The organism is Lysinibacillus sp. NPDC096382 (assembly GCF_044762845.1).
GTDB lineage: Bacteria > Bacillota > Bacilli > Bacillales_A > Planococcaceae > Lysinibacillus.
Genome location: NZ_JBIWFC010000003.1, coordinates 170,243 through 227,913 on the forward strand (window position 1 = coordinate 170,243; position 57,671 = coordinate 227,913).

Below are 57,671 nucleotides of genomic sequence, written 5' to 3' on the forward strand. Positions count from 1 at the left end.
TACCGCGTTCCTCTAGAATTTGAACAAGTAAATCTAACGTCATTAAATTTTTAATGTCTGCTGCTTTTGTATCCATGTTAAATGCCTCCAAATGTATAGTATTTCTACCTCTTTAGTGTACTCCTTTTATAGAAGAACGGCGTAAAATGGTCAAAACAAAGCAAATTTATTTCGTGTCCCGGAAGATATTGATTGATTCTAGCAGTAGTAAAAGACATAAAAGAGCTAGCTTTTATGAGAAATCCGCGACAAGTAAGCAAAAAAACTCCTAATATATAGGAGTTTTTATTGTTCATCATCTATTTAAACCGTATGTTATGTATATAGTCACCTAATTACTCATAGAGAATAATGCCTGATACAGAGTTGCTAGCAAAGCAACAAAGAGAGTATCGTCAGAGTTAAACAGTTTAAAAGCTATACCAGTACGCACAAGCTCAGTTTCTATATTACTAGCGCTTGCTATTTTTTCATCATTACAATATAAATAGGCGGTTGAAGTAAAATCCCTTTCAAAGCGAAAAGCGAGTCCATCCATTGTAAAAGAGTAGGAAGATTCAAGTAATTGAACCGTCTTCCATTGTATCGGTAAAATGGATCCATCTGGCATAATAAGCTGATGGCTAACACCCTTTGTTAATAGTGTAGATTGCACTTGAAAAAGTGGTGCCCCTAAAGTAGTACGTGATTCATAGTGATGTGGTAATGACTGTTGTGTAGCAACTAGCATAACAGCATTGATTACTTTTCCAACGGATGAACGTTCAACCTTTTGTAGCACACAAACCGTCTCATGTTGTTCATTCACAATAGGGATATTTGAAAAGCTTTCGAAAGCTTTTGGGTAGGTAAGGGTAAATGTAGTCATAAAAAAGCCTCCAATCTACTTACTATACGGAGAAGCTTTACTCTAGGTTTCATCTTTAGTAAAAATTTTGATAGTTAAAGTGGTCCAACCAAAGGGTTAAAAGGTCTATCGGTGTATACCCTTGCTGTGAAATAAGTGATTGTCCTAAGCTAATTCTGATTCTATAATAGTGAATGTAGAATAGTTAAATAAATGAGGTGGCTTATGAAAAAGCAATGGAACTTAATATTAGCACTAATTGTGATCTTAATTATCGCAGTTTTTTCAGTTATAAATGTTGACATGGTAACGGTTAATTATTTATTTGGAAAAACTGAATGGCCATTGATCCTCGTCATTATTGGGTCAGTCCTATTGGGAGCCCTATTAACTGGATTAATTAGTATGATGAAAATTTATCAACTTCAAAGAGCATTGAAAAAGGCAGGTGGTGAAATAGATCAACATTCTTAAATATTGATCTATTTCGCTAAGAGTCCTATTGTAGAACAAACACTGAATTAAACTACTTTATTATTTTTAATTTAATACCTCCCTCAAATCAGGAAGGGTTATACTGGCCTAAGCATAAAGCCGATTCGAAAGTGAAACGACAGCGGCAATTATGCCGAGGTATATTTGATTCAAATAGGCAATAAAGTTGTTTCGAAATGTTGGATCGATTTTTTATGCAAGCAACAAATGGTGTACATTTGATTTTTAAAAATGGAATATGGAGTTTAACACTGAAAAAGGCTGGCCGATAATGTGAATTTCACACCACCGGCCAGCCTTTCATTTTATTGTTGGGTTGTGACTTCTCCTGCAAGAGCACGTTTTTCTTGCTCTGGATCGAATTCTTTTTCCATTTTTGAAACGACAACTGTAGCTACACCATTACCAATTAAGTTTGTAACGGCGCGAGCCTCTGACATAAAGCGGTCGACCCCGATTAAAAGGGCAATCCCTTCTACTGGAATCATTGGGAATGCTGCTAATGTTGCTGCGAGTGTAATAAAGCCAGAGCCTGTTACACCGGCTGCACCTTTAGATGTTAGCATTAAAATAGCTAGTAATGTAATTTGATGCCAAACATCTAAATCAACTCCATAAGCTTGTGCGATAAAAATAGCCGCCATAGATAAGTAAATAGACGTACCATCTAAGTTAAAGGAGTACCCCGTTGGGATGACAAGCCCAACGACTTGTTTAGAGCAACCATAGTTTTCTAATTTACGCATCATCGAAGGTAGGGCAGATTCTGATGATGATGTTCCAATAACGATAAAAATTTCATCTTTAATATATTTAATAAACTTAAAGATACTGAATCCAAAGTAACGTGTAATAAGACCAATGATGACTACGATAAAGATAAACATTGTAATATAAACGGAAAGCATTAAAAATCCTAAGTTTCCTAGTGATTTAAGACCGAAGTTTCCGATTGTGTAGCTCATAGCGCCAAATGCACCAATCGGGGAAACTTTCATGACCATATTAACAATTTTAAAGAATATATCTGCTACTTGTTCGAAAAATTTAATAACTGGTTTAGCGGGTTCACCAATAGCTGCAGCAGCTATGCCGAATAAAACAGCTGAGAATAAAACAGGTAATAACTCGCCATTTGCAAGTGCTCCGACAACATTATCAGGTATAATTTGCATGATAAATGCACCAATACCATGCTCTGTAGCGGCTGCGGCATCTGTATATTGGGAAACATCTGCACCGTTCGCAGCAGCTGTATTAAAGCCTTTACCAGGTTTTACGATATTGACAACGATTAAACCGATCGCTAATGCGAAAGTAGAGACAATTTCAAAATAAATTAATGCCTTCCCGCCAATTTTACCAACCTTTTTTACATCGCCCATACTACCAATTCCAATAACAACTGTTAAGAAAATAATAGGAGCTATTAACATCTTAATTAATTTAATAAAAAGATCTGCTAATATTTTCAACTTCGCTCCGAATTCAGGGAACGTAGCACCTACAATAATACCTAGCACAATAGCAATCAGTACTTGTACAGTTAAGTTTTTAAAATTTATACGCATAAAGTTCTCCCCTAACATTGTTTATGAATATTATGTGAACGCTTTCATGAGGTTATCTTAGCTGAAATTTTCCGACAATAGTTTTTATGACCGTAAAGTTTCTATTGTTCATTTTGTTCAATTTTAGTTGGGGGATCAATAAAACTAGTGATATCAGGGGTTTTAAGCTGTTTTATAGTAGTTTTGTAATTTCAGAACCTATTATAATACACAAGAAAAAAATCCCCACGCTAGTGAGGATTTTATCATTAATGAACAAAAGTATGAATCCCACAGTAATACTTTAAGGAGAAACAATTTTTTCAATTTCTGATAAAACATCGTTTTCTTGTACATTGTTTCTATAAAAATCATAAACAGGCGCTAGTTTGTCCTTAAAGCGTTGGCGTTCCTTATTGCTCATCGTATAGATTTCAAAGTTATCCTGCTGCTTAAGTTTTTGCAAATCTTCTTCGTTCATTTCTACTGCTTGTTCAAATTGCCAGTCGGTTGTTTCTTTCATAGCCTCGATAATCTGTTTTTGGATTTCTGAAGGTAAAGATTTCCAAAAATTGTCATTCGTTAAAACGGCGTATCCTAAAATGCCATGCTTAGTTAATGTCATATGTTTCTGCACTTTATAGAAACCTTTAGAATAAATATTTGACGCTGTATTTTCCTGAGCATTAATGGTATTCGATTCTAAATCAGTAAAAACCTCGCTGAAAGAAGTCGGGATTGGTGTAGCCCCAACTACCTCGAATTGCTTTTCAAGGGTTTTACTTGGCATTGTACGGACACGTAAGCCTTTTAAATCCTCAAAGGTATGAATAGGGTGATCGACAGAGGTTAAATGTTTAAAGCCATTATGCCAAAAGCCTAGTCCTTTTATATGAAAAGGCTTAAGCTCATTTAACAATTGTTCACCGATCGAACCTGTAAGTACCTCATGCACTTCATCATCCGTATTAAAAAGGTAAGGTAAATCAAGAACCTGCCAATTTGGTATATAGGATGTCATCTTTGAGAAAGTAGGGATAATCATTTCTACTTGTCCATTTTGCAAAGCCTGAAACTCGTTTTCATCATTAAACAAGGAGGAGTTTGGGTAGACGTGTACCTTCACCTTGCCATTTGTTTTTTTCTCAACAAGCTCGGCGAATTTACTTGCCGCCTGTCCTTTTGGTGTATTCTCAGCAACAACATGACTTAAATGAATCGTAATTTGCGTATTCAAACCTTTTTGCTCATCGTCATAGGGAAGAGGCTTGGCGAATAGTAAGCCTTGTTGAACACCAAACGCTATCGTTAACAATAAAACGGTTGCTATTGTTCCAATAATAAATTTTTTCATCTATTACACCTAATTTATTCGTATTTTCTGATGTTTTTGTTATTCTAACATATGGAGTAAGTTAAAATATAGTAAGAGGGAGGCGAACATCTTGAAATTTCAAAAAATATCGATGAAGAGAAAAATTATGTCTCTGACTTTTTTTATTCTCATGCTCTCCTTTAGTATAGGTGGAACATTTTTGCTAGGGTTCGTCATGACTGTGCAAAAGGATAAGCTTGGAGATCAGGCTTTACTTGTGGCAAAAACAGTATCACAGCTTCCCGAGCTGAAAACTTACATAGCAAATAAAAATTTTAACGAGGCTACGAAACACATAAATCCTGTAGTGGAGGAAATACGTGATATAAATGGCGCACAATATATTGTTGTACTAGATATGCAAAGGCGTAAGTACTCACATCCAAATACAGAGGAGATTGGGCAAATCTCGGAGTCAGGAGATCTAAACGCTGCGTTTTCTGAGCATTATTATACATCCATTGCCCATGGTGAACATGGAGATATGGTACGAGCATTCGTCCCAATCATGAGTAAAGAAGGTAAACAAATAGGCGTAGTAGTAGTAGGCTATAGTGTTTTAACTGTGGCAGAGTTGCTACAATCTATTCAAACAGAATTAATGATTACTATTTTATTATCTCTGTTCTTTAGTGCATGGGGGGCTCATACATTAGGGCTTCATATGAAAAAGCAAATGTTTGGATTAGAGCCCCACGAAATTGCTAAAATGTATGTAGAAAGAACCGAAACATTTAACGCGATGCATGAAGGGATAATTGCCATTGATAATGATTTGACAATTACAATATTTAATGAAAAAGCATGTGACATATTGGGGGTTCACAAAAAACCTTCAACATTAATAGGGAAGAAAATTTTTGACGTTTTACCTGATACACGATTACCGGAAATATTGGAGCTAGATCAACCCATTTTTAATCGTGAGCTCTATATTAATGAAAACAATATTATGAGTAATCGTATACCAATACAAGTTAATGGAAAAACGGTTGGGGCTGTAGCCATGTTTAAGGATCGTACAGAGGTGAAAAAGCTTGCAGAGGAACTAACGGGTGTTAAGGCATTTGTACAAGCATTACGCGTGCAAACACATGAGCATAAAAATAAATTGCACACAATTGCTGGTCTTTTACAACTTGGACATCATGGACAAGCACTTTCTTACTTAACACAAGTAAAAGAAGAACACGATGAAATTACAAACTTTCTAAATGAACGGATTAAAAATGAAAATATTTCCGGGCTATTGCTTAGTAAAATTTCCTATGCAAAAGAACAGGGAATTCTACTGGAGATTGACAGGGAAAGCCGTTTGACAACATTTCCTAACAATTTAGATCATCATGATTTCGTTATTTTATTTGGTAACTTAATTGAAAATGCTTTTGATGCATTAAGGGATGTACAAATTGAAGAAAAAATGATTCATGTTTCTGTTGATGAAGATGAGGATGTGCTGGCAATATTAGTAACGGATAATGGTATAGGCATGACGAATGTAGTCAAGGCACATATTTTTGATAATGGCTATTCGACAAAAGAGAAAAAAGGTCGAGGCATTGGACTTTTTTTAATACAAGAAATTGTACAAAAAGGAAAGGGAGAAATCGAAGTCATAAGTGAACCGAATAAAGGAACAAGCTTTTTAATAACTTTTTACCATACTTAATAGGCTCATTAACAAATGCTGGACGACTCATGATGTCCCTAAGAAAGCGCTTGGTTGTAATGAAGATCAATGCTATGAGTAATGTAATATGAATCGTTAAAATAGAAGCGAGAATTTCTATGGGAATAGTGTGGCGCTCTCGTAGATAGCTTCCTTAAGTAAAATTTGCACATATAGAGATAGAACAAAGTGTATGGAGGACTAACAGTGACACAAACAAAGGTTTTATTAATAGAGGACGATCCAATGGTGCGAGAGGTTAATCGCCAATTTATTGAAAAGATAGTTGGATTTGAAGTAATTGGACAAGCCTCAAATGGAGTTGAAGGAATTGCTCAAATTCAAAAACTTAAACCAGAATTAGTATTTATGGATATTTTCATGCCAGAGCAAGATGGAGTGACAAGTTTACGAAAAATTCGTGAACTCAAGTTACCGGTAGATGTAATTACGGTAACCGCGGCTAATGATATGGAAACTGTAAAACAGGTCCTACATCTTGGCGTCTTTGATTATATTATGAAACCTTTTTCATTTGAACGAGTGCAAGGAACGCTTGAAAATTATTTGCGCTTCAAAAAGCAAATGCAATCGGAGCGTGAATTAACACAAGGAGAGCTGGATCAGTTATTCCATTATCACGGAGGACATAATGAAGTTCAGCAATCAAATGTCTTACGGTCAGAAAAAAGTTTACCTAAAGGTTTTAATCGCGCAACTCTAGAGAAAGTTGTGCACTATTTGCACTCTGTAGAAGGAGCATCAGCAGAAGAAGTAGCCAGTGGTGTAGGTATTGCGCGTGTAACAGCAAGAAGATACTTGGATTATTTAGAGAAGCAAGAGGAAATTACGATGGATGTGCATTATGGTGGCATTGGTCGTCCAGTCAATTATTATTTTAGTAAATAATGAGAAATCCTGATTGTCAAAATAGACAATCAGGATTTTTTGTTGTGGATAATCAAAGTCATAGTTATCGTCTAGACTAAAGCGCTACTTCCTCGAGGCTTCGATTCCTCGTGCAAACTGGTGAGCGTTTACTTTTGCTTCGTGCTCTCCAGCGCTTGTCGGATGTAAACGAGCGCTTTAGCGCATTTGTTCTTAGTAAGGCATAATTTTATCAACAGGCTTTGGCGATTTAATTTTAGGTAAAATTTTATTTAATGTAACTGTACGCTCAATGATATGTGTTGATTCATCATTTTCATCGAAATGCTCAAGGAATGAAATAACCTCTTTTACAATGGGTGTTGGCGTAGAAGCACCTGCTGTAACAGCGACAGAATTAATTCCTTTTAACCATTCAACTTTTAGCTCAGAAACGTCTGCAATTCGATAAGATGGCGTCCCTGCTATTTCAACAGAAACTTGCGTTAAACGATTCGAGTTATTGGATTTTGGGTCACCAACAACAATAAGTAAATCTGCCTCCCCAGCTTGCTGAGCAACTGCTTCTTGGCGGACCTGGGTTGCCAAACAAATCTCCTTATGCACTTCAATATGTGGGAATTTCTCTTTTAAACTATCCATTAAATGAGCGACATCCCATTGACTCATCGTCGTTTGATTTGTTACTAGTAATTTATCATTCGTTAAATTTAATGTATCAATATCAGTGGATGATTGCACTAAATGTACATGATCTGGTGCAACCCCAATTGCTCCCTCTGGCTCGGGATGGCCTTTTTTACCGATATATATAATATCATAGCCATTTGCTGATTTTTCACGAATTAAATCGTGTGTAACCGTTACGTCAGGACATGTAGCATCAATGGATACTAAGCCTTTTCGCTTCGCAATTTCACGAATTTCAGGTGAAACACCATGTGCTGTGAAAATAACAGTGCCAGTTTCAACTTGTTCAATAATTTCTAAACGATTCTCGCCATCTAATGTGATGATGCCATCTGCTTCAAAGGCATCCGTGACATGTTTATTATGAACAATCATACCTAAAATGTAGATAGGTCTTGGTAATGTTTTATCGAGTGCGGCGTTTCGAGCGATGACCATCGCATCAACAACACCGTAGCAATAGCCACGTGGATTAATTTTTAATACTTGCATGGTTGTGACTCCTTTCAAGCTTACCTATCTACATTATAACGGACAGGGACGGCGAATACAAAGAAACCTTCATCTACATAGGCGGCTGGAATATACGGGGCTTAGATGGAAGTGGTTCAGCAGGAGTAAATGATCCATTTTGTCGAGACGCTTTTCGACTTTTAGTAGAACCTGCTCCGCTAGCCGCTGCTTCAGCTGCTACTGCTCCGGCCCCTGCGGCAGCTCCTGCAGCAGGAAGACCTTGAAATCCTTTATACAATTTTAAAAGTGACGGAATATTTTTTACCATTGGCATTGCTTGCTGAATGTAGGGTGTATATGTTTTCGCTGAGTTAAATAAGCTATTCGCCTGCTGCAAAAATGAACCGATTTTTGAAGGTTCCTGCATTGGCATTTGTCCTCCAAATGAACCTATTCCACTGGACATAGGGAAGCCACCGGGAATTCGTGGCTGATTTGGGAAGCCTCCAGGCGGGAAAAAGGACTGCGGTGGCATTTGTGGAGGTGTTGGCATTTGCATTGGCATTTGCATCGGCATTTGCATTGGCATTTGCATGGGCATTCTCATGCCACCAGGATACATCGGGAACTGTGGTCTAAATACCATAACGATCTCCTTTCGATAGTGATTTAACATTGATGACATACTTGATTATAAATATGATATGCAGATGGGTAAGCTAGCGTTCGACACGCACAAATAAATAACTAGATCCATTGTAAATGTACTCACTGTATCCTGTAATGTTTACTTATTATTTCATCTGTAGTAAATTAGTGGTGAAAAATTCTTGAAAACTACACATTTTTCCATTTTTACGGTCGATAAGAAAGGTATAATGTTTTGTTGGTAAATCATTACGTTACAAAAATGATGATTTTGAAGTTAGTTTGGTAAATGTGTTACATTAATGTAAATAAATTGTTAAAATATTTTCTATCAGACTAAACTATTAGAGGGTAAAAATAGGAGGTATTTTGTGTCAATTAAAGTAAGAAGTATAGTGTCGTTTGGCCTTATCGTAGTATTAGTTTTATTTATGGGGGTATTTCAGCAACAAAATGCTAAATCTCAACTGGAACAAGTACATTTGATGAAAGAAAAAACACTTCAAACGACGTTATTAGCAGATGAGATGAAGTTAGCAGTTGTACAGGTTCAGCAGTATTTGACTGATATTAGTGCCACAAGAGCACTCGATAATTTAGATGATGGATTTGAGCAAGCAGAAGAATATAGCAAAATCTTTTATAAAGATTTGGAACAAGTGAAAAAAATGCATCAGGAAGACCGGGAAAGATTAGATGCGATTAAAATAGCGTTTGATGAATATTATAGTACTGGTCAGAAAATGGCTCATAGTTATATTCAAGACGGGCCTGAGCAAGGGAATAAAATGATGCTTGAATTTGATACTACTTCAGTTGAGATTAATGACAAAGTAGATTTGTTTCAACAAGAAAACATTACAGACATGCAAAATTCTTTAGCACATGTTGAAAAGCTTAGTAATAATAATAAACAGTGGTTCTTATGGATGTTCTGCATTATTTTATTGATTTGTGTAGTAGTTGGGATTATATTTGTACGTTCCATCGTTGACCCTGTAAATAAGCTAACTTCTGCAGCAAGGGTAATTGCTAAAGGTGATTTATGTCAAAAGGATATCGAAGTTAGAACGAAGGATGAAATTAAAGATTTGGCTGATTCTTTTAATTTGATGAAGTCTAATTTACATTCACTAATACATAGCATGACGGCAAATGTTGAGCATTCATCATCAGCGGCTGAAGAACTAGCAGTAAGTACAGAAGAAATTTCAAATTCTTCACATGATATTGCAAACCTTGTAGAGAGAATGGCGATTAGTGATAACCAAGCAGCTGTTACAGGTCGTGAAAGTTCGATAGCAATGGATGAAACTGCTCAAGGTGTTCAACGTATTGCTGAGGCTACTCAAATGCTTCATTCTAAAGCAGTAGACACACAAGCTATTGCAAATGATGGTGAAAAAACGTTGCATATTGCAGAAAACCAAATGTCAATTATCCAACAATCTTCAAATACAACAAATGAACGTATTAAGAAGCTAAGTACGCAATCAGCTGAAATTGTTAATATTACGAAAGTAATTACTGACATTACTGAGCAAACAAATCTTTTAGCATTAAATGCTGCGATTGAGGCGGCTCGTGCAGGAGAGCATGGTAAAGGCTTCGCAGTCGTGGCAGATGAAGTGCGTAAATTAGCAGAGGAATCCAAAGCTTCTGCCAATCAAATAGTAGATGTAATAGCACTTATTCAGCAAGAAACGAAAGAAGTAGAAAATGCCGTAAATGTAACAGTATTGAATGTAGATGAAGGTGTCACATTTATTCAGAATGCCCAAAATGCCTTCGATGGGATTTTAAAAGCGATTAGTGATATGACATCTCAAATCGAGGATGTATCTGCTTCTACGCAACAAATTTCTGCGAGTACTGAAGAAGTGGCAGCATCGGTCAATGAAATGTCCTCTTCTTCCAAGCATGCTGCACAACAGTCTGAAACAATAGCATCGACAGTTGAAGAGCAAGCTGCGACTATTCAAGAAATTAACGCTGTTGCTAAGGCATTAAGTGAAGAAGCGGTGTCCGTGAAGGAAGAAATCAATAAATTTAAAATATAACGCTCATTACCAAAATGTGAAGTTTATTTTCCGCGAAAGCGGAGCGGCAGCAGCAATAACACGATGTTGGTCGCGAAGGCGTTATCACAGGATGTGATAACACCTTCGTTCCTCTATTGCTGATCCTCAAGGAGTCGCGCCCAGCCTTCACTCAGCTTATATATAGGATATACACTATAACAAATATATCATCACTAACTCTTGGTGATGAAACATTTAAAGTACGTTTCTAATACTTAAGCTTTAGAAGAAAGCACTTTAAGTCTAAAAGCTCACAAAAAAGCGAGGTAGTTCCCAATGAAATTTTCCATTTGGAATTACCTCGCTATATTTCAATTTATTTAGTGGTGAAATCTTTCAGTTTGGTAGGAGGGACACAAACGTTAGAGGAACAACTCTTCTGTAATGAGCATGATGCGCATTTGCCCTTTTTCTGCTTCTTAATGCTTTTATATAAAGTAATACCAGCATAGCCAAATATAATACTACCGATTAAGATATTAATTAATAATGTCATCCTCTACACCTCACATCAATAAATTCCCAATACCATAAATCATAAGTGCAATGAGATAAGCTACAACAAATGGATATATGGTTGCAAATAAAGTCCATTTCACAGACTGTGTTTCCCTTTTTATTGCGCCTACTGTTGCTAAACAAGGCATATAAAGTAAAACAAAGGTCAAGAATGTATAAGCACTTAAAGCAGTAAAATGAGTTGTCATTGTAGCGGATAATACACCTTCACTTACGCCATAAATAATCGCCATTGTCGAAACAATTACTTCTTTTGCCAGGAATCCAGCAATAAGGGATGCACCGGCTTGCCATGTTCCAAAGCCAAGAGGGATAAACAGCACACCAAAAGCGCCCCCGATAATTGCTAAAAAGCTGTCATCCATATTGACATTAGCACCATGTGGTCCAAGATAAGAAAGAAGCCAAATAATAACGGAGCCAGCAAAGATAATAGTACCAGCTTTGCGGAAAAATCCTTTCCCTTTTTCCCAAGTGGAACGCCAAAGTGTTTTAAGTTGTGGTACATGGTAGGCTGGTAACTCAACGAAAAATACGGAAGTTTCATTTTTTAAAATCGTCATTGATAATATTTTTGTTACAATAAGCGCTATGACAATACCCATAACATATAGCGAGAATACTACTAATGATTGATGTGCAGAAAAGAATGCTGCACCGAACAAAGCATATACAGGAAGCCTTGCTGAGCAGCTCATAAACGGCGCAACAAGAATTGTTAATAGTCGTTCTCTCGGCTGTTCAATTGTTCTCGCAGCCATTACACCTGGAACATTGCATCCAAAGCTTACAATCATCGGAATAAAGGCTTTACCGTTTAAACCGAAAAATTCCATAAGGCGATCCATTACAACAGCAATTCTCGCCATATACCCTGAATCTTCTAATAGTGAAATAAAGAAAAATAGTACAAAGATTTGCGGAATGAAAACTAAAACACCGCCAACCCCTGCAATGATTCCATCACATATTAAATGAACAATAAAAGGAGCTGCACCAATAGCTTCTAAGCCCTGAGTAACAGCATCTGAAAGAGGGCCACTTACAAAGCCATCCAGGAAATCCGAAAGAGGGGTACCAATCCATGCAAACGTTGCTTGAAACATTAAAAACATAAGCGCTAGGAAAATCGGAACACCTAAAATTGGATGTGTTAGAATTTTATCAACTTTCTCTGACCATTGAGTTTCACTTTTCTCTTGTATAATTACTTCGCTATTGATGTTAGAAATATATAAATCACGTTTTTTAGCAATAGCTTTATTTAGTGGTTCTCCTATTTGCTTCTCTAAAGCATCTCGCATAGTAGCTAGCTTTTCAAAGTATTCCTTGTCTTGCAAATAAGCGTCAACAGCGTCATTTCCCATTAAAAATTGAATCGTACACCATCTTCTTTGTTCTTCAGGAACATGCTGTAACAATGCTTCAATTTTTGAGATGCCTTTTTCAATTATGTCATCATAGGCTAATGTAAAACGATGTTGAGTACGATCTGAGGCTTGAATAGCAGCATAAATACCTTCGACACCTTTCCCCGTACGAGCACTTATTGGAACAACAGGTACTCCTAAAGAATTTTGTAATTTCTCGACATCAATTGAGATGCCTTTCTTTTTCGCTACGTCTATCATATTTAAACAGATGAAAACAGGCTTTCTAAGTTCAAGTATATCTACTGTTAATTGCATATTTCGTTCGAAATTTGAGGCATCGATAATATTTAAAATTCCATCTACCTGATCTTCCAGTAAAAAGGAAGTAACAACACTTTCATCTTTTGAAATAGGGTTAAGCGTATAGACACCAGGTAAATCAATTATTTCTTTTTGTAATTTTTTTACTTGTCCTACTTTTTTTTCAACGGTTACGCCACTCCAATTGCCAACATATTCATATGAATTTGTCAACGTATTGAACAATGATGTTTTACCGATATTAGGGTTTCCTATTAAAGCTAATCTACTCATACTTGTTCAACCTTTATATCCATTAAATCTTTTTTTCTAAGCCCGATTTTCTGTCCTTGACATTCCAATATACAAGCTCCAGAAAACCATCCTTTTTGGATCATACAAACCTGACAGCCTTCTTTAATACCAAAAGCGTTTAAACGTTTACATAAAAGAGTGTCAATTTGCTGTAGATCTTTCACTTTAACTTTTTCACCCAATTGAACAGCGTGAAGGTTCATAAGATCTACCTACTTTCTTGTCGGTGATAATCATTATCAAATAAATATTATCATTTTTTATCCAGTCAATCAATAATAAGTTTGCCGTCTAAAGTAATATTGGAATAGCTAAAAAACCTTATGCTTCATCGTGGCAACGAAGCATTCTGTACCCAACGCGGACATGTGTCTGGATGAACTTTGGGTTAGCTGGATTATCCTCTATTTTCTTTCGAAGAGTAGCCATAAAAACTCTTAAACTTGGAACATCCGATTGAAGTGCGTTATGCCAAACTTCCTTTAAAATAAAATTATGCGTTAAAACTTTGCCGACATGCTTTGATAAAATAACCAAGAGCTTATATTCAATAGGCGTCAAATGTACTTCTTTGTCATGTACAAACACTGTATTTGCCGCGTAGTTTATTTGTAAATGGCCATTTACAAAGATAGAGGGTTCATTTTCTAGCTGATGCTCAAATGACATTCTTCTCAAAGCTACTCGAATTCGGGCTAATAGCTCTTCAACACTGAAAGGCTTTGTAACATAATCGTCTGCACCGGCATCTAAAGCATTGATTTTATCGTGCTCCTCGCCGCGTGCACTAACTACGATAATAGGTGTTTGAGTCCAGCTTCTTATTTTCGTTATAAGCTCTACACCGTCTATGTCTGGTAGTCCTAAATCCAAAATAATAACGTCTGGATTCATGGCAAGAGCCTTTTGTAAAGCACTATTACCATCTCTAGCAATATCAAATTCATATTGCTGGGTAGTTAATGTCATTTTAATTAAATTGCCAATGGCTATATCATCTTCTACTACTAGAATTCGTTTATTCATCGAAATTCATAACTCCTTTTTAGTTCATCACCATAAACGTGTCGTTGATTTCAATGCTGACTTGTGCTTTCCTGGGGGCACCAGCTTTAGGATATCCTCTGTGGCACTGATTCCCAAGACGTCATCCATCTTCTACTCCAATCAACTTATAGAAACGTTTAATAAATGTTATCTCTAACCTTTGGTAAAGGGCTTTTTTTCAGTGAAAAATGAAAAATTGTTCCTTTTGGTTTATTATCCGAAACTGTTATTTCACTTCCATGTAATTTTAATATAGTTTGACATAGCGCTAAGCCTAAACCCAAGCCTCTTCGACTATCGCTCCGCTGTACTTTTCCGGTAGTAAATGGCTCAAAAAGGTTGTTTTTTATAGAATCGTCAATGCCAGGGCCATTATCTGCAATGCTAAAGTGGACGAAACGTTCAGATTCTTTGACCTTTATAGTAATAACACTGCCTGAAGGCGTATAGGTCAATGCATTATCAATAATATTAATTAGAACTTGAATAATCAGTCGTGCATCCATTACAGCAAATAAAAATTCTGGTTCAATTTGATAGGATATTTCATGTGTATTGTTTAGACGAACGACATGCGTTAGTGCTTCTTGAATAATATCTTCTACAAGTTCCAATTGCATCTCCATTGCAAATTGTCCATTTTCTAACTTAGACACAGCAAGTAAGTTTTCAACCATTTGTACAAGCCATTTCGAATTTTTATAAATATCCTCATATATTTTGCTTTTTTCATCCTCTCGAATTTGAGATGCACTAGATAGTAATATATCTGCATTACCGGAAATAGCAGTTAACGGTGTTCTTAAATCATGAGAAACTGCGCGCAAAAGGTTTGCTCGCATTTGCTCCATTTCAGCTTCTCTAGCTACTTCTGCATTGAGTTTTTGTAAATACCATTTATCAAGTGCGAATGAAAAATCATTCATAATGGCATGCAAAATATTACGCTCAAATGCAGGTAATGGTGATTGCTTTGACAGTGCAATACCGATAACCCCTTTAACACTCCCGTTTGAAATAACCGGTAAATAGTAGGCATTCACTTCAGGAAATATGTCAGTGGATACGCCTGCTACATGCTTATTATTGATAACCCAGCTTACTACACCATGCTCATTCGGATTCTCAAAGAGGGAAGCTATCTTCTTATTTTCAATACTAGATATGCTCTCGGTACGGAAAAAAATAGAGTTCACAATTAAGTTATTTTCTATCTCAAAAAATTGTACTGGTTTTTCTACTAATTTAACGATTTGTGACATGCCTTCAATAATAATTTCTTCTATTGACTTAGCATGTTGAAGTCTACGATTTGTATCAAGGAGCACCTCCATTCGATAAGATTTACGAACAGCGACAATGGTTTGCTCCTTTATTTTTTTCGTTAAGCTACTTGTAATCACTCCTGAAAGGAACATGATCACAAAGGTCATCGGATAGTCACGATGATAGGCGTTAAATGAAAATCGTGGTTCTGTAAAAAAATAATTAAAAAGTAGTACTGCTATGATGGAGCTAATAATGCTCATCATCCATCCTGATGACCAAATGGCAAGAATTAAAACACCTAAAATGTAGATAGTGATAATGTTCGAGTCGCTGACACCAATTGTGTAAAAATATAGCCCAACAACTGATACTATGCCAAATACTACAGCCATTTTTAATAAGTCATGCCATTCAAATGACAGCTTATTTTTTACAGTAGGGAAGTAGAATTGTTCGTTTTCCTGATCAGGGACTATATGTATGGCTAAATTCGGCACAAATTCGTTGAGTCGATCGCTAATTTTGGTGTTTGGTCGCCACCATTTTTTTCTCATGCTAGTTCTACCGATGACTAATTTAGTGACACCACTAATTTGTGCATAGTTAGCAAGGGCGACAGCTACATCATCTTCCTGAACAATTACGACATGGCCGCCAAGCTGTTCAACAAGCTTTATATGCTGCTGAAGTCGTTCAGAATTTGCGTTACTCCTGTCACGCTCCTGTACGTTTTGGACGTAAAGAGCTGTAAATTTCCCATGTAATGCCTGTGCTAATCGCGCAGTAGTTCGAATAACCTTGGCATTCGTAGGAGAGCTACTAATACCCACAAGTAAATGCTCTTCGATTTGTACAGGATGCTTTATAGATTCGTCGCTGTTTACTTGCTTATAGTTAATCGTATCTGCAGCTCTCCGTAATGCAATTTCTCGAAGTGATACTAAATTTTGTTTGCGAAAAAAAGATTGCAACGCTTTTTCAGCTTGTTGTTTTACATAAATTTTGCCTTCTTGTAGGCGTTGAATTAACTCATCTGGTTCAATATCGACAATTTTTATTTGTGCAGCTTGATCAATTAAATAATCGGGAATACGCTCTTGAACCTTTATTCCGGTTATTTCTTCTACTAAATCATGTAGGCTTTCTATATGTTGAATATTTACGGTTGTATAGACATGAATACCCTTTGCCAGTAATTCCTCAACATCCCCAAAACGTTTCTTATGACGCATCGTTAGAACATTGCTATGTGCCAATTCATCAATAATGACAATTTCCGGTTTGCGCTTTAGTACTTCATCAATATCTAATTCCTGAAAAGGTTTCCCTTTATAAATTATTTTTTTCGTAGGAATTTGCTCAAGTCCTTCGAGTAAAGCTAACGTATCTGGACGAGGATGTGGTTCTACATAGCCAACTACCACATCTTTACCAAGTTTTTTTGCTTGCTGTGCTGCATCTAGCATTGCATAAGTTTTACCTACTCCAGCAGCATAACCGAGAAAGATCTTTAACTTCCCTATAAATTGTTCCTCCTGTTGAAGTCTCGCTAAAAACGTCTCTGGAGTTGGGCGTGTATTTTCCATCCTCTTTCACCTCATTTGTATTATAGCGTTATCTTCCATTAAGAAAGTATTAAGATTTTCCCCCTTTATAGTTTCTTAATAGAAAAAGCGATTTCCTAACACTACATTAATTTGAAAGTCAGTATGATGAGAGCATCCAAATAAAGGAGGGTGCTCGATTGATGGACTTTTATATGATTGGCTTACTCATCATAAGCTTTGCGAGTCTATATGCATTAACAGCTTGGTGCTTCAAGTTAGTCGGTGAAAAGTAAGGAGGAATAAAAAATGTGGATTGTTATGGGGATTGTACTTGTAGTCCTTTTCGGTTATCTAGGGCATGCATTACTTTATCCTGAAAATTATTAATAGGCTTGTAGGAGGTATTGCGGTATGTGGCAAATCGCCATCGTATTAATTATTTCTTTACCAATCGTTATTTTAACCGGTCATTATTTATTTCGGGTGACGATGCAACAAAAAACATGGCTTGATCCAATAATGGACAGATTTGATGGATTTATTTATAAATTATGTGGCATTAAGCAAGTAGATATGACTGGTAAACAGTATGTACTTTCATTAATTTTGTCGAACGCATTTATGGTGTTTATTGGATACTTTCTTTTACGAATTCAAGCTATGTTGTTTTTAAACCCAAATGATATTGACAATATGGAAGCAACACTTTCATTTAATACCATAATTTCATTTATAACGAATACAAATCTTCAGCACTATAGTGGCGAATCAGGACTAAGTTATTTATCACAAATGCTAATCATTATTTTTATGATGTTTACATCTGCAGCTACTGGTTATGCGGCTTGTATGGCGTTCTGCCGACGTCTTGTTGCTAAAACCGACACTATTGGTAGTTTCTTTGTGGATTTTGTGCGTGTTATCACACGTGTGTTAATGCCTATAGCTATTGTTGTGGCCATTATTTTAGTCTCTCAAGGTACACCACAAACCTTGAGTGCGAATAAAACTGTACAAACAATAGAAGGTAAATTACAAGATATTGCACTTGGACCTGTAGCTTCTCTTGAATCTATCAAGCATATAGGAACAAATGGTGGTGGCTTCAATGGGGCGAATTCAACAACACCTTTTGAAAATCCAACGGTCATTTCTAATATTGTGGAGATGCTATCTATGATGCTATTACCAGGTGCTTGTGTAGTTGCCTTTAGTTTAATGGTTGCATATGGAAAAAGGAAAACGATCTTTGGAAAGCAAGGGCTCGCCATTTTTGTGGCAATGAGTGCGCTGTTCCTAGTTGGATTGATGACGGTGTATGTTGCGGAGAGAGCGGGTAATCCAATCATTAATGAGCTGGGAATTGCCCAGGACCTAGGAAGTATGGAAGGAAAAGAGATGCGCTTTGGGGTGGCACAATCTGCGTTATTTACGACAGTGACCACTGCTTTTACAACGGGGTCTGTCAACAATATGCATGATACATTAACGCCGCTTGGTGGTCTTGTACCGATGTTTAATATGATGCTAAATGTTGTGTTTGGAGGCAAGGGAGTCGGCCTGATGAACATGATGATGTATGTGTTATTAACAATTTTTATCGCCTGTTTGATGATTGGTCGAACACCTCAGTTTTTAGGTAAGAAAATTGAAGAGAAGGAAATGAAGCTAATTGCACTTTGTATTCTCATCCATCCTGCTATTATTTTGCTATTTTCAGCGCTTGCAGTACTAACACCGTCAGGAGTAGCAGCCGTAACGAATCCAGGTGCACATGGGTTATCTCAAGTTCTTTATGAATTTGCATCTGCCTCAGCAAATAATGGCTCAGGTTTTGAAGGATTAGCTGACAACTCAACATTTTGGAATGTGACGACAGGGCTTGCCATGTTCTTCGGACGTTATTTGACGATCATTATTCAACTAGCTATAGCGTCCCTACTAGCTAAAAAAATGTTTCACAGTGACTCGGTAGGAACATTAAGAACAGATAATACTATTTTTACATTTTTACTTGTTGCTATCGTTTTAATGATTGGTGCTCTTACATTTTTACCGGCATTAGCACTTGGGCCAATTACGGAGCACTTACAACTTTATCTTCATTCAGCTTAAGACTCCCGCCTCTGAATGTGGTGAGATGAATGCGGATGTGGTTCCTTTTAAATAACTACTGAAATAGAGGAACTAAGTCTAAGAACGCCACGTCCTGTGGCAATTTATCTGCGCGAAAGCGAAGCGTCAGCGGCAATTACGCCAAGGCGAAATTGATTTTTAATAAGGAGAGACACCTATGGAAACAGCAAGAAAAGGTTTGCTTACGGGCAATATGCTAAAAAGCTCGATTATAGACGCTTTAAAAAAATTTAGTCCATTATATATGCTGAAAAATCCTGTTATGTTTGTAGTAGAAGTAGGGTTTATGTTTGTGCTGCTATTAACCCTCTTCCCGAATATGTTTGGTAGCGAAGTAGTAGAACATGATCGACTGTATAATGCGATCGTCGCTAGCATTCTTTTTGTAACTATTCTATTTGCAAACTTTGCCGAGTCGATTGCTGAAGGGCGAGGAAAGGCACAAGTTCAAACGTTAAAAAACACAAAAACAGTTACACAGGCTCGTGTTTTACTTAGTGATGGCTCTGAAATACTTAAACAGGCACATGAACTAAAAAAGGGCGATATTGTTTTAGTTCAGGCAGGTGAGGTTATTCCAAATGATGGAGAAGTTTTGGAAGGCATTGCTACAGTAGATGAATCGGCGATAACAGGTGAATCTGCGCCTGTTGTAAAGGAGCGGGGTGGAGATTTTTCATCAGTTACAGGTGGTACGACGGTTACGAGTGATTGGTTGATGATCGAAATTACTTCGATGCCTGGTGAATCATTTTTAGATAAAATGATCACACTCATCGAAGGAGCCAGTCGTAAAAAAACGCCAAATGAGATAGCACTCAATACACTTTTAGTAAGTTTAACGATTATTTTCTTATTAGTTGTTGTGACGCTCTATCCAATGACAACTTATTTAAATGTACCGATTTCCATCGCAACATTAATTGCCCTTACAGTTTGTTTAATTCCTACAACCATTGGTGGATTATTGTCGGCAATCGGTATTGCAGGAATGGATAGAGTTACTCAGTTTAATGTTATTGCGATGTCTGGAAGAGCCGTAGAGGCGTGTGGAGATGTAGATACATTAATTTTAGATAAAACTGGAACTATTACTTATGGAAATCGCATGGCAGCTGAATTTCTCCCAGTAATAGGGGTGGAAAGTAAAGATTTAATGCAAGCTGCATGGCTTAGTTCTTTAACAGATGATACACCTGAAGGAAAGTCTATTTTGTCACTTGCTTGTGAATTAGGAGTGAATATAGACGGTGAAGAAGACATTATTAAGTCAAGTGAACATATTCCCTTTACCGCACAAACTCGTATGAGTGGTTTGGATAGGAAGGATGGCACAAAAATTCGAAAAGGAGCCTATGATACGATAAAAAAAGAGAGCCTAAAAGCAGGTCATAGCATTCCTACAAATTTGGAACAGCTGATTCAACAAGTATCTTCTGTTGGTGGGACACCACTCGTAGTAGCGTTAAACGATAAAATTTTAGGTGTCATTTACTTAAAGGATGTCGTAAAGGCCGGACTTAAGGAACGCTTTGAAAAGCTTCGAACGATGGGGATTAAAACGATCATGTGTACAGGAGATAATCCTTTAACGGCAGCGGCTATCGCAAAGGAAGCGGGGGTGGACAGCTTTATAGCAGAAAGTAAGCCAGAAGACAAAATTCAAGTTATTAAAGATGAGCAGGCACAAGGGAAAGTAGTGGCGATGACTGGTGACGGGACGAACGATGCCCCTGCATTAGCACAAGCAAACGTAGGTCTTGCCATGAATTCGGGAACGAACGCTGCAAAGGAAGCTGCGAACATGGTCGATTTAGATTCAAATCCAACTAAAATTATTGAAGTTGTAGAAATAGGAAAACAGTTGCTCATGACGCGAGGGGCATTAACGACTTTCAGTATTGCAAATGATATCGCAAAGTATTTTGCTATTATTCCAGCTATGCTTATGGTCGCTGTACCAGAGATGGGGACATTAAATATTATGAATCTCAATTCGCCATCTAGTGCGATCATTTCTGCTTTAATTTTTAACGCAGTGATTATACCACTATTAATACCTATTGCAATGAAGGGTGTAAAGTATGAGCCGATGAGTGCTACAAAGTTATTAAATAAAAACTTACTTGTTTATGGTGTAGGTGGAATTATTGCTCCCTTTATTGGCATTAAATTGATTGATTTACTAGTTGGACCACTATTCCAGATGTTTGGTTTATAGGAGGAAGGACATGCGGAAATTTTTTGAGAATTCAAAGCAAGCATTTTTAATCTCAATGACAATGTTCGTTTTATGTGGTTTTATATACCCATTTGCAGTAACTGCATTAGCTCAAGGGTTATTTCATCATAAAGCAAATGGTAGTTTAATAGAAGCGGATGGTGAAGCTGTTGGTTCAGCATTAATCGGTCAAGCTTTTACTGCACCGGAATATTTCTGGGGGCGTGTCTCATCTGTTAACTATAATGTCTATACGAAAGAGGATACGATACCTGATGAAAATGGCCAGGTGAACTATAGTGGTGTTAGCTCTGGAACATTTAACTATGCACCATCCAACCCAGAATTAAAGAAACGGATAGAAGCAGATATCGAGAAGTTTTTATTAGCAAATCCATCCGTAAAACGACAAGACATACCTGCTGATTTAATGACCGCTTCAGGCTCAGGTTTGGATCCGCATATTAGTGTGAAGGCTGCAGAAATACAAGTCGATCGAATTGTCCAAGCAAGTGGGCTTGCGAAGGATGAGATTGAAAAAATTATAGAAGAAAATACAGAAAAACGTACGTTAGGGGCTTTTGGAGAAAATAAGGTGAACTACCTAATGGCCAATTTAGATATTATGAAAAAAATGGAGAAAAAAGAGGGTTAACAAAATTAAAAACAGGTAGAGAAAAGTTTCTTCGTTTTCTCTACCTGTCTCTCTATATATTAAGCTTGTGAATTTACAAGGATTTTAATATGGTTTTTTTCTTTCATTAGTGCCTCGAAGCCTTCTGTTACGACTTCATCAAGAGCGATTCGTTTCGTCACAAGTTTTTCAGCAGGGAAGTAGCCTTGTTTCATTAATTCCATCACCGCTGGGAAAATATCGCGATAAGCAATAATCCCTTTTACAGAACGCTCTGTCAGTACGATATTGTTAGGTAGAATAGAAGCTGCAGTTTCCCAAATAGAAACGATAATTGTTTCACCTTCAAATGTTGTTGAATCAATAGCTTGTTGTAATACTACAGGAACACCTGTTACTTCAAATGCAACATCTACGCCACCATTTGTTAATTCATGTAGACGAGCTACTGCATCCTCATCTTTAGGATTAATAACTGCTGTAGCGCCTAGTTCTAATGCTTTAGCAGCACGCTCCGCCGAAAGTTCTACCGCATAAATTTCCGCCGCTCCAGCTGCACGTAATGCCTCGATAACTAGAAGACCGATTGGCCCAGTGCCAAAAACAGCTGCTGTATCGCCAGCCTTTAGTTTACTTTGACGAACTGCATGTAATGCTACTGCCGCTGGTTCAACAAGTGCACCTTGTTCGTAGGAAAGACCTTCTGGCATTTTATGTACCATTTTTTCATCTACCATTGTATATTCAGAGAAACCTCCGCCGCCGCCAGACAGACCGTGGAATCCTAAATGCTTACAAATATTATATTTTCCTTTTTTACAAGCGGCACATTCGCCACATGCAAGAATAGGTTCTACAACTACAGGATCCCCAACTTGTACCTTTGTAACACGTTCGCCAATTTCTACTACTTCACCAGAGAACTCATGGCCCATAACAATTGGCGCAATATCTTTACTTACATAGTGAGGTTGTTCTACTGGAATGAATATTGGGCCAGCTGTGTATTCATGTAAATCACTACCGCAAATCCCTGTCCAATGTACTTTAATTTTTACTTTTCCAGGTGAGATTACTGGTTCTTCAATGTTTTCTACTCGGATGTCTTTTGCTTTATACCATCTTGCTGCTTTCATGATAAGTCAACCTCCTCTAGTATCTTACATTTTTATCGTAACATATGGTAATTCTTCAAAGCATTAGTTAACAATAAATTGACATAAAAAATACTAATTTTTAGCTCATCATTAGTATAAGTAGCAAAATCAAAATAGTATTAAAACTATGTTTAACAAACTAAAAAGATTTAGACTAAATTATAATGGGAGCTCACCATAGAGAAAATCTCCTCACAAAATGAGAATGTAGAAGTCTTCCGATTAAATTACCATACCGCTCTTTACAATCAGGAGTAGAATTTATGTACAGTTCTGAGCGCTTTTTTTATTGCATATTCACAGTATTTCGAGTAACTTTGATAAGGGCTTCGCTACAGCTATGATAAAAATATAAAATTATGTTCATGCTTGAGATAATAGGACGTTAATATACCTGGAGTTCGAATCATGATACAATGTGAAAGATGTTAGGAGGAACGAATTATGTCAAAATATACTGATTATAATTTTCAGCCATTTTTGCAGGACGCAATTGCAAGACTTGGCTTTACAGAACCAACGCCGATTCAAAAGGAAATCATTCCGCTACTATTAAAAGGAAAGAGTGCAATCGGACAAGCGCATACAGGGACGGGAAAAACACATAGTTTTTTAATTCCGATTGTGCAACGAATTAATGCTGACAAGCAGGAAGTACAAGCTGTTATTACGTCACCTACACGTGAGCTTGCACAACAAATTTTTGATGCGTTAAATCAATTAATAGAAGGAACAACTATTCAAGCGAAACTATTTATTGGAGGTACGGACAAACAACGCTCCATTGATAAATTAAAAACGCAACCACAAATTGTTGTCGGAACACCAGGACGTATTCGTGATCTCGTTGCAGCGCAAGCGTTATTTGTGCATACGGCACAAATGTTAGTTGTCGACGAGGCAGATTTAGCCTTCGATATGGGCTTTATAGAGGAAATCGATGGTTTTGCTTCCCAAATGCCAGAAAACCTTGAAATGTTTGTATTCTCAGCAACAATTCCAGAAAAGCTTCAGCCTTTCTTAAAAAAATATATGGAAGCACCTGTTCATATCCATATGAACGATAAACGCCCGGTCGCAGAAGGAATTGACTTTGTGCTTGTACCAGTGCGTTCTAAATCACGTAACAAACGTTTGTTAGAAGTCATTGAAGGAATCAATCCATTTTTAGCGGTAATTTTCACCAACACACGTAAAACAGCAGAGCACGTTGCTGGCTACTTAAATGAAAATGGGATTCGCTGTGGTCAAATACATGGTGACTTAAGTCCACGTGATCGTAAGAAAATGATGAAACAAATTCGAGAATTGGACTATCAATATATCGTTGCAACAGATCTTGCAGCGCGTGGTATCGATATTCAAGGAATTTCACATGTCATTAACTACGAAATTCCAGAGGACTTAGAATTCTTTATTCATCGTGTGGGACGTACAGCGCGTGCAGGGAATAAAGGAACGGCTATCACTTTGTTTGAGCCATCAGATGAGGATGCAGTAGTACGCGTTGAGAAGATGGGCATTCCATTTGTTCAAAAAGACGTAAAAGATGGCGAATGGTCTGAACTAAAAGATCGCCATGCACGTAAAAATCGTGTGAAGCATGAAAATGAAATCGATGCAAAGGCTAAAGCATTAGTGCGGAAGCCGAAAAAAGTAAAACCAGGCTACAAGCGTAATATGAAATGGGAAATGGAAAAAGTTAAAAAACGTGAACGTCGTTTAAAAGCTCGCGGTAAAAAATAAGGAGGCATTCAAATGCTACTTGGATCACATGTTTCAATGAGCGGAAAAGAAATGCTGCTCGGATCAAGTAAAGAGGCCCTTTCATATGGGGCAAATACCTTTATGATTTATACAGGAGCACCTCAAAACACTCGTCGTAAGGCAATTGCTGACCTCAATATAATGAATGGTTTACTACACATGAAAGAGCATGGTATGACAAATATTGTTGTCCATGCTCCATACATTATTAATATTGCGAACACAGAAAAACCTGAAACTTTCCGTCTAGGTGTAGATTTTTTACAAACTGAAATCGAACGAACAGCAGCGTTGGAAGCAACACAAATTGTATTGCATCCGGGTGCCCATGTCGGTGCGGGAGCAGACGCAGGGATTGCCAAGATTATTGAAGGTTTAAATGAAGTACTGTCACAGGATTACCCTGTACAAATCGCATTGGAGACAATGGCGGGGAAGGGAACTGAATGTGGCCGTTCCTTTGAAGAACTTGCAAAAATTATAGATGGCGTAACGCATAATGAACGTCTTTCAGTTTGCTTTGATACATGCCATACTCATGACGCGGGCTATAACATTGTAGAAGATTTTGATGGCGTCTTAAATGAGTTTGATAAACTAATAGGTGTTGATCGTATCAAAGTCCTGCATATCAATGATTCAAAAAATGTCCGTGGTGCAGGAAAAGACCGTCACGAAAATATTGGCTTCGGTCATATTGGCTTTGATGCATTAAAAAATATTGTGCATCATCCACAATTAATGGAGATTCCTAAAATCCTAGAAACTCCATTTGTTGCTTTAAATAGTGATGCTAAATCAAAATCGGCTCCTTATAAGCATGAAATTGAAATGCTTCGTAATGGAGAGTTTAAACCAGCGTTAATCGATGCTCTAAGAGGATAGAATAAAAAGTCCGAAATCAGCGTATTTGCTGATTTTCGGGCTTTTTTTATCTCCATGGTGATGAGATGAATGCTGATGTGATCCTTTATTCAATGGGTGTCTAGACACATACTGAAATAGAGGACGCTGTCTAAGATCGCCACATCCTGTGGTACTTTATCTGTGCGACAGCTACAATTACGCCAAGGCGGAATTGATTATTTCGTAAACAATGCAATTAGTTGTCTGGAACGCTTTCTACCTAAAACAGCTTCTACCTCTACAAGAATATCTTTTGGAATACCTAAAAAGAGCCACGTAAATGAGAATTGCTCCAAATAAGGACGGAGTTTTCTTACTTCAGAAGTAGTAATTTCAAATCCTTCAGCACGTGCAATCGCAACAACTTCCTTATCACTACTTTGTGTTAATTGCTGTAAAAATTGAATACTCAAAGCTAATCCTCCTTTTAAAGTTGTTTAGTTTCTTGAAGAAAATCACTCTTGTGAGTCGTGACAGTTATGAAAACCCTTCACATTAAAAGTGTTAGAATCAATGCCTGTTAAAAAATAGCGCGGTTCAAATAACAAAATACAGTTTTATTTTTCTAATCAACACGCATGATAATCTTAATTCTGGTCATCACCAAAAGCTTGGATGACATTTGTTAAAACGTATGCCTTAAGTTGATTGGAGTGGAGGCTGGGCGACTCCTTGGGGGTTAGCGATATAGATGAACGAAGGCTAAAACCATCACATCCTGTGATAACGCCTTGTCGCTACGTTACACTACGCTTTCGCACAAAAAACATCCGTTGCCCCAAGCGGCTCATCGGACGCCCCCAGGAAGCTTTTATCTGTGCGAAAGCGAAGCGTCAGCAACAAATGTTATTTTCTGTGCGAAAGCGAAGCGACAGCAACAAATGTTTTTTTCTGTGCGAAAGCGAAGCGACAGCAACAAAGCGCCCAGTCGGAACGGAAATCAACTACACGTTATGGTGATGATTTTATTTTCTTTACAAAAACTGTACTTTCATTTATACTTACAACTTGTAAATCGTAATGATTTTGAATTAGAAAGAAGAGAACATACATGAAAAAATCATTAATTGACATTGAAAACGTGTCATTTCAATATGACTATACTCAAGTATTAAAAAATATCTCTTTTCGTGTAGAAGAGGGAGATTTTTTAGCACTTCTTGGTCCGAATGGTTCAGGGAAATCTACATTATTAAAAATTATTCTAGGATTACTTAAACCAATGTCTGGAGAAATAAAGCTATTTGGTGTACCAAGTTCAACTTTTAAGCATCGTGAATGGATAGGGTATGTGTCACAAAAATCTAATGCCTTTAATTCGGGTTTTCCAGCAACTGTCCAAGAAGTAGTGAAAAGTGGATTATCGAAAAAATTAGGATTGTTTAAAAGACCTGGACGAGATGCAAAGGAAAAAGTGTTAGAAGCATTAAAAGCTGTTGGAATGGAAGCATTTATCAATCGTAATATTGGTGAGTTATCTGGTGGGCAACAGCAACGTGTCTTTATTGCAAGAGCATTAGTTAGTGAACCGAGGCTACTAATATTAGATGAACCAACTGTCGGCATTGATCATGAGAATGTGCAGTCATTTTATGATATGCTGGCGAAATTGAATCGGGAACAGGGAATTACAATGATTCTTGTTACACACGATGTTGATACAGTGTCTAATCGTATCAGTCATGTGGCATGTTTAAATCAAACTATACATTTCCACGGTTACAAAAATGAATTTGATACAATTTCTCATGATGCGCTTGATGCTTGGTATGGCCATTCTGTGAGAAAGATTCACTAGAAGGAGAAGGCATAATGATTGAAGCAATTTTTAACTATGAATTTTTACAAAATGCCTTTTTCTCTGGGCTATTAATTGGCATATTGGCACCGCTATTAGGTGTTTTTATTGTCGTTCGCAGGCTTTCACTTATTGCCGATGCCTTGTCACATGTGACACTGGCGGGAATAGCGGGAAGCTTATATATCAGTCAATCTGTTACAGCATTAGCGATGCTAAATCCGATTTACTTAGGCATACTAGCCTCTGTCAGCGGTTCAATTTTAATTGAGCGTCTTAGACGTTTATATAAGCACTATGAAGAGCTTGCTATTCCAATTATTATGTCTGGTGGCATTGGTATTAGTGCTATTTTCATCTCGCTTGCGAGTGGTTTTAGCACGGATTTAATGAGCTATTTATTTGGTTCAGTGTCAGCTGTATCACGTCAGGATTTATGGGTAGTAGTAGGAATTGCTGCCGTTGTCATTATCTTTTTATTTATATTTTTTAAGGAACTTTTTGTTTTATCTTTCGATGAGGAATATGCAAAAGCTAGCGGTCTGCCTGCACGTTGGATTCATCTCTTGTTTATGATCGTTACAGCGCTTGTTATTGCTGCAAGTATGCGCATCGTCGGTATTTTACTTGTATCATCACTTATGACGTTACCAGTGGCTGCTGCAATGCGACTTGCAAAGGGCTTTAAGCAAACAATCATTTATGCAATTGTCTTTGGCGAAACGGCTGTGTTAATCGGTTTAGTCAGTGCTTTTTATTTAGATTTAGCACCCGGTGGTACAATTGTCGTTACTTCTATCTTAATTTTGTTGCTTGTAATACTAGTGAAGAAAATGGTATTTAAAATGGCTACAAAACGGGAGGAGGTAGCGCAGTGAATGTTTCAAGAGCGTGGGAAATTTTAAAAGAAAACGGCTTTAAAAAAACAGATAAGCGTGAGTTAATATTAGATATGTTTGCAGCAACAGATAAATATTTAACTGCTCGAGATTTATTAGATGTTTTGAAAAAAGATTTTCCAGGTATGAGTTTCGATACGATTTACCGCAACCTCTCAACGTTTGTGAAGCTAGGAATACTGGAGGAAACTGAGTTATCTGGGGAACGAAATTTCCGTATGCATTGTGAATCTGAACATCATCACCATCATTTTATTTGTATGGATTGCGGCAATGTTAAGGAGTTAAATCTCTGCCCTATGGAAATGCTTGGAGAAAAGCTGCCAGACTATGAGATTGAAAATCATAAATTTGAAATATATGGTAAATGTCCAGAGTGTAAGCATGAAACATTGTGAATTCTGACTTGACAATATTTGAAGAGAGGGGTAGTTCCAAGTGAGGTTTCATTTGGAACTACCCATTTTATTGTATATATGCTGTTATACATGTAGTTTCAATTTTTTTGTACAAAGGTCTTCCCCGACTAGTATTGCGCATCACTTTAATAATCTATGATTTTTGAGTGAAAGGAGATTGGTAATATGTCCGCTAGGCATTTAAAAAGATGTATTTAAATATTGAATAAAAGGTATTTGCTGCTTCACAGGTATTTGTCTTCTTTCCATAAATAATAAAAAGACGAATGATTACGTTAAGTAAAACATTCGTCGATTTTTTATCTTTATTCAGTGAAAGGGTCCAATCTCTGAAGGTGAAGATGACTGGCGAATGTGTGGTCCCTTTTCAGTAGGTATCCAAACACTTACTGAAATAGAGGAACGAACGCCACGTCCTAGGCGAAATTGATTATTTTTGATGTTTTTGTTGGAATTCTACCATAAAGTCACGTAATGCTTCACAAGCCTCTAATGGTACAGCATTGTAAGTAGAAGCACGGCAGCCGCCTACAGAACGGTGTCCATTAAGTCCAACAAATCCTGCTGCTTTTGCTTCAGCAAGGAATTGTTTTTCAAGCTCTTCATCAGCAACACGGAAAGTGATGTTCATTAAAGAACGGCTTTCAGGTGTTGCATGACCTGTATAGAATCCATTGCTATTGTCAATAGCATCATAAATTACTTTTGCTTTTAATTCATTATGCTTGGCAATTTCAGCAACACCGCCTTTTGATTCTACCCATTTTAATACTTCACCTAACATATAGATACCAAAAGTTGGTGGTGTATTGTATAAAGAGTTGCTGTCAGCATGCGTTGAATATTTAAGCATTGTAGGAATATTTTTATTCGCTTTCTCTAGCAAATCTTTGCGAATAATAACGACTGTTACACCAGATGGACCAAGATTTTTTTGAGCCCCTGCATAAATAAGACCAAATTTACTTACATCTACTGGTTTAGAAAGAATATCACTAGACATATCCGCGATTAATGGTACATTACCTGTCTCAGGGAATTCCTTCCATTGTGTACCGTAAATCGTATTGTTTGAAGTGATATGCAAATAGGCATCCTCTTCATTGAATTGGAGGTTTGCTAAAGTTGGGATATTGCGGTATTTATTTTCTTTTGTACTAGCAGCTTCAACAGGTGTCCCAAATAATTTAGCCTCTTTGAAAGCTTTTTCAGACCATGATCCTGATAACACGTAGCTTGCTTTTTGATCTGCTTGTAGGAAGTTCATCGGTATCATAGTAAATTGAAGACTAGCTCCACCTTGTAGGAAAAGGACTTCATAGTTCTCTGGGATAGCATAAAGCTTTTTCAATAAAGCAATTGCTTCATTATGTACTTCGTCGAAAATGGCACTGCGGTGGCTCATTTCCATAATTGACATGCCTGAGTCACGGAAGTTTACTAATTGTTGTTGGGCTTTTTCTAATACTTCTAGTGGTAGGGCAGAAGGGCCTGCGTTAAAATTGTATGCTCGTTGTGTCAAAGTGGTACACTCCTTGTTTGTTTTATAAGGTCAAACCTTAATCAGTTTAGTCCTTACTAATTGGTTAATGAATCTATCGGGCTTTTACAATCAGTTCATAGTCATCTAGCTAACTTTTTTAATTTAAAGATAATAGAATAAGCGGATTACTGACCGTTAAAAGCACTTTACTGGATTATAACGCAATTTTCAAGAGAAAAAATAAAATTCTCGCTATTCGAGCAGAATAATGACAGGCTCGCAATAAAATGTACACAATTGAGTTAAAATTCATAATAGCGTTTTAGCTTTAAATACGAACAAACTGAAACGGAGTCGTACATATATGAGTTAATATTTCGTGATTTACATATTGCTAAAACGGAGTGATAATAAAATGTTCGTGTTTGTTTAAATGAAATTTCTTCTGTCAAATTAGTACTCGCTTGTACATTCCACCCCAGAAGGACGCTTTCCGTAGTATAGTCTAAGTTCTTATAGGGTAAAGATGGATACATTTACAGGTAGAAAGGAACACAAAAAAGCGGCCAACGTTGATTGCTTTTTAAGCATTAATTAAGTTTAATGGACGAAATATCTCTAACCTTGAACATAAACCAAGTAACTTTAGGTATAATGAATTGTGAATACTGCTATAAGGGGTGTTTTAAATGTTTACAATAGAAGAAGCGTGTTTAGTTGTCGTCGATGTACAAGGAAAGTTAGCGACAATTGTTGATGAAAGTGAAGCGGTGATAGAAAATGTGGCCAAGCTGGTACAAGCTATGCAAGTATTAGAGGTACCTATTTTATGGCTCGAGCAAAATCCTAGCCGTTTAGGTGGGACAGCGTTAAATATTGCTCAGCATATTCAAGGTCAACAACCTTTAGCTAAAATGGCTTTTAGTGCATGCCAGGAACAAGAGTTTGTCGATGCAATGAAGGCAAGTGGTCGTTCTCAATTTATTGTGACAGGTATCGAAACACATATTTGTGTCTATCAAACGGCCATACAGCTAAAAGAACAAGGGTTTGAGGTTGAAGTTGTTGCAGATGCAGTGTCCTCTCGTACAAAGGCCAATAAAGAGATAGGGCTTGAGAAGATGAAGGCACTTGGAATTTTACCAACAAGCATGGAAATGATTTTATACGAGTTATTACAACGTGCAGATCATCCACATTTTAAAACGGTGCTACAACTCGTTAAATAACAAAAAACTCATCATAACGATGAGTTTTTTTGTTATTAAGCAGGCATATCAGTGGGTGTTGGTTTTGCGTAGCCTTCTTTATATGTGTTATCAATTGTTTGACGAATTTCTTTTAGGCTCATACCATCTTTATGCATTTTTGCAGACTGTACAGCAATTTCTAGGCAAACGAGACAACGAGTACCATGATCATCCCAAACAATTGTGCCATCCTCACGTTTTTCCTCAATAAAGCAGTTTAAATTGCTTTTATGTCCAGCTGATTCACCACATCCACAATAGCATGGCATCCATTCTAAAATCTCAGTAGACTGACCAGCAATTTGATACACTAAGCGAATATCTTCTGATTTATTATCTAAAAACGATGGTAATAAATCAGAAGATGCAGTTTCCTCCTGAATATCTCCGGAAGCATGTCTATGGTCTTCATGTGAAACTTCTTTTTGCGCTGCATTTTTTTCAACAACCTGTTTATCTTCACCACAAGCACTTAACACTAATAACGACAAAGTAAAAATAGATAGTAGTTTTTTCAACAAAAGCGCCTCCTACATGTTTACAATACTTCCATTATAACATCGTTCGTTTTAGAATTTACAAGAAGCACTAGTGAAAATTAATGAAAAATATCTAATCCGCGTGTTTTGTTCATTAAAAGTTCCATTTTCTCACTCAGTAATTTTTTCATGAAGAAACCAAATAGAATGAAAATGAGCCAGAAGAAAGATAAAAAGGCAAGATCAATCCAGACCTTTGACCAAATAATACCACCAACTGCTTCTCGCATCATTCCAATTGCATAAGTGAACGGAAGAAATGGATTTATCATTTGGAAAAATTTTGGTAGTAATTCTACAGGATATGTGCCACCGGAACCTGCAATTTGCAATACTAACATGACAATGGCTAACGCTTTTCCAACATTTCCGAATACGGATACTAGCGTATAGACAACTGTAATGAACACTAAACTAATAAATAGCCCAAATGGAATAAAGAAGTAAGGAGCACTAATTGATCCATCTAAAATAACAATATCACCTATTGTGATAATGAGCGTTTGAATAAATGAAAAAGTTGCAAATGTTAATAAACGTCCAAAGTATATTTGGCGAATACTATATTGAGTATTGTCGTGAATATCTACAGATAATAGAGAAATTAATAATAAACAACCAACCCAAATGGAAAGCACAGTGTAAAACGGTGTCATAGCCGTTCCATAATTAGCAATTGGAAACATTCTATGTTCCTTAAGCTTAATAGGCTCCTCAAAAAAATCTCGCTCAGCGTTAACGTCGTTTTTCAATAATTGAACGATTTCAGAAATATCAGCTTCGCTTTCTAATTTTCTCAGCTTGTCTGCAAGAGCTTTAATTTTTGTACTTAATGCAGGAAAATCTGATTGTACTGTACCAATGGTCTTATTAGCTGTGGCTAACATATTTTTAGCATTTGTTAAACGATCTGTTGCTTGAGGCAGTATACTTTTTACTTTTGTTAGCATGGTTGATGCATTTGTTAAAGTATTTTTCGCAGAAGCCAAGGTCGTATGAATTTGTGGCTCTAGATGATCGTTATAATTCGTAAGGAATTGATGAAGATTGTTAGAAGCATTTTGAGCAACACTTTGAACATCAGCAAGATCTTTTTTTATCGTTTCGACATCAATATTATTTAATTGCTGTATTTTAGTTGAGGCGTCCGTTAATAAAGTATTTAGCTGATTTAATGTTGTTAAAGAACTTAAAGAATAATCAGTAAAACTAGGATTTGCCTGTAAATCTCCACGTATAGCTTCAAGTTGTTCAATAATTTTATTGTTAGTTAGCAAAGTCTTAACATCATCTGAATTGCTTTGCTGTAGCGCCGTCAGGATGTTTTGTACCTTGTTTTCAAGTTGTTTTCGAGTCGAAGCATCAGCTTGTGTTAATTTTTGAAGTGCTTCAAGTGTTTGGATGCTAGTATTTACTTTCTCACGAGATGCATCTAGTTGGTTTTTAATCGTATCCTTTATTTGTGCAAGAGCAGCTGTATCTATATTAGCATTTTGTAGCTTCCCTATAATATCTGTAAATCGTTGAGCAATATTTTGCACAGATTCTAGATCTTTCTTTACGATAGGGGACAGCTGATTGAATAATGTATCTGCTTCATTCATCAATTTTAAACCTGAGCTGATAGTTGTTAGACCATCATTTGCTAATTTTCCAACCTCAGGAACTTGCGTAATCGTATGATTCAGTAATGTCTCAGCTTCTTTTCCGCCATTAGCAGTTTTCGCTAAAAATGTTCCGATATCTGGAAGATGGTGTTCAATGGTAAAAATGTAATTTTCGAATTTTTTAAAATCTGGAATTTCCTTTTCCATTTCAACACCGACTGTATTAAAAATAGAAAAAAGTGTTCCATTAACGGTTGAGATAAACTCGCTAGATACTTGTTGCGTCAGGCCACTAGCACCTTTACTTGTAATTTTAGGTGCAATTGGATTTATTTTTTCATTTACATAATAATCGATATGCGCTTTAGTAGGCACTTTTGAAAGTATGGAGGTTAGTTTTTGAGAAAAATCACTAGGGACAACTATAACCGCAAAATAGTTACCGTTTTTTAAATTATCAAGTGCTTGTTCATGAGAGGTAAATTCCCAAGTAAAGTTTTGATTGGTACTCAAATTGTCTACTACCTCGTTACCGACATTAATATCTTCTCCTCTAACATTCGCTCCTATGTCTTCATTGACAATAGCAATCTTCATGTTGGATGTATGAGCATAAGGATCCATAGATGCATAAATATTGAGCCAAGCATAAAGAGAAGGTAAAAAAATGAGCCCACCAATAATGACAGCAACTACCCAATTTGTTAAAATATTATGGATATCACTTTTATAAATTTGAAAAATATTTCGGATAGTGTGTTTCATATTAACCACTCCATATTCGTATTGAGCATTATATATGTATGTTCCCAAATTTGGGCCAAATTATGTTTGAATTATGGAAAAACTTATTTTCAAAGACTTATTAGTTTACTAGGTTTTAAAAACACATTATAATCAATTGCGAATACACTAAAACTAGGGTTTTTTAGTGTGGAAAGGGAGGAATACATTTTCGTGAAAAAACTACTAATTATTGGCTCAGTAATTGTTTTGTTATTTGCAGTAATTATTGTGCTAACAAATGTATCGAACAAAAGTAAGGTAACAAGTGCAAATAATCCTTACGGCGACAAAGAACTGAAACAAGAAACCATTGATCAATTGGATGACAAAAATTACCAAAATATTATGTTGCCCGACGAGCTTGAAAAAAAAATAAAAGCTGGTGAAGATGTAAATGCTTATTTCTTCAGTCCAACATGTGTGCACTGTAAAGCTTTTACACCCAAGTTAATGCCTATGGCTAAGAAGCTTGGTGTTGATATTGCTCAATTAAATGTTTGGGAATATCAAGATTTATGGGATAAATATCATATTAATGCGACACCAACTTTTATTCGTTTTGAAGGTGGTAAAGAGGTTCAACGCTTTGAAGGTGCCTTATCAGATGAAGATTTACGTACATTTTTAAATAAAGAAGTATTGAAAAAATAAGTAAAGCTGAGACTGTATCAAAAGTTATTTTTGAACAGTCTTTTTTTATTGCTAGTTAAAGCCTCCGGACGCAATTATGCCATAATGGATTTTTGTAGTGTATACTAAATATACTGAAGAGTTGTACATTGGAGGAATATTGAATGACAATGGATGATTATTTTTATAATGGTGAGCTAATGAAGTGTTATGAGGCGGCTAAGCAAGTTACAGATGACAATGAGAAAGCGTTAGCTGATAAATATATTAAATTATTAGAAGAGTATGATTTTACTTGCTATCCAAAGCCTGCATTGGATGTTGAAACTCAACATGCAGAACGAGCGGATGAAAGTTATCCTGAATCGGATACCGTAGTCGAAATTCGTGCGATCAAAGATGAAACAGAGTTTTCAAAGCGTATTAAAGAACTTGAGGATGTAGTAACAACAGGTACCCCAATTGAAAAGGCACAATCATATTTTACACAAGGTGAACTATTTTTGTTTGCACATCATTATAATGAGAGTGTCCATTGTTTTAGACAAGCAGTGAAAGAAAACCCTAACAAGGCGTTATATTGGGGCATCACGGGTCAAACGATGCATCGCTTTGGGTGGATGCCATTCGATGCACTTGGTTACTTAGAGCAAGCTATTAACTTAGATTCGAAAAATGCGCGTTGGAAATGGAATAAAGCACTTGTTCTTATTCAATTAGCGAAAGATTTGCAGATGGCACCGTTTATGGCAAATGCTGCAATTATATTAGAAGAGGCAATAGCTGATTGTGGCAAACATCAGCATTCCTTAAAAGATGCTATCCAAAATACAATAGATAATATGGATAGCTATGTATTTTCGTAGTAGATAGAAGATGTCTCAAAAGCTGAGGCATCTTTTTTTCTTTATTCAGCATCTTTTTTTTTAGCGATATTTTTATCCCGAAAAAGCCCGATTAGTGAAGATTAATAATTAGTGTAGGATGAAGAACCCCTCCTACTGATTAAAGTTTCACTTTATTGTCCTGAATTTTTGTTCTTTTTTGGTTAAAAAGTCGATACTTCATAATAGTTTTATAGTATAATTATCCTAAAACCATCAATAAAGCAGTAGATGGAGGAAATTATTTAGAGCTTAAGAAGGGAGTTATGATGTGGAAATTTAATGAGGATTTTTCATTTGTGAAGCAGGGCAATCAATTCATCCTATTATCAATGATTTTATTCATCGTAATGGGTTTGGGTAGCGATAAATTTTATGGGATATTTGGAGAGAACAATTATGTAACGATTCATTTACTGATGGAAATGCTTATAACTGTAGTGACAATGTCTATTTCAATTCAGACATGGTTAATTACGCCTTATATTTTATCGAATAGAGTTCTCTATGTTGGGGCATTATTTTTAACGATTAGCTTATTAGAAATGGCTCATGCACTTTCCTATAAAGGAATGCCATTTTTTATTACAGAAAGTACGCCGTATGCATCAACATGGTTTTACATGTTTTGTCGATTACTATTATCGATTGGTTTTCTCATTATTTTTTTTATAAAGGAGAAGGAAATAAAATTAAGTTATCGTTGGTTTATTTATAGCTTGCCGTTTGTAATAATCACTGGTTGTTTTGTCGTCATCTATGCTCCATCGCCTATATTGCCACCACTTTTGATAGAAAGTGAAGGTCCTACTGTTTTAAAAAATACTTTGCAATATATAGCTGTAGCGATACATTTAGTGATTATGGTCCTGATGCTTAAAAATTTTGAAAAAGCACCTAAAATAGTACTTTTATTATTTGGTAGTTCGATTTATTTAATCATGAGCGATTTTCTTTATACAATTTATCAAGATGTTTATGATATTAAAAACTTCATTGGACATATTTTTGAGTTAGGTGCATCTTATCTTTTATTTAGAGCTATTTATTTTTCATCTATCGAAAAACCTTTTCAGCAGTTAGTTGATACACAAGAGCATTTAGAAAAATCTCGCGAAAAGATGCATCATATGGCTTACCATAATGAGATTACGAATTTACCAAATGAACGTTTTTTAATGGAATCATTAAAGAAAGATTTAGACATATCTAAATCCCAAAAGGCAATTCTTGCGATCGGTATAGAAAGAATTCCTGCTATTAAAGCGTCTTTAGGTAGTACATATGCAGACCAAATGATAAGTCTAATCGCGCAAAGATTGAAAAATGTTTTACCAGAGAAGTATTTACTTTGCTTGCTGAGAGAAGATTATTTTGTCGTTTATATTGATGAGGTGAATAATACCCATCAATTGACGCAGCTTAGTCAGCAGCTTCAATTTGTCATGGAAGAATCATTCCAAATACAACATTTTTCTCTCAATAGTCAATTAAATATTGGTATTGCTTTATTTCCAACAGATTCTTATAGGGAAGAGGAACTTATTAGATTTGCACTCTATGCTATGCATGAAGCGCAGAAATCTCCAACTCGTCTACGGTTTTATGAGTCCTCAATATCTAAAGAGACGACGGAACAACTTTTATTAGAAAATGATTTACATGATGCATTAGCGAAGCAAGAGCTTTTTTTAGAATATCAACCGCAACTAGATTTACATACGGGCCAAATTAAGTCAGTAGAGGCTTTAGTCAGATGGCAGCATCCAAAGAAGGGGTGGATTTCGCCGGGAGTCTTCATCCCTATTGCTGAGGAATCGGGATTAATTATTCCTATCGGACAATGGGTACTAGAAACGGCCTGTCAACAAGTAAAGAAATGGGAAGCAGCGGGATTGCCACCGATTAAAGTAGCGGTCAATCTGTCATTAGGTCAACTTTTTCAGCAAAATTTAGTTGAAATAATTCATCATGTTCTTGAGAAAACACAATTAGAGCCGAAATATTTGCAGCTAGAGATAACAGAGAGTATGACCATCAATATTGATCATATGACGACGATTTTACAAAAATTGAGGGCGCTTGGTGTTACGATCGCAGTAGATGATTTTGGGACAGGCTATTCGTCATTATCTTATTTGAAGGATTTTCCTATAGATTGTTTAAAAATTGATCGATCTTTCGTTCAGAAAATACATTCGAACTCTACAGATAAAGCATTAGTGGACATGATTCTCTCTATGGCAAAGCATCTACAGTTAAAAGTAGTTGCAGAAGGAATAGAAGAGATAGAACAGCTAACATATCTAATAGACAGTAAATGTGATACTGTACAGGGCTTCTTATTCAGCAAACCTGTACCTCCACATATATTACAGGAGAACTATCAAACGCTTCACAAAAATGCAAAGTCTATTTTAGATTCAATTACTACATCTGAAGTCTAAAATGTTCATACAACATCCTTGTTTCATCTTTTGACGAGGATGTTTTTTTGGTTAGCTTGTAAAAGTATGAGAGCTACATGGCAGACCTAAACGCTACCCGTTTATTTCTATTCTACAATCATGGTATGATAGTGAGGAAATGATTTGTAGATATAAAGGACGGGTTTTTTCATGGCACAAGAAGTGGCAAATAAATTTATTGAAAATGTATGTAATCATTTAGTGCGCAATATGAATATTACGAAGGTTGAGGAGCACTTTAAAGAAGTAATAGAGATGCAGCGTAAATCAGCACAGTCTCAAATTGATTTTTGGGATATGTTAATGATGAATATGCTGTATTTTACTGAAAATGAGCAAATTTGGGAAAAAGAGTTTTTGAAGATGCTCGAAAAGAAAGAGTGGTTAAAGACCACTATACTTGAAGAAGAACTATTGATGCATCAAATGCGAATTCGTCAGCAAGTTGCAGAACAAATGGATGCCGCTAAAGAATTATTTCATAAGCAGTATATGACAGACAATGTGACAGAGGAAGATATTGTTTACGATTATGCTTATAGCTCTGCTGGACATTCAATGCGCGTAGATTTATTAACGGTACTTGTCTCAACTCCAGAGCAATCAAAAGTGCTATTTAACGCAGATCCACAAGAAACGATTCGTATAATTAACGGCTATATTGCTTATCACACTGACGGGATTATAAATAAGACAAAATTACTGTAATTTGGCTCATTACAAAAGTTGAGATAATAGTTGTCATGTATATAGGTCGATCGTAGTACCTTGAGCGAACCGATAGAAGAATAAAGGCTAAAAGTATACGTTCTATTATTACGATTTCGTACATAAAAACATTGTGTTCCAAGTGTCTGCTCGTACGTCCCAAAAACTATTTATGATAACGAAGCAATCCTGTTTTGTCTAGCTATTTTTTGCAGTATAATAAGGTGACACAAGTTCACCTGAAAGGAATTTTTTTATGAATACACCATTTACATTTAAACATACACAACCAACGAATATGGATCCAAATAGAAAATATCCAGCGATTTTTTTATTGCATGGAATGGGAAGCAATGAAGATGATTTACCACAATTAGTGCAGGACTTTAAAGAGCAATGTCATATCTTTAGTTTACGAGGACCTATTACGCAAAAGCCTGGCTATGCTTTTTTCACAATCCAAGACATCGGTAAACCAGACCGTGAAATTTTCGATAAAGTATTAGTGGCTCTACAACGATTTGTGTTAGAGGCAATTGATGAATATCAAATTGATCCACATAAAGTGTACATGCTTGGATTCAGTCAAGGAGCAGTTTTGGCACAGTCACTTGCTTTTGCAATGGGTAATTTAATTACAGGAATAGTAGCATTAAGTGGCTACACGCCGAAATTCGTGACAGAGGAATATGCAATTCGCCCAATCAATCACTTACATGCATTTATTTCTCATGGGGATTATGATTATGTCATCCCATCGCAATGGGGCGCTGAAAGTAAAGAACTATTTGAGCAATTTGGAGCTACTGTGACATTTAAGCAGTATGCAGACGGTCACGGTGTTACACCAGAAAATCTACGTGACCTAATTGCATTTTTAGCACAGGAATTACAAGATAATATTCAATGAAATGAAAAGCCGAGACACGAATGATGTCTCGGTTTCGTTTTATTTTTTAGTAGATCAAGCAAGCTCTATTTTGATAAGTTTCGATCTTTGTTAGTCACTGCAGCGACTGCATCGTGAATCGTTGTTTCAAAATGATTGCTTTGTAATGAGGATACACCTTGAATAGTTGTTCCTCCCGGTGAGCATACCTGATCTACAAGTGCCCAAGGATGTTCCTGAGATTGGATTATCATTTTTGCACTGCCGAGTACTGCATTTGCTGCAATATCAAGAGCCATGCTTTTTGGCATTCCTTCACGAACAGCAGCACGTGCTAACGCGTCAATATACATATAGGTGAATGCTGGTGAAGCTCCACCGATTGTTGTAAATATAGAAAATAGGTGTTCAGGGACCTCGATTATTGTACCAACTGTTTCAAACAGTGAAACGACATACTGTAGCTGCATATCTGATACTGGTTCACTTGCTGTAAAGCAGCTTGTAGAGGCACCGATAAGCGCATTAATGTTTGGCATTACACGAATAATGGGGGTAACTTCAGATAGATAACCCTGAAAATATGAAATATTTTTACCTGCAGCAATGGAAACAATGACATGGTTGTCTTGTAAATGCTTTTTCACCTCTGGTAAAACATCTGGTAACATTTGGGGTTTGACGCCGAGGATAATGACGTCACAATTCGACATAATATCTTCAATAGAGCTTGCGGCTTGAATACCGTAAGAGGTTGTTAATTTTGTTGTTTTTGCTTCGGTACGATTATAGCCATAAATAAAAGTAGGATTAAAATTTCCGCTTGTACACATTCCTTTAATAATGGCCGTTGTCATATTTCCAAGGCCGATAAATCCGTATTTCACGTGATAGACACTCCTTCGTATAGTTAAAAGCATACACCTTAGTATAGAGTAGATTGTTTTACTTGAATAGTAATATGCAAAGAATCAAGCCAATTAGGTTCAAATTCACGTCAGTCGGTGGTATCATAGAAGATGTTGTGAATGAACGTGTATCTCTATTTTCATTAGGTAGAATATAAAGAGTAAGAAAATCATGTACTTTATGTGAACATTGAGACAGACTCTATCTAAAAGGGGTAGAATAATAATTTGATATGTCTAACTTATTTCAGCGAATGTTTTTGTAACTAAAGTGCATCGGCAGTTACAATTTTTTGTAGCGAGCTATAGAAGTCAACCATCTCTATAGATGGTGATGAATGCGGGTGTAAGTGCCAAAATCCGCTGAATGGATGTCAAGGAATCGGCAAGGAGTTCTTAGTGCAAGTGCAAAAGCAGATTCCGGAAGCAATTATGCCGACGCATAATTAACCGCATGCAAAATTTGTCGCTTTCTAATGGTAAAGCGTGTAGAAATTAAGAGAGAAAAGGAATTAAGATGAATGGAACAAAATCTAAAAACGGAGCATAAACTACAATCTTCCAAGAAGTCCTCGCGCCCTTCTATTTTAGCGCAGACAGTAAAAACAGGAATCATTAAATCCAATTTAATTCCTATGTGGGCTGGTTTAACGCTAGGTATGTACAAAAATAAAATGACTTTTGTAGAGAATATACCTGAAATTATTTTCGCAACGATTGGCTCAGCGCTTGTTATTGGTGCTGCTGGAGCATTTAATAATGTGTATGACCGAGACATTGATGCTATAATGCCTCGTACGAAAAGTCGACCAACTGTTACTGGTGAAATGTCAGGTAAAACAGCGTTAACTTTAGCTTTTGCTATGCTTATTCTCGGGGCAGCTGTGTTGGCACTTGCTTCTCCATTAGCTGCAGGATTTGGTCTCTTAGGTGTATTTTTATATGTAGTACCTTATACAATGTGGACAAAACGTCGCACGATTTATAATACGGAAATAGGGAGTATAGGAGGGGCGGTTCCAGCTTTAATTGGTTGGGCAGCTGTTTCTTCTGAGATTACACATCCTGCGATACTTGGCCTATTTTTAGTTATGGTTATTTGGCAGATGCCTCATTTCTATGCCATTGCCATTCGTAAGCATGCTGATTACGAAGCAGCCGGTGTTCCAATGCTTCCGGTTGTGAAAGGAATGCGTCGTACTTACTATCAATCGAACTTTTATTTAATCTTATTGATATTATCAAGCTTTTTATTTGGCACTTTAAGTGTTGGTATTATGCTTGTTGCTCTATTGTTAAGCATTGCATGGCTTGTGATGAGTATTTACGGATATCATAGTAATAAAGATCAAATAAAGTGGGCGACAAAAATGTTTGTTTTCTCACTTATCCACATGACAATTTTATTTACAACAGTTATTGTGTACTCTTTAGTAGGTGTTATTTTTAAATTGTATTAAAACTTTTATCTTCATTTTAGCACGAAAAGCCAACAGGTTATTCTACACTTGTTGGCTTTTCCTTTTCCACCGATATTATTTGATGACTTGGCCATTCTAATGCGTGTAACTGACCTCCAAAAACAGCTCCACCATCTATACCGATGATATTATTTTCGCCAAAATAGACACTGTAATCTGTTGGATTATGGTGAAGTCTATAGGTAGGTGTATGGCCAAAGATTACAGTTTTCTCGCCTTGATAACCTACATGAAATTCTTCACGAATCCATAAAAATTGCAAGGGATCTGTTTCTGCCAAAGCTATGCCAGGAACTACACCGCCATGTACAAAAATGGCATCCTCTAATTCGATATAAGTATCAAAGGTTGCGATAAGCTGTAAATGTTCTTCGAGCTTTGGTAAAGACTGAATAAAGCTAGGTAATGTCTCATTTTCAATGACTTCCTTAAAATCTTCTAACTGATAACCATAGCTTGCAAGAGTTGCCTCGCCACCGCAAAGTTCCACCCAATGATTCCACGGCTTAGGATCGCCAGAGCGACAGGCTTTTAGCATAATGGCTTCATGATTTCCTAATAGAACACGTGCACCTTTTGCCTGCAATTCTCCGACTAAGTTTAGAACGCCACAAGATGCAGGCCCACGATCAATATAATCACCAAGTAAAAATAACTGATCTTGCACAGTATCATAATTAGCTTTTAATAATAATTCTTCAAAAAGTTCTAATTCCCCATGTATATCACTAATTGCTAGTATTCGATCCATAAAAGAGCATCCTTTCCAGTATTAGAGAAGTTATTATTAAGTATAGAGAATAGTGTTAGAAATTTCGACTAATGAAACTTTTAACCAAAAGTTTGGTTGTAATGTTATTACGCCATACTATCGGTTTCTAGTTATACTTTATCATATGACGAAGTGATTTCATTTCTGTATTCATTCGTCTAGGTGTTGGAATAACGAAGAGAGAGAATTTGCTATTATATATAGTGATGTTCTTTTCATATCTTCATTATATAGGAGCTAGAACTAGGAGAGGAGAGAGTGAGAATGCAAGAAAGTAGTACAACAAAACAGGAGATTAATAATGAAGAAAAAGAGCGCCATCACTGGCAGTATTGTGCAGCATTTACAAAGGTTCTTTCCGATCCTAGTACTTCTGCCCATAACGTAGAGGTATTTGGATGTAATGCTTCTACGTTATGTGCGAATACAGTACAATAATTATTCTTGAAAATTTTCCCATGATTGCTTAGCTATTGACTCGTCGAATGTTGATAGTAGTCGATAGTTGTTTGTATCTAAAATTCGAAAATGCTGACTAATGACGTTTTGTTGTAGACGATAACCTTTGTACTCGCTAAGATTTTTCCACCATATGTATCCACCCATCGTCTTTTCCTTAGGATATAATGTTCCGTTATTAGCAATTAAGTCGACAACCTCAAGTGGGTCCCCGCCAAGCTCATGCTGTAAAATTGAGCTTTCTCGGCATAATGCACAAACTGCAACCGTTGTAGTCCAGCCAGTATGAATACGACCTTTTTCAATTTGAACAAGTGTTTTTTTAGAGAGTCCTAGTAAATCACTCATCTGATCCTGTGTTAAGTCTTTTTCGGTACGGATTAATTTCAGTTTTTCCGAAATAAGTGTGATTAATTGTTCACGATTCATCCAAACACCCTTTCTTTCAGATAATTAAATACTATTATACATGAAAGTGGTATGAGATGTTTTTTGTTTCGAGGGTGACTATGGTTAAATATCGGGGAAAGTGCTGAATATTTGAAACGTAAAAAACAGTAAAAAACAGACTATCCGCATTCTATTGATTGGACAGTCTGTTAAATATTTAAATCTCGTATTTTTTCGTGTCAGAAATAACGCGGAAATGGATACCTTTAATTTGAGCGCTTACTTTATGACGTAGTGTATCAATATCTACTAGCTTATCATTTTCATTGACACATTCTGAAATCTCTTGTAATAGCTTCGTAAATGCCTCTTTGAAGAGTAAACGCATATTATCAAAATCTAGGCTACGGAAGTTTCCGTCAATATCAAATGCCTCAACAGAATTTAATTGCTTTGAAGCACCAGCAAAACGATCATCGTATACTGTGTAGTTTTCATCTGTTACTACGATAATATATAATACTTCGCCTGTAATTGTTTTTAATTCAATGTTAGTTTTGTGTTTTTTGACGTCGGTAATGATATGAATACCGTCCGAATGATATAGTTTAAACAATTTCATATGTTTTGCCCCCTGAAAATAGAATCATATCCATATATTTATTATATATGGATATGCCTAATAATGGAATAAGAAAAAAGTATTTGGAAAAACTAGAATAGTCCCATTTGAATGATACTATGGAGTTAAAATTGTTATAAACTATTAAGAAAACCATATCAGTCAGAATACGCCTCTAATACAGTAGGCACAATATTGCGAAGGGGACGAACTTCGATGTAATGAATACGATGGCCTTGCTGCTCATAAATACTAAATATATAAGGGGCCAACTCAATATTTTTAGTTGCTTTAATGCCATTATTTACTGTTAAAAACCAACCGCCCAATGTTTCGACTTCATCTGCTTCAAGTGTTACATTTAATAGTTTTTCAACATCTTCAATGAGAATTTTTGCGTTTAAAATATAGTGATTGTCACTTACTTTTCGGATTTCTGCAATTTCATCATCATCAAACTCATCGCGAATCTCACCTACTATTTCTTCTAAAATATCCTCGACTGTTACAAGCCCTGATGTCCCGCCGTATTCATCCATTAAAATAGCCATATGAATTCGCTCTTTTTGCATACGCATAAGTAATGCTTGAATAGGAATCGTTTCAATTACTCGTATAACAGGATTAATGAAATCTTCAAGGATTAATGAATCGTCTGTAAGTTGCTCAAGCAAACAGTGTGTAAACAATTCCTTAACGTTGATAAAGCCTAAAATATTATCACGATCACCATCATAAACAGGATAACGAGTATAATTTTCAGCGGCGATAAAATGAATCATATTTGTAAAAGATTCATTTTTTTCAATGCCAACAATCTCTGTTCGAGGAACCATAATTTCACGAGCAATACGTTCATCAAATTCAAAGACATTATTCACAAACTTTAGCTCTGTTTTATTGATTTCACCACTTTCAAAGCTTTCAGATAGCAGTAATCGTAATTCTTCCTCAGAATGTGATAACTCATGCTCTGAAGCAGGCTTCATACCAAATAGGCCAATTAATACTCGAGCTGAGCCGTTCAAAAACCAGATAAATGGATACATCACTTTATAAAACAACATAATAGGTTTGGCAAAATGGAGTGTAATCGTTTCAGCCTTCTGAATCGCAGCAGTTTTTGGTGCCAACTCCCCGACGACAACATGTAAAAATGTTGCGATGGCAAAAGCACTACCAATTGTAAAAATCGTCATATACTTATCTGAAATGCCTATCAAGTTAAATAGAGGGTGGAGCATAAATTCAAATGTTTTTTCTCCGACCATCCCGATACCAAGCGCTGTTACAGTAATACCAAGTTGACAGGCAGATAAGTACTCGTCTAAATGATTGACAACATACTTTGCAGATACGGCCCTTTTATTGCCCTCCGCAATTAATTGGTCAAGCCTTGATGAACGTACTTTTACAATAGCAAACTCCGTTGCTACGAAAAAGCCAGTTAAAGCTAATAAAATTGTAAAAATTGATAAGTTGAGTATGGTCTCCAAATAGTCGTTCTGTATGAACAGAACGTCACCTCCTAATTATGAATAAGTAAAAGTAAAGATTGCATGAGTGCAATGCTTTCGGGAGAAACATTTTTTTTTATTTTTTCAATATTTTTGTTGTCTTGTTTGTTTATTTGTTCAAGTAAAGAAGTTACATCCTGCTCTAGGTCTTGCATTTTTACACGTAGCATTTGTACATCAATTTCTTCATGTGGAGTGATGTTTAGTTCATGTTGGATATCAATGAGTGAAAGACCTTGCTGTTTGCGTTGCTCGATATAATGAAGTCTTTCGATCATTGCAGAAGCATAGTAGCGATAATTGGATGCAGAACGTTCTGCTTCTAATAAGCCGATGTTTGTATAATAATCGATTGTTCTTTTTGTAATGCCTGTTTTTTCTGCAAGCTCGCCAATTTTTAATCTCTCTGTCCCAATGGAAACACCTCCAAACCATCACGTGATACTTTGATTATAACTTGTTGGTTTTGAAAGTTTCAATTAGGAGAGTCCGATATTTCAAAATTGTAAGATTTTTTTCGGACTTATTTGCTGAAGAACACCGAATAGACTTATAACAGAGATGCGCTTGTACATCTACTGCCGCTGCTCTTTCGCACAAAAAATTCTGAAGTTTCGTTTTCGCTATAAACTAAAAGTGGTTGGAGTGAGGCTGTGCGACTCCTTGGGGTTCGTCGGACTTCCCCCTTGCAAGCACCCAGCCGTAATTCTTTATTTGTTTAAGATTGTTTTCTCAAAGATTATTTTTTTCACTTGCAGGTTAGGTGAAGAAAAATTGGAACATCACACCATTCCGTTCGTCTTACTATAGATTGGATTATTAAGATTAAAAGGGGAGGATAATGTGTTGTATGAATTTAATCGTAGAGTATGAAAAGAATAACAATGTATGCAATAGTATCTATCGCATACATTGTTATTCTTTGCTCAAGTGTTTTTAAATGATTCGATTCTTTTGCACCCTCTTATTCTTCTTTTGTCATTGTACCTTATATAATTTTATTTCCTTCGCCATCTAAAGAACTGCCACCGGGCGAGATTATTTTAGGCGCAGATGTTATATTTATATTTTGGATATCAACAATACAATTTTTTATTATGAGCTTATTAACAGTCGTTTAATATTTATTCCACAGACTATTTAAGAAAAGATATGTAGTAATAGCAACGATCTTTTAGCAAAGAATAAAAAAACAAGCTCATATATTAAAATTTGCTACCGATAATTTAAATAATGTCAATCGTTACAGTGAATATGGAGGTTATTATGAAGAAAGTATTCAAGCTCATCACTATATTGCTCGCGGTAGTCCTTGTTTTTTTTCTTTGCCTACACTTACTTATCGTGTCTCAAGGCAAAAATACTGCGATAGAAAATGCAGATTACCTCATTATTTTAGGTACACGATTATCGGGGGATCAACCGTCTAGTCTGCTGTTCGAGCGCATTACGACTGCAGCTGCATACTTAAAAGAAAACGAACATACAATTGCAATCGCTTCTGGTGGTCAGGGGCAGGACGAAATTGTGTCTGAAGCTTCTGTAATCAAAGAATCATTAATGCAATTAGGTATTGATGAACAACGAATCATCACCGAATCCAATTCTACTCGCACTCTTGAAAATTTTCAGTATTCAATGGATTACATAGACAAAGATTCCACAGTTGTAGTTGTTACAAACCGATTCCATCTATATCGAGCCGAATCCATTGCTGAAGATTTAGGACTTAACGTTACCGGCTTACCAGCTGCAACACCATCAGAATTTCGTATTAAGTACTACTCCAGAGAATATTTAGCTATCGTGAAGTATTATTTAGAAAAAATACATATCCTCACCTAGCATCACAGAATAACAGTCTAGAAAAAGCTGCAACTAGACAATAACACTAACAATTAAACAAACGGGGAGCTTTAGTTAAATTTTCGATTCGCGATATATTAGAACAAAAAGACAGAATTTAATCTAGACGTTTTGTAGATTAAATCTGCCTTTTTTAAAAACAATCTTTGAGGAAACAGCCTTGTTTAAAAGCTACGGAGCTTAATTTTGTAAATATGTATCATATAGGTGATGAAGAGCATCTTCGCCAGTCATTTCTAGAATCGTTTCGTCATTAAAAATAAGTGTTACATTTGTGAGAGCGCTATCAATTTTATTGTTGTTAATAGTGCATATAACCTTTACTACACCTGTTTCTGCTAGTTGTTTTTTCTTCGTATCATCCCACGGTTGCTCAGAAAATAGTGGTGCTTTCCAAGTGCCTCTCACATGAAGCTCACTTTTTTCGGCGTCATAATCCCAGCGTACGTCACGTAAAATAGTTTTAAATAGGTCATTAACCGTAAAAGATGTATCTTTATAGTTAATGGCAATTGCTCGTACAGCATGTACATCACGACTAACTGCACTGGCTGCAGTTTCTGCTGCTGAATTTATGCCTGAAACCGCGTCTTTAATTTCTGATAATCGATTACCACAGCCAGTGAGCAACGCGCAAAGACATGTTATACAAGCTACCTTTGTCATCCATCTCACAAGTAGTCCCTCCAGTTTTGTAAGTTGATACTACTATATTAACGAAAAGAAAACCATGAAGAAAGGGCATGGAGGCGGCAGATTGTGACGGTTTTGCAACTATGCGAAATCCGTTAGAATATTCGAGAAATTGGAAGTTCAAGTATCTGAAAATTCAGTGAAAAACTAAGGGAAGGGAGCGGTTTGTGATGAAGATTAATGATGAATTACTTGAGCGATTAGGGACTTATTTTGTTTACCATGCTGTTTATGAAAATTATGGCATTACCTTTGAAAATTTTGTGGAGCGTTGGTTACGAGGGATACTGGATGTATAAAAGAAGAAGAGTCGTGTTCAATACATGAACACGACTCCATTTGTTTATTTAAAATAATTTGTGATAAAATGGTTGGCTTCTTGCCAGTTATAAACACGTACGACATTGTCTGGAACAGCAAGACGATTATACGGAGTATCAAATAATACAACCGGTATTTTTAATTCCTCTGCAAGCATAACCGCATTATCATGCTTATCTTCAAAAAATGCATCAACACCATGTTTTTTTGCTACGGAAATTTTATCGTGACTACCGATGAGCTCGATATGATCATACGGAATAGATCGTGATTTAAACCAATTTACCGTAACATCTGATACATTCTCACCACGAGCAGAGATGTAATAAAGTTCGTAGTTTTCTTTCCACGTATTTAAAATATCTTTCGCATCTTTAGCTGCTTCCGAAACTTCATACATAAATGGTTCATTTTCTTTAAACCATGTATTAAATGCTACACGATCAACAGGGTGAGGAAATGCTGATAAAAAATCATATTCGCACACATCGTCGAGTGTAATATTTAGATTGTATTGTTTATTGATATGTGGAATGAGCGTACTAGGACATGTTACTGTTCCATCGATATCAATACCAAAGCGAGGCTTTTTCATACTAGCACCTCCTTAGGCGTTCGCTTTTTCTGCTTCTTCAGCAGCGCGTTTTTCTACCATTTCAGCTGCTAATTTATCGATTTCTTTTTTCAACTCTTCTACCATTGTTTCTTCAGGCACTTTACGAACAGTTTTGCCCTTCATAAATAGTAAACCTTCACCACGAGCACCAGCAATACCGATATCGGCTTCACGTGCTTCACCAGGACCGTTTACCGCACAACCAAGAACAGCTACTTTTAATGGTACATTAAGTTTAGAAATATATTCTTCTACTTCATTGGCAATTGAAATTAAATCAATTTCGATACGACCACAAGTTGGGCAAGAAATAAGTGTTGCCATATTAGAAGCAAGACCGAATGATTTTAATAGCTCGCGTGCTACTTTAACTTCTTCGACAGGGTCTGCAGATAGTGAAATACGTAACGTATTACCAATACCTTTTGATAGGATTGCGCCAAGGCCAGCTGCTGATTTTACCGTACCCGCAAATAATGTACCTGATTCAGTAATTCCTAAATGCAGAGGATAATCAAAGGCTTTAGCCGCTTTCTCATAGGCCTCAATCGCTAGATTTACGTCTGATGCCTTCATTGATACGATAATATCGTGGAAGTCCAAGTCTTCCAAAATTTTAATATGGTGAAGGGCAGATTCTACCATACCGTCCGCAGTAGGGTAACCATATTTTTCTAAAATATGACGCTCTAATGAACCAGCGTTTACCCCGATACGGATTGGAATACCTTTAGACTTAGCTGCATTAACAACAGCTTCTACTTTTTCCTTACGCCCAATATTACCTGGGTTAATACGAACTTTATCGATACCATTTTCAATTGCTTTTAATGCTAATTTATAGTCAAAGTGAATATCAGCTACTAATGGAATATTGATACGTTTTTTAATATCTGCTATCGCATCAGCTGCACGTTCATCTGGTACTGCGACGCGAACGATTTGACAGCCTGCTTCCTCAAGACGAAGAATTTCTGCTACTGTTGCTTCGACATCATGTGTTTTTGTTGTACACATACTTTGAATGAATAATTCATTACTACCACCTATTGTTAAATTACCGACACGCACGGGACGTGTATTTGTACGGTGACAAATTTCACTCATTAACTTTCTCTCCTTTTCGGGCCATACTTTCGACCGTCACTGACATTTATTTTAGCAGTGTAAGAAAATAAGGACAAGGAAGAAACGTTAACTTTTCATTTTCCGCATTTGTTTTCAAATTCAAATGACAGAGGAAGCTTAATATTTTCACCAGGAATAAGAGCCTGTAATTGTAAGTGTGGATTTAATTCATAAAATAGTTGTAAGCGTTCAGGGAAGGTCATTGGTACTTTGGCGGGATGAAGTGCAAATAAACTGTGAATGGAATCGCCTTGAATAGTCTGTACAGTAATATAATTTGGCTCTCGCTGCTTCTCACAAAGGGCTTTTTCAGTATCTTTCGGATAAATGGCAGCAAGGTGTAATGAACCTTCTGTTAAATCTACTTTCACAACAAAAGCAAAAATAATAATGATAGCTGTTAACACAAAAGCACGCAAAAAATCCCCTCCTTTTCTACACTATATTTAGAAGAGAGGGAATTCATGCATATTATTTTATGTTTGGTTGTTTTGGATATTTTGTGATGGCTACGATTAGTAGAGTTACAGTTAAAAATAAAGAAAAAACAGAGATAATTGTACTGTTAATCGATAGATAATCTGCTAGCATACTTATTAGAATTGCCCAAGTCATGGCAAATGTCGTAGTACGCCAAATGTGACGGTATTCACCGCGACGTTTCATGACTTTTAATATCAGGAGACCTGCTAAGGCATAGAGAGCAATTTGTGCAAAAATAAGCATCGTTGTAAAAACAAAAAGCATAATGAATGTCACGGGATACAATACCCATTTAACACCTTCTATGTATTCAGTAATACCATTTAAACTATTCATATCAAATGTATCAACAGACATTCCGGCCGTAAAACGACCAAAAGAGAAAACTGTAACAACAGTAATTAGAAGAAAAGTATATTGAATGACTTTTCCGATAGGTAATAAACGATAGGCAGCAAGTTTTTTTGGATGAATTAAGCTATCGATAAATAGTTGTGAGTGTTTCATAAGCGTATCTCCTCCAATCGCTATTCTACCATGTTCAACTTTGACAAGATATGAAATAAGTAATAATAACTGAGAATACGATGATGAAATGTTAATATTGTGTAAAGAAGTTAAAGGTTTTCTTTACTTTTTCTAAACTATCATTTAAAGATTAGGAATAGGGAAGTAGAGATGTAGGAATTGGAGCGAATACAATTGACAATAGATTGGCAAAGCATACTGTTTCAATTTTTAGGCGGTTTAGGAGTCTTTTTATTTTCCATTAAATTCATGGGGGATGGGCTTCAAAAATCAGCAGATGATCGACTGCGTGAATGGTTGAATCGTTTTACAACAAATCCTTTAATGGGTGTGTTAGTGGGCATAATTGTGACGATTTGTATCCAGTCGAGCTCTGCAACGACGGTGATTACGGTTGGGCTAGTGAGTGCAGGTTTTTTAACATTACGTCAAGCAATCGGTGTCATTATGGGGGCAAATATTGGAACGACCATAACCGCATTTATTATTGGTATTAATATCGGCATATATTTTTATCCGTTATTGGCGCTAGGTGCAGGGTTGTTATTTTTCTTTAAGAAAGCGACGTATCAGTATATCGGGCAAATATTGTTTGGATTCGGGGGATTATTTTTAGGATTAGAGTTAATGAGTGCAAGCATGCAATCACTCCATCAATTAGCGGACCTAGCATCATTAACTCTTCATCTCAAGAATCTGCCCATTGTAGGGATTTTTCTAGGGGCAGTTTTTACATTGCTTGTCCAAAGCTCAACAGCAACTGTCGGTGTGCTACAGGGCTTATATGCTGAGCACTTGATTGGCTTAGATAGTGCTTTACCTATTTTATTCGGTGAGAATATAGGCACGACCATTACAGCAGTATTAGCTTCACTGGGTGCTTCTATATATGCTAAGCGTGCAGCGGCGGCACATGTACTATTTAATATTATAGGAACGATCATTTTCATGGTGTTCTTTACACCGTTTATGCATTTCGTTCAGTGGATTAGTGGGCTATTCCATTTAGATGCGAAAATGCAAATAGCGCTTGCGCATGGCTCATTTAACATAATTAATATGATGATTCAGCTACCATTTATCGGAGGGTTGGCTGCACTTGTCACGAAGCTAGTTCCTGGGCATGATGGAAATATTGATGTGACAACGAAGCATTTAGATCCATCATTCATTGATTCCTCTCCGGCGATTGCACTCGGGCAAGCGAAGGAGGAAGTGTTACGTATGGGGGAGCATGCACTGCATGGTTTAGAAGAAACATTTTTATATATGAAAACGGGTGAAACTGCTCATATTCCTACAGTTTTACAATTAGAAGTAGCGCTCAATCATTTAGACAAGGAAATCACGAATTATTTAGTGATGGTGTCTAAGCAACCACTTTCTCGAGCAGACTCAGTAAGACACCATACACTGCTAACAAATGTACGAGACATCGAACGTATTGGCGATCATTTTGAAAATATTTTAGAGCTTTTACAATATAAAGATCATCATGAGGTAAATTTAAGTAAATCAGCACGACAAGATTTAATAGGCATGTTTAGCTTGGCGATTGAAGCTGTACGAAAGAGCATAGCGGCTCTGGATACAGCCAGTTTGAGTTTGGCGCAGGAAGTTACGGAGCTCGAAAGCTTGATAGATGATATGGAAGATAAACTAAGACAAAAGCATATTGCGCGCTTAAATACGTACGAATGTAATGGAGCGGCGGGAATCGTCTATACGGATATCATTAGCAATTTAGAACGTATAGGAGACCATGCTGTAAATATAGCTGACTCTATTTTAGGAATTAGACATTAAATCAATTGCGCCTTGGCGTTATTGTAGCTGACGCTTTGCTTTCGCTACAGGAAAGATTTGTAGCTGACGTTGCACTTACGATACAAACGAAAATAACTGAAACCAATAGCTTTGTAAATCCGTAAAGTAGGCAATGCACGATAAAAGGAGAGAATTTTCATGGAAGTTGTTGGCTGGATCTTAGTGATTGCCTGCTTTATCATTTCATTTGTTGGATTGGTATACCCGATCATTCCAGGTGTGATTTTTTTAATCGGTGGTTTTTTAGTATACGGATTATTTTTTTCATTTGCGGAGCTAAGCTGGTTGTTCTGGGCGACTGAAATACTATTTGTTGTCATTTTATTTGTTGCTGATTCTGTAGCCAATGCCTTTGGTATTAAAAAATTTGGTGGTTCAAATGCTGGTATGTGGGGGAGTACCATTGGTTTATTAATTGGTCCGTTCGTCATTCCGGTTGTAGGTATACTAATCGGTCCATTTTTAGGAGCTGTGATTGCAGAATTAATCGTTGAGCGTCGTACATTTGGAGAGGCTGTGAAAAGCGGTGTTGGCTCTCTTGTTGGCTTCTTAACATCAACACTTGCAAAAGCAGTCATTCAAATCGTTATGATTGTCGTGTTCTTTATAGCGATATAATTTCCTCCGATAGTTAGCTATTTAAATTCTTTCAGCGGGTGTCAAAACATCCGTTGAAAGAATTTAAAAGCCTGAGGCGGATGTCACTCCTTTCCAATTCCGGCCGTAATTATGCCGAGGCATAATTGCTAAAACAACAGGGTAGTATAGTAATCGTATTGGCTTTTCAGTCAAAAGGCTGAAATCTTCAATTTGAAGTATTTTTCGTTGAATGGTTTGACCAATTTTGATAATCTAAGAATGTATTAATTATTTCTTTATTTTAGGGAGGAACTTAACAATGGCTTACAAATTACCACAATTAACTTACGCTTATGACGCATTAGAACCACATATCGATGCAAAAACAATGGAAATTCACCATTCTAAACACCACAATACTTATGTAACAAACTTAAACGCAGCAGTAGAAGGCACTGAATTTGCTGAAAAAGACATTAACGATCTTATCGCAAACATTGATGCTCTTCCAGCTGACAAACAAACTGCTGTACGTAACAACGGTGGCGGACATGCTAACCACTCATTATTCTGGGAAGTAATCGCTCCAGGCGGTTCAAAAACTCCAGTTGGCGAAGTTGCAAAAGCAATCGATGCTAAATTCGGTTCTTTCGATGCATTCAAAGAAGAATTTGCAAAAGCTGCTACTACTCGCTTCGGTTCAGGCTGGGCTTGGTTAATCGTTGATGGTGACTCAGTTGCTGTTACATCTACTCCAAACCAAGACTCTCCAGTTATGGAAGGTAAAAATCCAGTCCTAGGCTTAGACGTTTGGGAGCATGCTTACTACTTAAACTACCAAAACCGTCGTCCAGATTACATCGGTGCATTCTGGAACGTAGTAAACTGGGATGTAGTAGAAGCTAAATTCCAAGCTGCAAAATAATTAATTTTTATTAAAAGGCTATGTCAAAGGTGATAAATCACCGAGGCATAGCCTTTTTTGCTGCTTTTTTAATATAAGATGGAGGTGAATGCCCCAACACGCCGAAGGGGAGGGAACGATTGCCGCTACGTTTGGAGTGCTTCAAATTGTGGCTCACCCCACAATAAAAAACTATTTTTCTAGCAATCGTTAAAAAACAGAAACTTTTTATCTTAAAGTGCCGTCAAATAAATGATGTTTTCAATCATTAATTCTCAAGTGCATGCTTTCCTGTTACCTTCGAAATGGTATACTAAATATCGTGTATTTAAATTGTAATTAGATGAGGAGGGGAATACATATGCGCAAAGCACCGGGAAAAAATCGCGCGACGAGTGTTAAAGCAAAACATCACTCTAATTTAACATTTCGTATGAATGTCCTTTTCTTTGCTATATTTCTCGTATTTTCAATGCTAATTTTTAGACTTGGCTATATGCAAATTGTAAAAGGGGAAGATTATGTACGCGATTTAGAGCGTAAAGAGGAGGTAGCTGTCAATACAAGTGTGCCAAGGGGACGAATGTATGATCGATACGGGCGTATTTTAGTGGATAACCAACCAGAAAACGCTATTACGTATACAAAAATGTCGACGACAAAAACAAAGGACATGGTAGACATAGCCGAAAAGCTGGCACAATTGATTGAGCAGCCAACAAAACGTGTTACATTACGTGACAAACAAGATTTTTGGATTATAAAAAATAAAAAAGCTGCCTATGCAAAAGTAACAGATAAAGAAAAAAAGAAAATTAGGGCACAAGAAAATGTAACGGAAAGTCAAATCAATGCACAAATAGATAAACTTGTTCGTGAACGAATCACAAACGAAGAATTATTGCAATTGACAGACAAGGACATGGAAGTATTAGCAATCTACCGAGAGATGGTATCAGGCTACAATTTATCACCGCAAATTATTAAGAGTGAAAATGTGTCTGCCGATGAATTTGCACTTGTCTCTGAGCGTTTAACTGAACTACCAGGCGTTAACACAACAACGGACTGGAAGCGTTTGAAATTATCATCACTTGCTATTTTAGGACGTACAACAGTACCAGCAAAAGGAATTCCGAAAGAAAAGCTGAATTATTATTTAGCTCGTGATTATTCACGAAATGACCGTGTTGGTGAAAGTTATATTGAAGCGCAGTATGAAGATTTACTGCAAGGACAAAAATCAGTCGTTAAAAATATTACGAATAGAAAAGGGCAGGTAGTCGATACCGTTACGACTTATGAAGGCGAGCCTGGTAAAGATTTAAAACTTACACTTGATAGTGAGTTACAATTAGAAACAGAAAAAATTGTCAAGCGCGAATTGCTTAACTTAAAATCAAGAGGGGGTTCATATTTACTTGATCGTGCCTTTTTAGTCATGATGGACCCAAATACAGGCGATATTTTAGCAAATGTTGGTATGAAGATTGAGAAAAATCCTGAAACAGGGAAAAATGAAGTCGTCGATTATTCGTATGGTACCTTTACAACAGCTTATGAGTCTGGCTCTGCAGTTAAGGCAGCAACTGTTCTTACCGGTTATAATCAAGGGGTTATTTCAATGGGTACTTATCAGGGAGATGAACCTATCGTATTAGCTGGGACAAATCCAAAAGCGTCAATTTTTAACCGAAGTGGATATATTTCGATGAATGACTTAACAGCTCTAGAACGTTCGTCAAATGTTTATATGTTTAAAATTGCTATGCTTATGAATGGAACACCGTATAGCTATAAGATGCCACTTCGCTTAAAGGATGATACATTCCCGAAAATGCGTAATAATTTTGCGCAATTTGGCTTAGGTGTAAAAACAGGTATTGACTTGCCGAATGAATTTAGTGGTGTACAGGGGCCATCTGGTCCAACGATGGGTGGTAAAACACTCGACTTGGCAATTGGACAGTATGATACGTATACACCTTTACAATTGGTACAATATATCTCGACAATCGCAAATGGCGGTTATCGTATTCAGCCACATATTGTGAAAGAGGTACGTGAGCCATCAAATGATGGGCAACAGTTAGGTCAATTAGTGACTGAAATAGGACCAACAATTTTAAATCGTATCGATAATCCTGTAGAAGAAATTGATTATGTGAAAAAAGGGTTACGCCTAGTTTATACAGGTTCGCAAGGTACTGCGCGAGCTCAATTTGCAAATACTCCATATACTGCGGCAGGGAAAACAGGAACAGCTGAGGTAGTGTATTTCGGACCGTTAAAAGAGTATTATGGTACGGATACACTTACTTTTACAC

At 36.6% G+C, this 57,671-nt stretch carries 53 protein-coding genes (2 of these 53 running past the window's edge); 26 read left to right on the forward strand and 27 right to left on the reverse strand.

The annotated features are described in order from the left end of the window. Positions 1 to 76 carry the start of a hypothetical protein gene (locus ACIQZA_RS07120; RefSeq protein ID WP_142509847.1) on the reverse strand. It extends 104 nt beyond the left edge of the window, so the window shows 76 of its 180 coding nt (coding positions 1-76); the start codon lies at positions 74 to 76; its stop codon lies off the left edge, out of view. A 255-nt stretch (positions 77 to 331) separates the two neighbouring features. Beyond that, positions 332 to 868: a tubby C-terminal domain-like protein gene (locus ACIQZA_RS07125; protein ID WP_402880903.1), complete on the reverse strand. Its 537-nt coding sequence runs from the start codon at positions 866 to 868 to the stop codon at positions 332 to 334. Between the two features lie 204 nt (positions 869 to 1,072). Between ACIQZA_RS07125 and ACIQZA_RS07130 the strand changes: the two genes are divergently transcribed. Beyond that, a complete protein-coding gene (locus ACIQZA_RS07130; protein ID WP_400936393.1) occupies positions 1,073 to 1,321 on the forward strand; it encodes a LapA family protein in 249 nt (82 codons plus the stop codon). A 326-nt stretch (positions 1,322 to 1,647) separates the two neighbouring features. Here the strand turns inward: ACIQZA_RS07130 and ACIQZA_RS07135 are convergent, their stop codons facing one another. Next, positions 1,648 to 2,913, reverse strand: a complete 1,266-nt coding sequence (locus ACIQZA_RS07135; RefSeq protein ID WP_402880901.1) for a dicarboxylate/amino acid:cation symporter — start codon at positions 2,911 to 2,913, stop codon at positions 1,648 to 1,650. Between the two features lie 283 nt (positions 2,914 to 3,196). After that, positions 3,197 to 4,246, reverse strand: coding sequence for a TRAP transporter substrate-binding protein (locus ACIQZA_RS07140; protein ID WP_402880899.1), 1,050 nt, complete (start codon positions 4,244 to 4,246; stop codon positions 3,197 to 3,199). 112 nt (positions 4,247 to 4,358) lie between these two features. On the opposite strand from ACIQZA_RS07140, the gene ACIQZA_RS07145 reads away from it, so the two are divergent. Further along, on the forward strand, positions 4,359 to 5,939 hold the full coding sequence (locus ACIQZA_RS07145) for an ATP-binding protein (RefSeq protein WP_427494651.1): 1,581 nt from the start codon (positions 4,359 to 4,361) through the stop codon (positions 5,937 to 5,939). A gap of 207 nt (positions 5,940 to 6,146) precedes the next feature. Next, positions 6,147 to 6,848 (forward strand): response regulator, encoded by a 702-nt coding sequence (locus ACIQZA_RS07150; RefSeq protein WP_400936386.1) that lies wholly within the window; start codon positions 6,147 to 6,149, stop codon positions 6,846 to 6,848. A 192-nt stretch (positions 6,849 to 7,040) separates the two neighbouring features. Here the strand turns inward: ACIQZA_RS07150 and ACIQZA_RS07155 are convergent, their stop codons facing one another. Both ACIQZA_RS07155 and vrrA read right to left on the reverse strand, forming a co-directional pair. Continuing rightward, a complete protein-coding gene (locus ACIQZA_RS07155; RefSeq protein ID WP_400936384.1) occupies positions 7,041 to 8,009 on the reverse strand; it encodes a 4-hydroxy-3-methylbut-2-enyl diphosphate reductase in 969 nt (322 codons plus the stop codon). A 73-nt stretch (positions 8,010 to 8,082) separates the two neighbouring features. Then, a complete protein-coding gene (vrrA, locus tag ACIQZA_RS07160; protein WP_142509839.1) occupies positions 8,083 to 8,616 on the reverse strand; it encodes a VrrA/YqfQ family protein in 534 nt (177 codons plus the stop codon). A 373-nt stretch (positions 8,617 to 8,989) separates the two neighbouring features. Here vrrA and ACIQZA_RS07165 point away from each other — a divergent pair, with 373 nt between their 5' ends. After that, positions 8,990 to 10,678, forward strand: coding sequence for a methyl-accepting chemotaxis protein (locus ACIQZA_RS07165; protein WP_400936381.1), 1,689 nt, complete (start codon positions 8,990 to 8,992; stop codon positions 10,676 to 10,678). A 337-nt stretch (positions 10,679 to 11,015) separates the two neighbouring features. Here ACIQZA_RS07165 and ACIQZA_RS07170 read toward each other — a convergent pair whose 3' ends face one another. The 5 genes from ACIQZA_RS07170 to ACIQZA_RS07190 all read right to left on the reverse strand — a co-directional run bounded on the left by ACIQZA_RS07170 (position 11,016) and on the right by ACIQZA_RS07190 (position 17,108). Continuing rightward, positions 11,016 to 11,195 (reverse strand): FeoB-associated Cys-rich membrane protein, encoded by a 180-nt coding sequence (locus ACIQZA_RS07170; RefSeq protein WP_142509837.1) that lies wholly within the window; start codon positions 11,193 to 11,195, stop codon positions 11,016 to 11,018. 10 nt (positions 11,196 to 11,205) lie between these two features. Then, positions 11,206 to 13,185: a ferrous iron transport protein B gene (gene feoB / locus ACIQZA_RS07175; RefSeq protein WP_400936379.1), complete on the reverse strand. Its 1,980-nt coding sequence runs from the start codon at positions 13,183 to 13,185 to the stop codon at positions 11,206 to 11,208. Continuing rightward, entirely contained in the window at positions 13,182 to 13,409 is a 228-nt protein-coding gene (locus ACIQZA_RS07180; RefSeq protein ID WP_142509835.1) for a FeoA family protein, read from the reverse strand. Before ACIQZA_RS07180 ends, feoB begins: the two co-directional genes overlap by 4 nt. 118 nt (positions 13,410 to 13,527) lie before the next feature. Then, positions 13,528 to 14,232 carry a response regulator transcription factor gene (locus ACIQZA_RS07185; RefSeq protein ID WP_248716530.1) on the reverse strand — a complete coding sequence of 235 codons (705 nt, stop codon included), beginning with the start codon at positions 14,230 to 14,232 and terminating at the stop codon, positions 13,528 to 13,530. Between the two features lie 158 nt (positions 14,233 to 14,390). Next, on the reverse strand, positions 14,391 to 17,108 hold the full coding sequence (locus ACIQZA_RS07190) for an ATP-binding protein (RefSeq protein WP_402880894.1): 2,718 nt from the start codon (positions 17,106 to 17,108) through the stop codon (positions 14,391 to 14,393). Positions 17,109 to 17,480: 372 nt separating this feature from the next. Here ACIQZA_RS07190 and kdpA point away from each other — a divergent pair, with 372 nt between their 5' ends. From kdpA to kdpC, 3 genes are all read left to right on the forward strand, one after another. Beyond that, positions 17,481 to 19,184, forward strand: a complete 1,704-nt coding sequence (gene kdpA / locus ACIQZA_RS07195) for a potassium-transporting ATPase subunit KdpA (protein WP_400936374.1) — start codon at positions 17,481 to 17,483, stop codon at positions 19,182 to 19,184. 178 nt (positions 19,185 to 19,362) lie between these two features. Next, positions 19,363 to 21,426, forward strand: a complete 2,064-nt coding sequence (gene kdpB / locus ACIQZA_RS07200) for a potassium-transporting ATPase subunit KdpB (protein WP_400936372.1) — start codon at positions 19,363 to 19,365, stop codon at positions 21,424 to 21,426. A 10-nt stretch (positions 21,427 to 21,436) separates the two neighbouring features. Beyond that, entirely contained in the window at positions 21,437 to 22,081 is a 645-nt protein-coding gene (gene kdpC / locus ACIQZA_RS07205; RefSeq protein WP_400936370.1) for a potassium-transporting ATPase subunit KdpC, read from the forward strand. A 59-nt stretch (positions 22,082 to 22,140) separates the two neighbouring features. Here the strand turns inward: kdpC and ACIQZA_RS07210 are convergent, their stop codons facing one another. Beyond that, a complete protein-coding gene (locus ACIQZA_RS07210) occupies positions 22,141 to 23,196 on the reverse strand; it encodes a 2,3-butanediol dehydrogenase (RefSeq protein ID WP_400936368.1) in 1,056 nt (351 codons plus the stop codon). Positions 23,197 to 23,661: 465 nt separating this feature from the next. Between ACIQZA_RS07210 and ACIQZA_RS07215 the strand changes: the two genes are divergently transcribed. Together ACIQZA_RS07215 and ACIQZA_RS07220 are read left to right on the forward strand one after the other, a co-directional pair. Further along, positions 23,662 to 24,963, forward strand: coding sequence for a DEAD/DEAH box helicase (locus ACIQZA_RS07215; protein ID WP_402880892.1), 1,302 nt, complete (start codon positions 23,662 to 23,664; stop codon positions 24,961 to 24,963). 12 nt (positions 24,964 to 24,975) lie between these two features. Continuing rightward, positions 24,976 to 25,869, forward strand: a complete 894-nt coding sequence (locus ACIQZA_RS07220) for a deoxyribonuclease IV (RefSeq protein WP_400936364.1) — start codon at positions 24,976 to 24,978, stop codon at positions 25,867 to 25,869. A 197-nt stretch (positions 25,870 to 26,066) separates the two neighbouring features. Here ACIQZA_RS07220 and ACIQZA_RS07225 read toward each other — a convergent pair whose 3' ends face one another. Beyond that, the gene (locus ACIQZA_RS07225; protein ID WP_053484617.1) at positions 26,067 to 26,303 is read right to left on the reverse strand and encodes a Nif11 family protein; all 237 of its coding nucleotides are present in this window, start codon (positions 26,301 to 26,303) and stop codon (positions 26,067 to 26,069) included. A 638-nt stretch (positions 26,304 to 26,941) separates the two neighbouring features. Between ACIQZA_RS07225 and ACIQZA_RS07230 the strand changes: the two genes are divergently transcribed. Genes ACIQZA_RS07230 through ACIQZA_RS07240 form a run of 3 tightly spaced genes read left to right on the forward strand, consistent with a single transcriptional unit; the run spans position 26,942 to position 28,985 of the window. After that, positions 26,942 to 27,688, forward strand: coding sequence for a metal ABC transporter ATP-binding protein (locus ACIQZA_RS07230; protein WP_142509826.1), 747 nt, complete (start codon positions 26,942 to 26,944; stop codon positions 27,686 to 27,688). A gap of 14 nt (positions 27,689 to 27,702) precedes the next feature. Next, positions 27,703 to 28,566, forward strand: coding sequence for a metal ABC transporter permease (locus ACIQZA_RS07235; protein ID WP_142509825.1), 864 nt, complete (start codon positions 27,703 to 27,705; stop codon positions 28,564 to 28,566). Then, positions 28,563 to 28,985, forward strand: coding sequence for a Fur family transcriptional regulator (locus ACIQZA_RS07240; protein WP_142509824.1), 423 nt, complete (start codon positions 28,563 to 28,565; stop codon positions 28,983 to 28,985). The genes ACIQZA_RS07235 and ACIQZA_RS07240 overlap by 4 nt, the downstream gene beginning before the upstream one ends. A gap of 451 nt (positions 28,986 to 29,436) precedes the next feature. On the opposite strand, the gene serC is transcribed toward ACIQZA_RS07240, so the two are convergent. After that, positions 29,437 to 30,528, reverse strand: coding sequence for a 3-phosphoserine/phosphohydroxythreonine transaminase (serC, locus tag ACIQZA_RS07245; RefSeq protein ID WP_142509823.1), 1,092 nt, complete (start codon positions 30,526 to 30,528; stop codon positions 29,437 to 29,439). Positions 30,529 to 31,178: 650 nt separating this feature from the next. Here serC and ACIQZA_RS07250 point away from each other — a divergent pair. After that, a complete protein-coding gene (locus ACIQZA_RS07250) occupies positions 31,179 to 31,718 on the forward strand; it encodes a hydrolase (RefSeq protein WP_400936360.1) in 540 nt (179 codons plus the stop codon). Positions 31,719 to 31,753: 35 nt separating this feature from the next. On the opposite strand, the gene ACIQZA_RS07255 is transcribed toward ACIQZA_RS07250, so the two are convergent. After that, complete coding sequence (locus ACIQZA_RS07255; RefSeq protein ID WP_400936358.1) at positions 31,754 to 32,257, reverse strand: PCYCGC motif-containing (lipo)protein; 504 nt, start codon at positions 32,255 to 32,257, stop codon at positions 31,754 to 31,756. An 80-nt stretch (positions 32,258 to 32,337) separates the two neighbouring features. After that, positions 32,338 to 34,650 carry a YhgE/Pip family protein gene (locus tag ACIQZA_RS07260; RefSeq protein ID WP_400936356.1) on the reverse strand — a complete coding sequence of 771 codons (2,313 nt, stop codon included), beginning with the start codon at positions 34,648 to 34,650 and terminating at the stop codon, positions 32,338 to 32,340. A 192-nt stretch (positions 34,651 to 34,842) separates the two neighbouring features. On the opposite strand from ACIQZA_RS07260, the gene ACIQZA_RS07265 reads away from it, so the two are divergent. From ACIQZA_RS07265 to ACIQZA_RS07285, 5 genes are all read left to right on the forward strand, one after another. Next, complete coding sequence (locus ACIQZA_RS07265; protein ID WP_400936354.1) at positions 34,843 to 35,322, forward strand: thioredoxin family protein; 480 nt, start codon at positions 34,843 to 34,845, stop codon at positions 35,320 to 35,322. Positions 35,323 to 35,465: 143 nt separating this feature from the next. After that, positions 35,466 to 36,167: a tetratricopeptide repeat protein gene (locus ACIQZA_RS07270; RefSeq protein WP_400936352.1), complete on the forward strand. Its 702-nt coding sequence runs from the start codon at positions 35,466 to 35,468 to the stop codon at positions 36,165 to 36,167. Positions 36,168 to 36,451: 284 nt separating this feature from the next. Next, the gene (locus ACIQZA_RS07275; RefSeq protein ID WP_400936350.1) at positions 36,452 to 38,632 is read left to right on the forward strand and encodes a bifunctional diguanylate cyclase/phosphodiesterase; all 2,181 of its coding nucleotides are present in this window, start codon (positions 36,452 to 36,454) and stop codon (positions 38,630 to 38,632) included. Positions 38,633 to 38,803: 171 nt separating this feature from the next. Beyond that, positions 38,804 to 39,361 carry a hypothetical protein gene (locus ACIQZA_RS07280; RefSeq protein ID WP_142509816.1) on the forward strand — a complete coding sequence of 186 codons (558 nt, stop codon included), beginning with the start codon at positions 38,804 to 38,806 and terminating at the stop codon, positions 39,359 to 39,361. A 256-nt stretch (positions 39,362 to 39,617) separates the two neighbouring features. Next, positions 39,618 to 40,271 (forward strand): alpha/beta hydrolase, encoded by a 654-nt coding sequence (locus tag ACIQZA_RS07285; protein WP_402880887.1) that lies wholly within the window; start codon positions 39,618 to 39,620, stop codon positions 40,269 to 40,271. Positions 40,272 to 40,336: 65 nt separating this feature from the next. Here ACIQZA_RS07285 and proC read toward each other — a convergent pair whose 3' ends face one another. After that, positions 40,337 to 41,137: a pyrroline-5-carboxylate reductase gene (gene proC, locus ACIQZA_RS07290; protein WP_402880886.1), complete on the reverse strand. Its 801-nt coding sequence runs from the start codon at positions 41,135 to 41,137 to the stop codon at positions 40,337 to 40,339. A gap of 542 nt (positions 41,138 to 41,679) precedes the next feature. Between proC and cyoE the strand changes: the two genes are divergently transcribed. Then, positions 41,680 to 42,618 (forward strand): heme o synthase, encoded by a 939-nt coding sequence (gene cyoE / locus ACIQZA_RS07295; RefSeq protein WP_402880884.1) that lies wholly within the window; start codon positions 41,680 to 41,682, stop codon positions 42,616 to 42,618. Between the two features lie 37 nt (positions 42,619 to 42,655). Here cyoE and ACIQZA_RS07300 read toward each other — a convergent pair whose 3' ends face one another. Next, complete coding sequence (locus ACIQZA_RS07300) at positions 42,656 to 43,390, reverse strand: metallophosphoesterase (protein WP_400936341.1); 735 nt, start codon at positions 43,388 to 43,390, stop codon at positions 42,656 to 42,658. 285 nt (positions 43,391 to 43,675) lie between these two features. Here ACIQZA_RS07300 and ACIQZA_RS07305 point away from each other — a divergent pair, with 285 nt between their 5' ends. Continuing rightward, positions 43,676 to 43,849, forward strand: coding sequence for a hypothetical protein (locus tag ACIQZA_RS07305; RefSeq protein WP_185903519.1), 174 nt, complete (start codon positions 43,676 to 43,678; stop codon positions 43,847 to 43,849). On the opposite strand, the gene ACIQZA_RS07310 is transcribed toward ACIQZA_RS07305, so the two are convergent. The 4 genes from ACIQZA_RS07310 to ACIQZA_RS07325 form a co-directional block, all read right to left on the reverse strand. Then, complete coding sequence (locus ACIQZA_RS07310) at positions 43,850 to 44,299, reverse strand: helix-turn-helix transcriptional regulator (protein ID WP_402880882.1); 450 nt, start codon at positions 44,297 to 44,299, stop codon at positions 43,850 to 43,852. A 178-nt stretch (positions 44,300 to 44,477) separates the two neighbouring features. Next, positions 44,478 to 44,882, reverse strand: a complete 405-nt coding sequence (locus ACIQZA_RS07315; RefSeq protein ID WP_402880880.1) for a hypothetical protein — start codon at positions 44,880 to 44,882, stop codon at positions 44,478 to 44,480. 158 nt (positions 44,883 to 45,040) lie between these two features. Next, entirely contained in the window at positions 45,041 to 46,378 is a 1,338-nt protein-coding gene (locus ACIQZA_RS07320) for a hemolysin family protein (RefSeq protein WP_402880878.1), read from the reverse strand. A 32-nt stretch (positions 46,379 to 46,410) separates the two neighbouring features. Beyond that, entirely contained in the window at positions 46,411 to 46,815 is a 405-nt protein-coding gene (locus ACIQZA_RS07325; RefSeq protein ID WP_403009875.1) for a MerR family transcriptional regulator, read from the reverse strand. An 817-nt stretch (positions 46,816 to 47,632) separates the two neighbouring features. On the opposite strand from ACIQZA_RS07325, the gene ACIQZA_RS07330 reads away from it, so the two are divergent. Further along, entirely contained in the window at positions 47,633 to 48,244 is a 612-nt protein-coding gene (locus tag ACIQZA_RS07330; protein ID WP_400936331.1) for a YdcF family protein, read from the forward strand. A gap of 201 nt (positions 48,245 to 48,445) precedes the next feature. Here ACIQZA_RS07330 and ACIQZA_RS07335 read toward each other — a convergent pair whose 3' ends face one another. Beyond that, on the reverse strand, positions 48,446 to 48,931 hold the full coding sequence (locus ACIQZA_RS07335) for a hypothetical protein (protein ID WP_402881195.1): 486 nt from the start codon (positions 48,929 to 48,931) through the stop codon (positions 48,446 to 48,448). 194 nt (positions 48,932 to 49,125) lie between these two features. Here ACIQZA_RS07335 and ACIQZA_RS07340 point away from each other — a divergent pair, with 194 nt between their 5' ends. After that, positions 49,126 to 49,257 (forward strand): hypothetical protein, encoded by a 132-nt coding sequence (locus tag ACIQZA_RS07340; protein WP_255505234.1) that lies wholly within the window; start codon positions 49,126 to 49,128, stop codon positions 49,255 to 49,257. A 44-nt stretch (positions 49,258 to 49,301) separates the two neighbouring features. Here ACIQZA_RS07340 and ACIQZA_RS07345 read toward each other — a convergent pair whose 3' ends face one another. The 4 genes from ACIQZA_RS07345 to ACIQZA_RS07360 all read right to left on the reverse strand — a co-directional run bounded on the left by ACIQZA_RS07345 (position 49,302) and on the right by ACIQZA_RS07360 (position 52,013). Continuing rightward, positions 49,302 to 49,874, reverse strand: a complete 573-nt coding sequence (locus tag ACIQZA_RS07345) for a 5' nucleotidase, NT5C type (protein ID WP_142509805.1) — start codon at positions 49,872 to 49,874, stop codon at positions 49,302 to 49,304. Between the two features lie 12 nt (positions 49,875 to 49,886). Then, positions 49,887 to 51,002, reverse strand: coding sequence for a flavodoxin-dependent (E)-4-hydroxy-3-methylbut-2-enyl-diphosphate synthase (ispG, locus tag ACIQZA_RS07350; protein ID WP_402880877.1), 1,116 nt, complete (start codon positions 51,000 to 51,002; stop codon positions 49,887 to 49,889). A gap of 95 nt (positions 51,003 to 51,097) precedes the next feature. After that, complete coding sequence (locus ACIQZA_RS07355; RefSeq protein ID WP_402880875.1) at positions 51,098 to 51,442, reverse strand: hypothetical protein; 345 nt, start codon at positions 51,440 to 51,442, stop codon at positions 51,098 to 51,100. Between the two features lie 52 nt (positions 51,443 to 51,494). Continuing rightward, on the reverse strand, positions 51,495 to 52,013 hold the full coding sequence (locus ACIQZA_RS07360) for a DUF1189 family protein (RefSeq protein WP_402880873.1): 519 nt from the start codon (positions 52,011 to 52,013) through the stop codon (positions 51,495 to 51,497). A gap of 195 nt (positions 52,014 to 52,208) precedes the next feature. Between ACIQZA_RS07360 and ACIQZA_RS07365 the strand changes: the two genes are divergently transcribed. The 4 genes from ACIQZA_RS07365 to ACIQZA_RS07380 form a co-directional block, all read left to right on the forward strand. Then, positions 52,209 to 53,840, forward strand: coding sequence for a Na/Pi cotransporter family protein (locus ACIQZA_RS07365; protein ID WP_402880871.1), 1,632 nt, complete (start codon positions 52,209 to 52,211; stop codon positions 53,838 to 53,840). A gap of 159 nt (positions 53,841 to 53,999) precedes the next feature. Continuing rightward, positions 54,000 to 54,479: a DUF456 domain-containing protein gene (locus ACIQZA_RS07370; RefSeq protein WP_142509800.1), complete on the forward strand. Its 480-nt coding sequence runs from the start codon at positions 54,000 to 54,002 to the stop codon at positions 54,477 to 54,479. A 280-nt stretch (positions 54,480 to 54,759) separates the two neighbouring features. Continuing rightward, positions 54,760 to 55,365 carry a superoxide dismutase gene (locus tag ACIQZA_RS07375; protein WP_402880869.1) on the forward strand — a complete coding sequence of 202 codons (606 nt, stop codon included), beginning with the start codon at positions 54,760 to 54,762 and terminating at the stop codon, positions 55,363 to 55,365. A 340-nt stretch (positions 55,366 to 55,705) separates the two neighbouring features. Beyond that, on the forward strand, positions 55,706 to 57,671 hold the 5' portion of the coding sequence (locus tag ACIQZA_RS07380) for a peptidoglycan D,D-transpeptidase FtsI family protein (RefSeq protein ID WP_402880867.1). It continues 236 nt past the right edge of the window; 1,966 of the gene's 2,202 nt are visible here — the first part of the coding sequence; it begins with the start codon at positions 55,706 to 55,708; its stop codon lies beyond the right edge, outside the window.

Bases quoted from the DNA above. Each gene is read 5' to 3' on its own strand.
- ACIQZA_RS07155 (WP_400936384.1), bottom strand. From the start codon at position 8,009: ATGCAAGTATTAAAAATTAATCCACGTGGCTATTGCTACGGTGTTGTT.
- ACIQZA_RS07370 (WP_142509800.1), top strand. From the start codon at position 54,000: ATGGAAGTTGTTGGCTGGATCTTAGTGATTGCCTGCTTTATCATTTCA.
- ACIQZA_RS07170 (WP_142509837.1), bottom strand. From the start codon at position 11,195: ATGACATTATTAATTAATATCTTAATCGGTAGTATTATATTTGGCTAT.
- kdpA (WP_400936374.1), top strand. From the start codon at position 17,481: ATGTGGCAAATCGCCATCGTATTAATTATTTCTTTACCAATCGTTATT.
- ACIQZA_RS07230 (WP_142509826.1), top strand. From the start codon at position 26,942: ATGAAAAAATCATTAATTGACATTGAAAACGTGTCATTTCAATATGAC.
- ACIQZA_RS07330 (WP_400936331.1), top strand. From the start codon at position 47,633: ATGTCAATCGTTACAGTGAATATGGAGGTTATTATGAAGAAAGTATTC.
- ACIQZA_RS07315 (WP_402880880.1), bottom strand. From the start codon at position 44,882: ATGAAATTGTTTAAACTATATCATTCGGACGGTATTCATATCATTACC.
- ACIQZA_RS07210 (WP_400936368.1), bottom strand. From the start codon at position 23,196: ATGAAAGCAGCAAGATGGTATAAAGCAAAAGACATCCGAGTAGAAAAC.
- ACIQZA_RS07135 (WP_402880901.1), bottom strand. From the start codon at position 2,913: ATGCGTATAAATTTTAAAAACTTAACTGTACAAGTACTGATTGCTATT.
- ACIQZA_RS07300 (WP_400936341.1), bottom strand. From the start codon at position 43,390: ATGGATCGAATACTAGCAATTAGTGATATACATGGGGAATTAGAACTT.
- feoB (WP_400936379.1), bottom strand. From the start codon at position 13,185: ATGAGTAGATTAGCTTTAATAGGAAACCCTAATATCGGTAAAACATCA.
- ACIQZA_RS07140 (WP_402880899.1), bottom strand. From the start codon at position 4,246: ATGAAAAAATTTATTATTGGAACAATAGCAACCGTTTTATTGTTAACG.
- ispG (WP_402880877.1), bottom strand. From the start codon at position 51,002: ATGAGTGAAATTTGTCACCGTACAAATACACGTCCCGTGCGTGTCGGT.
- ACIQZA_RS07260 (WP_400936356.1), bottom strand. From the start codon at position 34,650: ATGAAACACACTATCCGAAATATTTTTCAAATTTATAAAAGTGATATC.
- kdpC (WP_400936370.1), top strand. From the start codon at position 21,437: ATGCGGAAATTTTTTGAGAATTCAAAGCAAGCATTTTTAATCTCAATG.
- ACIQZA_RS07360 (WP_402880873.1), bottom strand. From the start codon at position 52,013: ATGAAACACTCACAACTATTTATCGATAGCTTAATTCATCCAAAAAAA.
- ACIQZA_RS07280 (WP_142509816.1), top strand. From the start codon at position 38,804: ATGGCACAAGAAGTGGCAAATAAATTTATTGAAAATGTATGTAATCAT.
- ACIQZA_RS07215 (WP_402880892.1), top strand. From the start codon at position 23,662: ATGTCAAAATATACTGATTATAATTTTCAGCCATTTTTGCAGGACGCA.
- ACIQZA_RS07375 (WP_402880869.1), top strand. From the start codon at position 54,760: ATGGCTTACAAATTACCACAATTAACTTACGCTTATGACGCATTAGAA.
- ACIQZA_RS07145 (WP_427494651.1), top strand. From the start codon at position 4,359: ATGAAGAGAAAAATTATGTCTCTGACTTTTTTTATTCTCATGCTCTCC.
- ACIQZA_RS07250 (WP_400936360.1), top strand. From the start codon at position 31,179: ATGTTTACAATAGAAGAAGCGTGTTTAGTTGTCGTCGATGTACAAGGA.
- kdpB (WP_400936372.1), top strand. From the start codon at position 19,363: ATGGAAACAGCAAGAAAAGGTTTGCTTACGGGCAATATGCTAAAAAGC.
- ACIQZA_RS07180 (WP_142509835.1), bottom strand. From the start codon at position 13,409: ATGAACCTTCACGCTGTTCAATTGGGTGAAAAAGTTAAAGTGAAAGAT.
- ACIQZA_RS07125 (WP_402880903.1), bottom strand. From the start codon at position 868: ATGACTACATTTACCCTTACCTACCCAAAAGCTTTCGAAAGCTTTTCA.
- ACIQZA_RS07190 (WP_402880894.1), bottom strand. From the start codon at position 17,108: ATGGAAAATACACGCCCAACTCCAGAGACGTTTTTAGCGAGACTTCAA.
- ACIQZA_RS07130 (WP_400936393.1), top strand. From the start codon at position 1,073: ATGAAAAAGCAATGGAACTTAATATTAGCACTAATTGTGATCTTAATT.
- vrrA (WP_142509839.1), bottom strand. From the start codon at position 8,616: ATGGTATTTAGACCACAGTTCCCGATGTATCCTGGTGGCATGAGAATG.
- ACIQZA_RS07305 (WP_185903519.1), top strand. From the start codon at position 43,676: ATGCAAGAAAGTAGTACAACAAAACAGGAGATTAATAATGAAGAAAAA.
- ACIQZA_RS07345 (WP_142509805.1), bottom strand. From the start codon at position 49,874: ATGAAAAAGCCTCGCTTTGGTATTGATATCGATGGAACAGTAACATGT.
- ACIQZA_RS07185 (WP_248716530.1), bottom strand. From the start codon at position 14,232: ATGAATAAACGAATTCTAGTAGTAGAAGATGATATAGCCATTGGCAAT.
- ACIQZA_RS07220 (WP_400936364.1), top strand. From the start codon at position 24,976: ATGCTACTTGGATCACATGTTTCAATGAGCGGAAAAGAAATGCTGCTC.
- ACIQZA_RS07270 (WP_400936352.1), top strand. From the start codon at position 35,466: ATGACAATGGATGATTATTTTTATAATGGTGAGCTAATGAAGTGTTAT.
- ACIQZA_RS07275 (WP_400936350.1), top strand. From the start codon at position 36,452: ATGATGTGGAAATTTAATGAGGATTTTTCATTTGTGAAGCAGGGCAAT.
- ACIQZA_RS07310 (WP_402880882.1), bottom strand. From the start codon at position 44,299: ATGAATCGTGAACAATTAATCACACTTATTTCGGAAAAACTGAAATTA.
- ACIQZA_RS07235 (WP_142509825.1), top strand. From the start codon at position 27,703: ATGATTGAAGCAATTTTTAACTATGAATTTTTACAAAATGCCTTTTTC.
- ACIQZA_RS07285 (WP_402880887.1), top strand. From the start codon at position 39,618: ATGAATACACCATTTACATTTAAACATACACAACCAACGAATATGGAT.
- cyoE (WP_402880884.1), top strand. From the start codon at position 41,680: ATGGAACAAAATCTAAAAACGGAGCATAAACTACAATCTTCCAAGAAG.
- ACIQZA_RS07335 (WP_402881195.1), bottom strand. From the start codon at position 48,931: ATGACAAAGGTAGCTTGTATAACATGTCTTTGCGCGTTGCTCACTGGC.